Source organism: Lentibacter sp. (assembly GCF_965658795.1).
In the GTDB taxonomy this organism is placed as follows: domain Bacteria; phylum Pseudomonadota; class Alphaproteobacteria; order Rhodobacterales; family Rhodobacteraceae; genus Lentibacter.
The window spans coordinates 110,514-165,082 of record NZ_CBFHTG010000006.1 but is presented as its reverse complement, the minus strand read 5'-3'; the positions used below and the strand labels follow the sequence as shown (position 1 = coordinate 165,082).

56 protein-coding genes and 1 pseudogene (2 of these 57 cut by a window edge) are annotated in these 54,569 nt (G+C 56.9%); 28 read left to right on the top strand and 29 right to left on the bottom strand.

The features are described 5' to 3' along the window. The 7 genes from ACTG3X_RS06725 to ftsA form a co-directional block, all read left to right on the top strand. A protein-coding gene (locus ACTG3X_RS06725) for a UDP-N-acetylglucosamine--N-acetylmuramyl-(pentapeptide) pyrophosphoryl-undecaprenol N-acetylglucosamine transferase (protein ID WP_439110471.1) crosses the window boundary here: on the top strand, positions 1–45 show its final stretch. It extends 1,056 nt beyond the left edge of the window; the window shows 45 of its 1,101 coding nt (coding positions 1,057–1,101); its start codon lies off the left edge, out of view; it ends in the stop codon at positions 43–45. 1 nt (position 46) lies between these two features. Next, on the top strand, positions 47–1,456 hold the full coding sequence (murC, locus tag ACTG3X_RS06720; RefSeq protein ID WP_439110470.1) for a UDP-N-acetylmuramate--L-alanine ligase: 1,410 nt from the start codon (positions 47–49) through the stop codon (positions 1,454–1,456). Then, positions 1,453–1,704: a DUF2484 family protein gene (locus ACTG3X_RS06715; RefSeq protein ID WP_439110469.1), complete on the top strand. Its 252-nt coding sequence runs from the start codon at positions 1,453–1,455 to the stop codon at positions 1,702–1,704. Before murC ends, ACTG3X_RS06715 begins: the two co-directional genes overlap by 4 nt. Positions 1,705–1,712: 8 nt before the next feature. Further along, positions 1,713–2,627: a UDP-N-acetylmuramate dehydrogenase gene (murB, locus tag ACTG3X_RS06710; protein ID WP_439110489.1), complete on the top strand. Its 915-nt coding sequence runs from the start codon at positions 1,713–1,715 to the stop codon at positions 2,625–2,627. Positions 2,628–2,710: 83 nt separating this feature from the next. After that, positions 2,711–3,625, top strand: a complete 915-nt coding sequence (locus tag ACTG3X_RS06705) for a D-alanine--D-alanine ligase (protein WP_439110468.1) — start codon at positions 2,711–2,713, stop codon at positions 3,623–3,625. Further along, positions 3,613–4,503: a cell division protein FtsQ/DivIB gene (locus tag ACTG3X_RS06700; RefSeq protein ID WP_439110467.1), complete on the top strand. Its 891-nt coding sequence runs from the start codon at positions 3,613–3,615 to the stop codon at positions 4,501–4,503. The genes ACTG3X_RS06705 and ACTG3X_RS06700 overlap by 13 nt, the downstream gene beginning before the upstream one ends. After that, positions 4,500–5,834, top strand: a complete 1,335-nt coding sequence (gene ftsA, locus ACTG3X_RS06695) for a cell division protein FtsA (RefSeq protein ID WP_439110466.1) — start codon at positions 4,500–4,502, stop codon at positions 5,832–5,834. Before ACTG3X_RS06700 ends, ftsA begins: the two co-directional genes overlap by 4 nt. A 54-nt stretch (positions 5,835–5,888) precedes the next feature. On the opposite strand, the gene ACTG3X_RS06690 is transcribed toward ftsA, so the two are convergent. From ACTG3X_RS06690 to ACTG3X_RS06680, 3 genes are all read right to left on the bottom strand, one after another. Next, on the bottom strand, positions 5,889–6,350 hold the full coding sequence (locus tag ACTG3X_RS06690) for a DsrE family protein (RefSeq protein ID WP_439110465.1): 462 nt from the start codon (positions 6,348–6,350) through the stop codon (positions 5,889–5,891). Positions 6,351–6,459: 109 nt separating this feature from the next. Continuing rightward, entirely contained in the window at positions 6,460–7,695 is a 1,236-nt protein-coding gene (locus ACTG3X_RS06685; protein ID WP_439110464.1) for a PhnD/SsuA/transferrin family substrate-binding protein, read from the bottom strand. Positions 7,696–7,815: 120 nt separating this feature from the next. After that, on the bottom strand, positions 7,816–8,280 hold the full coding sequence (locus ACTG3X_RS06680; RefSeq protein WP_439110463.1) for a DsrE family protein: 465 nt from the start codon (positions 8,278–8,280) through the stop codon (positions 7,816–7,818). A gap of 488 nt (positions 8,281–8,768) precedes the next feature. Here ACTG3X_RS06680 and ftsZ point away from each other — a divergent pair, with 488 nt between their 5' ends. The 4 genes from ftsZ (at position 8,769) to recN (ending at position 14,215) form a co-directional block, all read left to right on the top strand. After that, positions 8,769–10,400: a cell division protein FtsZ gene (gene ftsZ / locus ACTG3X_RS06675; RefSeq protein ID WP_439110462.1), complete on the top strand. Its 1,632-nt coding sequence runs from the start codon at positions 8,769–8,771 to the stop codon at positions 10,398–10,400. Positions 10,401–10,593: 193 nt separating this feature from the next. After that, positions 10,594–11,514, top strand: coding sequence for a UDP-3-O-acyl-N-acetylglucosamine deacetylase (gene lpxC, locus ACTG3X_RS06670; protein ID WP_439110461.1), 921 nt, complete (start codon positions 10,594–10,596; stop codon positions 11,512–11,514). A 164-nt stretch (positions 11,515–11,678) separates the two neighbouring features. Next, positions 11,679–12,527, top strand: coding sequence for an outer membrane protein assembly factor BamD (locus ACTG3X_RS06665; protein WP_439110460.1), 849 nt, complete (start codon positions 11,679–11,681; stop codon positions 12,525–12,527). A gap of 41 nt (positions 12,528–12,568) precedes the next feature. Then, positions 12,569–14,215 carry a DNA repair protein RecN gene (gene recN, locus ACTG3X_RS06660; RefSeq protein ID WP_439110459.1) on the top strand — a complete coding sequence of 549 codons (1,647 nt, stop codon included), beginning with the start codon at positions 12,569–12,571 and terminating at the stop codon, positions 14,213–14,215. Here recN and ACTG3X_RS06655 read toward each other — a convergent pair. Beyond that, positions 14,199–15,593, bottom strand: coding sequence for an FAD-binding oxidoreductase (locus ACTG3X_RS06655; protein WP_439110458.1), 1,395 nt, complete (start codon positions 15,591–15,593; stop codon positions 14,199–14,201). The two genes, recN and ACTG3X_RS06655, sit on opposite strands and share 17 nt — an antisense overlap. A 112-nt stretch (positions 15,594–15,705) precedes the next feature. Between ACTG3X_RS06655 and ACTG3X_RS06650 the strand changes: the two genes are divergently transcribed. After that, a complete protein-coding gene (locus tag ACTG3X_RS06650; protein WP_439110457.1) occupies positions 15,706–17,385 on the top strand; it encodes a chloride channel protein in 1,680 nt (559 codons plus the stop codon). A 6-nt stretch (positions 17,386–17,391) separates the two neighbouring features. Here the strand turns inward: ACTG3X_RS06650 and ACTG3X_RS06645 are convergent, their stop codons facing one another. From ACTG3X_RS06645 to cobS, 4 genes are all read right to left on the bottom strand, one after another. Next, positions 17,392–17,736 (bottom strand): DUF427 domain-containing protein, encoded by a 345-nt coding sequence (locus ACTG3X_RS06645; RefSeq protein WP_439110456.1) that lies wholly within the window; start codon positions 17,734–17,736, stop codon positions 17,392–17,394. A 62-nt stretch (positions 17,737–17,798) separates the two neighbouring features. After that, complete coding sequence (locus ACTG3X_RS06640) at positions 17,799–19,601, bottom strand: aminopeptidase P family protein (protein ID WP_439110455.1); 1,803 nt, start codon at positions 19,599–19,601, stop codon at positions 17,799–17,801. Positions 19,602–19,770: 169 nt separating this feature from the next. Beyond that, complete coding sequence (gene cobT, locus ACTG3X_RS06635; protein ID WP_439110454.1) at positions 19,771–21,648, bottom strand: cobaltochelatase subunit CobT; 1,878 nt, start codon at positions 21,646–21,648, stop codon at positions 19,771–19,773. A gap of 124 nt (positions 21,649–21,772) precedes the next feature. Continuing rightward, positions 21,773–22,759 (bottom strand): cobaltochelatase subunit CobS, encoded by a 987-nt coding sequence (gene cobS / locus ACTG3X_RS06630; protein WP_439110453.1) that lies wholly within the window; start codon positions 22,757–22,759, stop codon positions 21,773–21,775. Between the two features lie 227 nt (positions 22,760–22,986). Between cobS and msrB the strand changes: the two genes are divergently transcribed. Next, entirely contained in the window at positions 22,987–23,454 is a 468-nt protein-coding gene (gene msrB / locus ACTG3X_RS06625; RefSeq protein WP_439110452.1) for a peptide-methionine (R)-S-oxide reductase MsrB, read from the top strand. 90 nt (positions 23,455–23,544) lie between these two features. Beyond that, the gene (locus ACTG3X_RS06620; RefSeq protein WP_439110451.1) at positions 23,545–23,976 is read left to right on the top strand and encodes a hypothetical protein; all 432 of its coding nucleotides are present in this window, start codon (positions 23,545–23,547) and stop codon (positions 23,974–23,976) included. Here the strand turns inward: ACTG3X_RS06620 and ACTG3X_RS06615 are convergent. Beyond that, positions 23,969–24,592 carry a DnaJ domain-containing protein gene (locus ACTG3X_RS06615; RefSeq protein ID WP_439110450.1) on the bottom strand — a complete coding sequence of 208 codons (624 nt, stop codon included), beginning with the start codon at positions 24,590–24,592 and terminating at the stop codon, positions 23,969–23,971. The two genes, ACTG3X_RS06620 and ACTG3X_RS06615, sit on opposite strands and share 8 nt — an antisense overlap. Positions 24,593–24,667: 75 nt before the next feature. On the opposite strand from ACTG3X_RS06615, the gene ACTG3X_RS06610 reads away from it, so the two are divergent. Beyond that, entirely contained in the window at positions 24,668–24,919 is a 252-nt protein-coding gene (locus tag ACTG3X_RS06610) for a BolA family protein (protein WP_439110449.1), read from the top strand. Here ACTG3X_RS06610 and ACTG3X_RS06605 read toward each other — a convergent pair. From ACTG3X_RS06605 to ACTG3X_RS06590, 4 genes are all read right to left on the bottom strand, one after another. After that, on the bottom strand, positions 24,892–25,254 hold the full coding sequence (locus ACTG3X_RS06605) for a DUF4177 domain-containing protein (protein WP_439110448.1): 363 nt from the start codon (positions 25,252–25,254) through the stop codon (positions 24,892–24,894). The genes ACTG3X_RS06610 and ACTG3X_RS06605 overlap by 28 nt on opposite strands. A 54-nt stretch (positions 25,255–25,308) precedes the next feature. After that, positions 25,309–25,785, bottom strand: coding sequence for a thioesterase family protein (locus ACTG3X_RS06600; protein WP_439110447.1), 477 nt, complete (start codon positions 25,783–25,785; stop codon positions 25,309–25,311). A 7-nt stretch (positions 25,786–25,792) separates the two neighbouring features. Continuing rightward, positions 25,793–27,307 carry an Asp-tRNA(Asn)/Glu-tRNA(Gln) amidotransferase subunit GatB gene (gene gatB / locus ACTG3X_RS06595; protein WP_439110446.1) on the bottom strand — a complete coding sequence of 505 codons (1,515 nt, stop codon included), beginning with the start codon at positions 27,305–27,307 and terminating at the stop codon, positions 25,793–25,795. A gap of 86 nt (positions 27,308–27,393) precedes the next feature. Beyond that, on the bottom strand, positions 27,394–28,674 hold the full coding sequence (locus ACTG3X_RS06590) for a hypothetical protein (protein ID WP_439110445.1): 1,281 nt from the start codon (positions 28,672–28,674) through the stop codon (positions 27,394–27,396). 195 nt (positions 28,675–28,869) lie between these two features. Here ACTG3X_RS06590 and ACTG3X_RS06585 point away from each other — a divergent pair, with 195 nt between their 5' ends. Further along, complete coding sequence (locus ACTG3X_RS06585; RefSeq protein ID WP_439110444.1) at positions 28,870–29,748, top strand: transglycosylase SLT domain-containing protein; 879 nt, start codon at positions 28,870–28,872, stop codon at positions 29,746–29,748. Between the two features lie 10 nt (positions 29,749–29,758). Here ACTG3X_RS06585 and ACTG3X_RS06580 read toward each other — a convergent pair whose 3' ends face one another. Together ACTG3X_RS06580 and pepN are read right to left on the bottom strand one after the other, a co-directional pair. After that, on the bottom strand, positions 29,759–30,121 hold the full coding sequence (locus ACTG3X_RS06580; protein WP_439110443.1) for a hypothetical protein: 363 nt from the start codon (positions 30,119–30,121) through the stop codon (positions 29,759–29,761). A gap of 130 nt (positions 30,122–30,251) precedes the next feature. Beyond that, a complete protein-coding gene (pepN, locus tag ACTG3X_RS06575; RefSeq protein ID WP_439110442.1) occupies positions 30,252–32,804 on the bottom strand; it encodes an aminopeptidase N in 2,553 nt (850 codons plus the stop codon). Positions 32,805–33,002: 198 nt separating this feature from the next. On the opposite strand from pepN, the gene ACTG3X_RS06570 reads away from it, so the two are divergent. Then, a complete protein-coding gene (locus ACTG3X_RS06570) occupies positions 33,003–35,150 on the top strand; it encodes a malate synthase G (protein WP_439110441.1) in 2,148 nt (715 codons plus the stop codon). Here ACTG3X_RS06570 and ACTG3X_RS06565 read toward each other — a convergent pair whose 3' ends face one another. The 7 genes and pseudogenes from ACTG3X_RS06565 to ACTG3X_RS06535 form a co-directional block, all read right to left on the bottom strand. Continuing rightward, positions 35,151–36,479, bottom strand: coding sequence for a lyase family protein (locus ACTG3X_RS06565; protein WP_439110440.1), 1,329 nt, complete (start codon positions 36,477–36,479; stop codon positions 35,151–35,153). Next, the gene (pcaD, locus tag ACTG3X_RS06560; RefSeq protein WP_439110439.1) at positions 36,479–37,267 is read right to left on the bottom strand and encodes a 3-oxoadipate enol-lactonase; all 789 of its coding nucleotides are present in this window, start codon (positions 37,265–37,267) and stop codon (positions 36,479–36,481) included. The genes ACTG3X_RS06565 and pcaD overlap by 1 nt, the downstream gene beginning before the upstream one ends. Continuing rightward, a pseudogene (locus ACTG3X_RS06555) lies at positions 37,264–37,638 on the bottom strand (endonuclease/exonuclease/phosphatase family protein); the annotation flags it as partial. The gene pcaD and the pseudogene ACTG3X_RS06555, both read right to left, overlap by 4 nt. Next, a complete protein-coding gene (locus ACTG3X_RS06550; protein ID WP_439110491.1) occupies positions 37,529–37,768 on the bottom strand; it encodes a hypothetical protein in 240 nt (79 codons plus the stop codon). The pseudogene ACTG3X_RS06555 and the gene ACTG3X_RS06550, both read right to left, overlap by 110 nt. Positions 37,769–37,836: 68 nt before the next feature. Next, a complete protein-coding gene (locus ACTG3X_RS06545; RefSeq protein ID WP_439110438.1) occupies positions 37,837–38,808 on the bottom strand; it encodes a threonine ammonia-lyase in 972 nt (323 codons plus the stop codon). Beyond that, positions 38,805–39,623 carry an alpha/beta fold hydrolase gene (locus tag ACTG3X_RS06540; RefSeq protein WP_439110437.1) on the bottom strand — a complete coding sequence of 273 codons (819 nt, stop codon included), beginning with the start codon at positions 39,621–39,623 and terminating at the stop codon, positions 38,805–38,807. The genes ACTG3X_RS06545 and ACTG3X_RS06540 overlap by 4 nt, the downstream gene beginning before the upstream one ends. Next, a complete protein-coding gene (locus tag ACTG3X_RS06535) occupies positions 39,616–40,314 on the bottom strand; it encodes a haloacid dehalogenase type II (RefSeq protein ID WP_439110436.1) in 699 nt (232 codons plus the stop codon). Before ACTG3X_RS06535 ends, ACTG3X_RS06540 begins: the two co-directional genes overlap by 8 nt. A gap of 184 nt (positions 40,315–40,498) precedes the next feature. Here ACTG3X_RS06535 and ACTG3X_RS06530 point away from each other — a divergent pair, with 184 nt between their 5' ends. Together ACTG3X_RS06530 and ACTG3X_RS06525 are read left to right on the top strand one after the other, a co-directional pair. Continuing rightward, entirely contained in the window at positions 40,499–40,927 is a 429-nt protein-coding gene (locus tag ACTG3X_RS06530; RefSeq protein WP_439110435.1) for an FKBP-type peptidyl-prolyl cis-trans isomerase, read from the top strand. Between the two features lie 129 nt (positions 40,928–41,056). Then, positions 41,057–41,752 (top strand): DUF1223 domain-containing protein, encoded by a 696-nt coding sequence (locus ACTG3X_RS06525; protein ID WP_439110434.1) that lies wholly within the window; start codon positions 41,057–41,059, stop codon positions 41,750–41,752. Here ACTG3X_RS06525 and ACTG3X_RS06520 read toward each other — a convergent pair whose 3' ends face one another. The 3 genes from ACTG3X_RS06520 to ACTG3X_RS06510 are packed head-to-tail and all read right to left on the bottom strand — an operon-like array spanning position 41,753 to position 43,597. Beyond that, the gene (locus ACTG3X_RS06520) at positions 41,753–42,805 is read right to left on the bottom strand and encodes a YeeE/YedE family protein (RefSeq protein WP_439110433.1); all 1,053 of its coding nucleotides are present in this window, start codon (positions 42,803–42,805) and stop codon (positions 41,753–41,755) included. Positions 42,806–42,838: 33 nt separating this feature from the next. Continuing rightward, entirely contained in the window at positions 42,839–43,177 is a 339-nt protein-coding gene (locus ACTG3X_RS06515; RefSeq protein WP_439110432.1) for an ArsR/SmtB family transcription factor, read from the bottom strand. Between the two features lie 36 nt (positions 43,178–43,213). Next, entirely contained in the window at positions 43,214–43,597 is a 384-nt protein-coding gene (locus ACTG3X_RS06510) for a hypothetical protein (RefSeq protein ID WP_439110431.1), read from the bottom strand. Between the two features lie 72 nt (positions 43,598–43,669). Between ACTG3X_RS06510 and ACTG3X_RS06505 the strand changes: the two genes are divergently transcribed. The 7 genes from ACTG3X_RS06505 to soxB all read left to right on the top strand — a co-directional run bounded on the left by ACTG3X_RS06505 (position 43,670) and on the right by soxB (position 49,161). Further along, a complete protein-coding gene (locus tag ACTG3X_RS06505) occupies positions 43,670–44,410 on the top strand; it encodes a cytochrome c biogenesis CcdA family protein (protein WP_439110430.1) in 741 nt (246 codons plus the stop codon). A 24-nt stretch (positions 44,411–44,434) separates the two neighbouring features. Beyond that, the gene (locus tag ACTG3X_RS06500; protein WP_439110429.1) at positions 44,435–44,998 is read left to right on the top strand and encodes a thioredoxin family protein; all 564 of its coding nucleotides are present in this window, start codon (positions 44,435–44,437) and stop codon (positions 44,996–44,998) included. A 158-nt stretch (positions 44,999–45,156) separates the two neighbouring features. Next, positions 45,157–45,633, top strand: a complete 477-nt coding sequence (soxX, locus tag ACTG3X_RS06495; RefSeq protein WP_439110428.1) for a sulfur oxidation c-type cytochrome SoxX — start codon at positions 45,157–45,159, stop codon at positions 45,631–45,633. A gap of 44 nt (positions 45,634–45,677) precedes the next feature. Further along, the gene (gene soxY / locus ACTG3X_RS06490; protein WP_439110427.1) at positions 45,678–46,094 is read left to right on the top strand and encodes a thiosulfate oxidation carrier protein SoxY; all 417 of its coding nucleotides are present in this window, start codon (positions 45,678–45,680) and stop codon (positions 46,092–46,094) included. An 18-nt stretch (positions 46,095–46,112) separates the two neighbouring features. Then, positions 46,113–46,442, top strand: coding sequence for a thiosulfate oxidation carrier complex protein SoxZ (gene soxZ / locus ACTG3X_RS06485; protein WP_439110426.1), 330 nt, complete (start codon positions 46,113–46,115; stop codon positions 46,440–46,442). A 61-nt stretch (positions 46,443–46,503) separates the two neighbouring features. Further along, the gene (gene soxA, locus ACTG3X_RS06480; protein ID WP_439110425.1) at positions 46,504–47,355 is read left to right on the top strand and encodes a sulfur oxidation c-type cytochrome SoxA; all 852 of its coding nucleotides are present in this window, start codon (positions 46,504–46,506) and stop codon (positions 47,353–47,355) included. A 108-nt stretch (positions 47,356–47,463) separates the two neighbouring features. Further along, the gene (gene soxB / locus ACTG3X_RS06475) at positions 47,464–49,161 is read left to right on the top strand and encodes a thiosulfohydrolase SoxB (RefSeq protein ID WP_439110424.1); all 1,698 of its coding nucleotides are present in this window, start codon (positions 47,464–47,466) and stop codon (positions 49,159–49,161) included. 118 nt (positions 49,162–49,279) lie between these two features. On the opposite strand, the gene ACTG3X_RS06470 is transcribed toward soxB, so the two are convergent. Continuing rightward, positions 49,280–50,119 carry an AAA family ATPase gene (locus tag ACTG3X_RS06470; RefSeq protein WP_439110423.1) on the bottom strand — a complete coding sequence of 280 codons (840 nt, stop codon included), beginning with the start codon at positions 50,117–50,119 and terminating at the stop codon, positions 49,280–49,282. Between the two features lie 181 nt (positions 50,120–50,300). On the opposite strand from ACTG3X_RS06470, the gene dksA reads away from it, so the two are divergent. Both dksA and ACTG3X_RS06460 read left to right on the top strand, forming a co-directional pair. Beyond that, positions 50,301–50,723, top strand: coding sequence for an RNA polymerase-binding protein DksA (gene dksA, locus ACTG3X_RS06465; RefSeq protein WP_439110488.1), 423 nt, complete (start codon positions 50,301–50,303; stop codon positions 50,721–50,723). A 72-nt stretch (positions 50,724–50,795) separates the two neighbouring features. Further along, on the top strand, positions 50,796–51,962 hold the full coding sequence (locus ACTG3X_RS06460) for an FAD-dependent monooxygenase (RefSeq protein ID WP_439110422.1): 1,167 nt from the start codon (positions 50,796–50,798) through the stop codon (positions 51,960–51,962). A 155-nt stretch (positions 51,963–52,117) separates the two neighbouring features. Here the strand turns inward: ACTG3X_RS06460 and eno are convergent, their stop codons facing one another. From eno to ACTG3X_RS06445, 3 genes are all read right to left on the bottom strand, one after another. Beyond that, positions 52,118–53,392, bottom strand: a complete 1,275-nt coding sequence (gene eno / locus ACTG3X_RS06455; RefSeq protein ID WP_439110421.1) for a phosphopyruvate hydratase — start codon at positions 53,390–53,392, stop codon at positions 52,118–52,120. Positions 53,393–53,481: 89 nt separating this feature from the next. Continuing rightward, on the bottom strand, positions 53,482–54,372 hold the full coding sequence (locus tag ACTG3X_RS06450; RefSeq protein ID WP_439110420.1) for a DMT family transporter: 891 nt from the start codon (positions 54,370–54,372) through the stop codon (positions 53,482–53,484). Positions 54,373–54,476: 104 nt separating this feature from the next. Beyond that, positions 54,477–54,569 carry the 3' portion of a Fur family transcriptional regulator gene (locus ACTG3X_RS06445; protein ID WP_439110419.1) on the bottom strand. It continues 321 nt past the right edge of the window, so only the last 93 of its 414 coding nucleotides appear in the window; its start codon lies beyond the right edge, outside the window; the stop codon is at positions 54,477–54,479.

Here is a 54,569-nt window from a genome sequence, read left to right as displayed (position 1 = left end):
GAGTTACAGAAGCTGGTCGAAGAACTGGCGCAGAAAGGTAAGTGATATGAGTGCAGCAGCCGCAACCAAGCTGCCCGGTGATGTCGGGCCGATCCATTTTGTCGGTATTGGCGGGATCGGGATGTCGGGGATTGCCGAGGTTCTGTTGAACCACGGATACACGGTGCAAGGCAGCGATTTGAAGCGCTCCAAGATCACCGACCGTCTGGCAGATATGGGCGCGTTGATCTTTGAGGGGCAGCGCGCGGAAAACCTTGCGGATGCCGAGGTTGTTGTCATTTCATCGGCGATCAAGCCGGGCAATCCGGAGCTTGATGAGGCCCGCCTGAAAGGGCTGCCTGTTGTGCGCCGTGCCGAGATGCTGGCCGAGCTGATGCGCCTGAAATCAAACATCGCGGTGGCGGGCACACATGGCAAGACAACCACCACCACGATGGTTGCGGCGCTGTTGGACCATGGCAAGTTTGACCCGACTGTTGTGAACGGTGGGATCATTCACGCCTATGGCTCCAATGCGCGTTCGGGCGATGGAGAGTGGATGGTTGTGGAGGCCGACGAGAGCGACGGCACATTCAACCGCCTGCCAGCCACAATCGCGATTGTGACCAATATCGACCCTGAACACATGGAGCACTGGGGCACAGAGGAGAACCTGCACAAAGGGTTTTACGAGTTTGTCTCCAACATTCCGTTTTACGGCCTTGCCGTGTGCTGCACCGATGACAGCGACGTGCAGGAGCTTGTCGGCAAGCTCACCGACCGCCGTGTCACGACCTATGGCTTTAACGCGCAGGCCGATGTGCGGGCGGTGAACCTGACCTATAAGGCGGGTGTGGCGTGTTTTGATATTGTTTTGCAGGCCGAGGGCACGCGGATTGATGGCTGTACCCTGCCGATGCCGGGTGATCACAATGTGTCCAACGCTTTGAGCGCTGTCGCTGTTGCGCGGCACTTGGGCATGAAACGCGATGAAATCCGCGAGGCGCTGGCCGCCTTTGGCGGGGTAAACCGCCGCTTTACGCGGGTTGGTGTGGTGAACGGTGTCACCATCATTGATGACTATGGCCACCACCCCACAGAGATTGCGGCGGTGCTCAAGGCTGCGCGTCAGGCCTGTGACGGGCGCGTGATCGCTGTGCACCAACCGCACCGCTACACGCGACTGCACCACCATTTTGCAGAATTCTGCGCCTGTTTTAACGAGGCTGACGTTGTGGGCATCGCCGATGTCTATGCCGCTGGTGAAGCGCCGATAGAGGGCGCGAGCCGTGATGATCTGATCAAGGGGCTGATTGCGCATGGTCACCGCAACGCACAAGCTGTGCCCGACGAAGCGGCGCTGGTTGCGCTTGTGCTGGCCGAGGCCAAAGAGGGCGATATGGTTGTCTGCCTTGGCGCGGGGACGATCAGCACCTGGGCCAATAGCTTGCCTGCACTTTTGGAGGCGGCCCGATGACACTCTCTTTGACACTTGCCTGCCTTTGGGCCGCTGTCGCCAACTTTGTGGCCATGTTGCCAAGCCGCGACAACTACTGGCGTGCGGCCTATGTGCTGATTGGCGTTGGTATTCCGCTTTTGGGTTATGTGACCTTTGAGAACGGGCCGTGGGTTGGCCTTTTGGTTTTGGCGGCGGCTATGAGCATGTTGCGCTGGCCGTTGGTTTATTTGATGCGCTGGATGCGTGGCGCGCGCAAGTCGGGGTGAAGAACATGATGCCAGAGGTGCGGGGCAAGTTGAGCCAAGGCAAGCTTTTGAGCGACCTCACGTGGCTGCGTGTTGGCGGGCCTGCTGACTGGCTGTTTATGCCCGCAGATGTGAATGATCTGGCGGGTTTTCTGGCCGCTCTTGATACTGACGTGGCCGTTTTTCCTATGGGTGTTGGCTCCAACCTGATTGTGCGTGACGGTGGTTTGCGGGCGGTTGTTGTGAAGATGGGCCGTGGCTTTAACCACATCGAGATCGAGGGCAACCGCGTGCGCGCAGGTGTTGCGGCGCTGGATGCACATGTGGCGCGCAAAGCCGCAGATGCAGGCATTGACCTGACGTTTTTGCGCACGATCCCCGGCGCGATTGGTGGCGCGGTCAAGATGAATGCGGGCTGCTACGGCAGCTATACCGCGGATGTTTTTGTTGAGGCAAAAGCCGTGACGCGGGCGGGTGAACTCGTCACGCTTACGGGCGACGACCTCGAATTTGCCTACCGCCAGAGCGCGCTGCCTGAGGGCTGGGTTTTGGTTGAGGCCACATTGGAAGGGCCAAGCGGTGTGCCGGAAGTGCTGCATGCGCGCATGGAAGAGCAGCTTGCCAAGCGCGACGCCACGCAGCCCACCAAAGAGCGCAGCGCGGGCAGCACCTTTCGCAACCCCGCCGGCTTTAGCTCGACAGGGCAGGCGGATGATACGCATGAACTGAAGGCGTGGAAGGTGATTGACGACGCGGGACTGCGCGGCGCGCGCGTTGGGGGCGCGCAAATGAGCGAGATGCACTCCAATTTCATGATCAATGCAGGGGGCGCTACGGCGGCTGATCTTGAGAGTTTGGGCGAAGAGGTGCGAAAAAAGGTTTACGAAAACAGTGGGATCACGCTAGAGTGGGAAATTATGAGGGTCGGTGAACCGACCCCGTGAGTCAGGCACTAAATTACGACACGAAAACAGACGAAAAATAGTAACGAGGGCCGCAAAAGGCCCCAATTTTAGGCGGATCGGGTATGTCGGGCAGGACAACCCCCAAAGTGACAGTGTTGATGGGCGGACCATCGGCGGAGCGCGAGGTGTCTCTCGTGTCGGGCCGAGAATGTGCCAAAGCATTGCGCGCAGAAGGGTATGATGTAACGGAGTTGGACGCTGGGCAGGATCTGGCCGAGCGTTTGCGCGTGCTGGCCCCTGATGTTGCTTTCAATGCGTTGCATGGCCGTTGGGGTGAAGATGGCTGCGTGCAGGGCATTCTGGAATGGATGCACATTCCGTACACGCACTCCGGTGTTCTGGCCTCTGCCCTGGCGATGGACAAAGAGCGCACCAAAGATGTCTACCGCGCCCATGGATTACCTGTTGTGCCTTCGCTTCTGGCCTCAAAGGCCGATGTATCAGCGCAGCACATGATGACGCCGCCCTATGTGGTGAAGCCTTTCAACGAGGGCTCCTCTGTGGGGGTCTATATTGTGCAGGAAGCCGCCAACGGCCCACCCCAGCTCAGTGACGATATGCCCGAGACAGTTATGGTTGAGGCTTATGCCGCCGGACGCGAGCTGACGACAACTGTGATGGGGGAGACGGCCCTGACTGTTACGGAGATCGTGACCGAGGGCTGGTATGATTATGATGCGAAATACACAGAGGGCGGCTCAAGCCACATCTGCCCTGCCGATATTCCGCAGGAAATATTCGAGCTTTGCATGGACTATGCTGTCACCGCGCACAAGGCGCTTGGCTGCAAGGGTGTGAGCCGCACAGATTACCGCTGGGATGAAGCGCGTGGCAAAGACGGGCTTGTGCTGTTGGAGACAAACACCCAGCCCGGTATGACGCCCACATCGCTGAGCCCTGAACAGGCTGTTGCAACAGGTATGAGCTTTGGTGCGCTTTGCGCATGGATGGTGGAGGATGCCTCATGCGGGAGATGAAACCATTGCGCAGCACATTGCGCTCAGACCCGGCGCCGAGCCGCTGGAACTACCGCTACAACCGATTGATGCTGACACCTTTGTTTCGTCAGGTGCTGCGGGTGGGGGTTCCCTTCGGTCTCGCGCTGATGGTGGGGCTGATTTATTTTGCCAATGATGCGCGCCGCGACAACTTCAACCTCGCCTTGGCGGATCTGCGCGCGCAGATAGAGAACCGTCCTGAATTCATGGTCAAGTTGATGGCCGTGGACGGGGCCTCTGAAGAGGTGGCAGAAGACATTCGCGAGATTGTTCCGATTGATTTTCCGCTGTCGTCGTTTGATATCGATCTTGAAACGATCCGCAGCGATGTGGCTGGTTTGCAGGCTGTGAAAGCGGCACGTGTGAAGATCAAATCAGGCGGGATTTTGCAGATTGAAGTGGAAGAGCGTCAGCCTATCGCGGTTTGGCGCAGCTACGAGGGGCTTGAGCTTATTGATGCCGAGGGCGTTGCATTTCGCGCTCTTGAGAGCCGCTCCGACCGCCCGGACCTGCCGCTTATTGCGGGCGAAGGTGTAACGCAGAACCTTGCGGAAGCGATGCAGGTGCTTGCGGCGGCTGGTCCGCTTCAAGAGCGTTTGCGTGGGCTTGCGCGGATCGGTGAGCGCCGTTGGGATGTGGTGCTCGACCGTGACCAGCGCATTATGTTGCCAGAAGATCGGCCTGTTCAGGCTTTGCAACGGGTTCTGGCATTGAACACAGCGCGTGACCTTTTGGCGCGCGACGTTGCGATTGTTGATGTGCGCTTGGCACATCGGCCAACAATAAGAATGAGTGATGAGGCGACGCGTACGCGCTGGAAAGTGCGCGCGAGCGAAGTGGGGAAAGAAGAAGAATGATCGAGATCTACGAATCCCAGCGGGCCATGCGCAATATGCGCCGCGCAGCCATGCAGCGGGGCGTGATTGCCATTCTGGATGTGGGCAGCTCCAAGATTGCCTGCCTCGTTTTGCGCTTTGACGGCAGCGACTCTTTGATGGAAAGCAGCAGCATGGGCGCGATGGCCGGGCAGGCGGGCTTCCGTGTGATTGGGGCCGCAACAACGCGGTCGCGCGGGGTGCGCTTTGGCGAAATCGACACGATGGCCGAGACCGAGCGCGCCATTCGCACCGCTGTTCAGGCGGCCCAGAAGATGGCCAATATTCGCGTTGATCATGTCATCACCTGTTTTGCGGGCGGCGATCCGCGCTCTTATGGGCTGGTTGGTGAAGTGGGGATTGAAGGCCATGTCGTGACCGAAGAAGACGTCAGCCGTGTGCTGAGCTCTTGTGATGTGCCAGACATCGGTGCGGGGCGCGAAGTGCTCCATGCGCAGCCTGTGAACTTTGCTTTGGATCATCGCTCAGGCCTGTCTGATCCGCGCGGGCAAATGGGCGCGCAGCTGGCCACCGACATGCACCTTTTGTCTGTCGATGGCACGGTTGTTCAGAATATCGTGCATTGTGTGCGCCGTTGTGACCTTGAGCTGGCGGGTATCTACTCATCGGCCTATGCCGCTGGCTATGCTGCTCTTGTGGAAGACGAGCAAGAGCTGGGCGCCGCCTGTATCGACATGGGGGGTGGGACAACCAGCGTGTCGATCTTCATGAAAAAGCACATGATTTTTGCTGATGCGGTGCGCCTGGGCGGCGACCATGTCACGGGCGATATTTCTATGGGTCTGCAAGTGCCGATGAATATGGCCGAACGTATCAAGACCTTTTACGGCGGTGTTGTCGCGACGGGTGTGGATGATCGCGAGATGATCGACATCGGCGGCGACACAGGTGATTGGGAGCATGACCGCCGCGCTGTCAGCCGCACAGAGCTGATCGGCATTATGCGTCCGCGTGTTGAAGAGATTCTGGAAGAGGTGCGCGCCAAGCTTGATGCTGCGGGCTTTGACCATTTGCCAAGCCAGCAGATTGTGCTGACGGGCGGCGCGAGCCAGATCCCCGGGCTTGATGGGCTTGCGAGCCGTATCCTTGGGCAGCAAGTGCGCCTTGGGCGACCTTTGCGTGTTCAGGGCCTGCCACAGGCGGCCACCGGTCCGGGCTTTGCCAGCGCTGTTGGGCTTTCACTTTTTGCGGCCCATCCGCAAGATGAGTGGTGGGACTTCGAATTGCCGGTCGACCGCTACCCCGCGCGCAGCCTCAAGCGGGTGATGCGCTGGTTCCGTGACAATTGGTAAGACATAAAAAAGGCCGCTCCTAAAAGAGCGGCCTTTGACTTTGAGTGGTTGCCCTTAGGGTTTGATGTAGGTGTAACCCTGCTGTTGAAGGTGTGAGAGCTCGGCCACACCGCTTGGCACGATATCTTCTTCAAAGACGTCAAAGAGATCATTTTCATACGAGATATTGCGGCCGTTCAGCGTGTTGTTGCAGACGTGGACGGCGACATTCTGGCCTTTCAGCTCGAGCACCTGACCGCGCAGGGCCTCGTTGGCTTTGGCTTGGGACAGGAGGCCGAGGCCGTTGCCGTGCAGAACGACTTTGATGTCCATATTGTCGGCGCCTACCGCGTTGATGTGGTTCTGGATGTTGCGCATGGCGCCGCGGTATTTCTTGTCATCGGCCCCACCATCGTAGTTGATGTGGTAGACAACTTTTTGTTTGGTGTAGCGTTCGGAGGCCTCTGCCACGGAGGCAAAGCTTGTGACGACAAGCGCGATTGCAAGTGTCATGGCGACGGTCATAATTTTTTTCATTGTAGTCTCCCTCTTGGTTTGGCTGTTGCGCACAGCCTGCCCCAAGTCTGGCACGAGGCGGCTTTGCGCGCAGCTGGGGGAACCACGGGTTTTGGGGCTAGGGCGATGCCTAGGTTTGGGCCATTTGCGCCGTATCGCTGGCCAAGGCGACAAGTTGGCTGGAGGAGCGGGCCTCAAACTTTTTGAGGAGGTTGGCGCGGTGGAACTCGACTGTCTTGGGGCTTATCCCAAGTTGGCGCGCGATTTCTTTTGAGGAAAATCCATCGGCAATGAGTGACAATATTTCTTGTTCGCGTTTTGTGAGGTCAGGCCGAGGTGTGGCTGTGCCGACGAGGGGCGCGGCCGTTGGTCGGCGGCGGCGCAGCAAGATTAAAAGCGCGGCAAGCGGCGCGATAACCGTGCCAAGCACGAGAGGCCAGTTGCGCAAGAGCTTTGCAAATGTACCCAGAGCCTCGGTGCGCGCGGCATAGGCGTGTGTCAGCTCTTCTACTGGCTGGTAGGGCAGGGGTGCCGACCAGAAGTAACGCATGCGGAGCTGGTTTGAGAGGGCGGTTTGTTTGGCGCTGAGCAGTGCAAGGGCAACACTGTCGCGCAGGGCGGCATCTGTCTGGGCCAGTGCGGCGAAGGGCCATTCGGGGTAGAGGCGTGTGCTGATACGATCAGGGTGATCATAGGTTGCGTGTGCGTTGAGGTAGGTGAAGTCACTGGCGCTGTAGTGGCCATCGGCGATCATCCGCTCCATGAGGCCGCTGCGCACAATGCCGATATCGGCGCGGCCACTGGCCACGTGGGCCACCACAGAGTCCATGGGAAAGCCGACAAAGACGAGTTCTTCTGTGTCGGTGAACAGATTGAGACCTGCGCTTTCAAATTCAAGCCATGCCAGCTGAAAGCCGCCAAAGGCATTTTTGCTCACGGCAGCCACCCGCTTGCCAGCGGCATCGCTGAGGGCGGTGATGTCAGCATCGGCGCGCGCAAAAATCAGGCTTCCGAAGGAATTGGAAAAGCTGCCGTCGCTTCGCTGGACATCGCGTGAGGCGATCACGCTCATCACGTGCTTTTCGCTGAGGTCAACAAAGTGGCCAGGATTGGTGAGGATGAAATCGAGCTGGCCAGATGCAATCTGGCTGGATGCGGACGCGAGCGTGACGGGCACGATCTCGACAGAATAGTCAGGCAGGGAGGCGTCAAGATAGGTCTTGAGACCGTGCCACCGCGCGAGTGTGTCTTCATAGCCCAAATAGGCCAGCACCCCGATGCGGGCGAGCTTGTCTGTGGATTGCGCGTCAATTGGGTGCGCAAAGCTCAAAGCCAAGCCAATGGCTGCTGCGATTACTTTGCGCATATCTCTCTCCCCTCACAGACTATAGGTGCGGGAGGCGGCAAGAGGCAAATACGGAATTGAGGAGGGGGATATAAAAAGCCGCCCCAAAAGGAGCGGCCCTTGTTGGTTTATGAGTGCAGATCAAGGCTTGATATAGGTGTAACCTTGCATCTGAAGGTGTGAGAGCTCGGCCACACCGCTTGGCACGATATCTTCTTCAAAGACATCAAAGAGATCATTTTCATACGAGATATTGCGGCCGTTCAGCGTGTTGTTGCAGACGTGGACGGCGACATTCTGGCCTTTCAGCTCGAGCACCTGACCGCGCAGGGCCTCGTTGGCTTTGGCTTGGGACAGAAGGCCGAGGCCGTTGCCGTGCAGAACAACTTTGATGTCCATATTGTCGGCGCCCACCGCGTTGATGTGGTTCTGAATGTTGCGCATAGCGCCGCGGTACTTTTTGTCATCGGCCCCACCATCGTAGTTGATGTGGTAGACGACTTTCTGCTTGCCGTAGCGCTCATTGGCCTGTGCGTCGGATGCTGTGATGGCAAAGCTGCCAAGCGTGACGGCCAGAGCAATGGCCCATGTCAGAAGTTTCTTCATGTGATGTTCCTCAAATTAAGTGGCCGGCACGCGCTGACCTGCTGTTGAGATAGCAAGCCAGAGCCGGCATTTGCACCCATGCAGGGGGGCACAGCCGCCGCCCAAAAGCGCAAATCAGAACGATCACATCAGAAAGCCTCGCCGCATGAGACAGTAGTGCTGGAAAGCGCGACAAACTTATGATAATCTTTTAAAAACACTCGCAAAAAAAGAAGCGGGATGGCCGAGCAGGGCCCAACAAAACTGAAATCGACGTGCATGCCTCTGGTGAGGTGTGTATTTTCGTTCGCGTAGTGTCTGTGGCGCGGACTTCCGCAAGATTTGGCGTTTTCGGCGAAATCTCGCGGATGGGAAACATATTTAAGCCATATTTTGTGGGAATTTGCCGTTTTTTACGTGACGATACGGCAAAGGCGCTGTAGAAATGGGGCGGAACAGGCAGAAATTGCACCCGCGAAAGCGGCTAAAGACATCAGGCGGACAGATATATGACACTCAACCTCACAATGCCCGGACAGGAAGACCTCAAGCCACGCATCACCGTATTCGGTGTCGGCGGCGCTGGCGGTAACGCTGTTAACAACATGATCGAAAAAGAGCTGGAAGGCGTCGATTTCGTGGTTGCCAACACCGACGCGCAGGCCTTGCAGCAGAGCAAGTCGCCAAGCAAGGTTCAGCTGGGCGTGAAGGTAACAGAGGGTCTTGGCGCGGGGGCGAAAGCCTCTATCGGCGCGGCTGCCGCTGAAGAAAGCATTGAACAGATTGTTGACCACCTCGCTGGCGCACACATGTGCTTCATCACAGCAGGCATGGGTGGTGGCACAGGCACAGGCGCGGCCCCAATCATTGCACAAGCCGCACGCGAGCTTGGTGTTTTGACTGTTGGTGTTGTGACAAAGCCGTTCCAGTTTGAAGGCGCAAAGCGTATGCGTCAGGCCGAAGATGGCGTGGAAGCGCTGCAAAAGGTTGTTGATACGCTCATCATTATTCCAAACCAGAACTTGTTCCGCCTCGCCAATGAGAAAACAACTTTCACAGATGCCTTCAGCATGGCTGATGACGTTCTGTATCAAGGTGTTAAAGGTGTCACCGATCTGATGGTACGCCCCGGCCTGATCAACCTCGACTTTGCCGATGTTCGCGCCGTAATGGACGAAATGGGCAAGGCGATGATGGGCACAGGCGAAGCGACTGGCGAAGACCGCGCAACGCAAGCCTCGGAAAAAGCCATTGCCAACCCGCTCCTTGACGAGATCAGCCTGCGCGGCGCGCGCGGTGTTCTCATCAACATCACCGGTGGCCATGATCTGACATTGTTTGAACTTGACGAAGCGGCCAACCGCATTCGTGAAGAAGTTGACCCAGAGGCCAACATCATCGTTGGTTCGACGCTAGATACATCAATGGAAGGCGCAATGCGCGTGAGCGTTGTTGCAACGGGTATTGATGCTGTTGACGTCCACAGCGAGCTTCCTGTGCCCCGCCGTTCGCTTGCCGAGCCGCTGCGCCAGAAAGTGGCTGCGGAAGAAGAGGTGCAAGCTGAAGCGCCAGCAGTGGCTTTCACCGCTGCGGCAGCCACAGTTGCTCCCGAGCCTCAAGAAGAGCCGTCTTTGTTCACAAGTGCGCAAGCGGTTGAGCAGGCGGCCGCTGAAGAGCAGGTCGAAACCTTGTTTGAGCCACAGCGTGAGACGTTCCAACCCGCCACATCTGCGGCGGACGACGAGCTTCCGCCCCCTGCCTACCAGCCACAAGCCCGCCGCGAAGCCACTATTGATGCTGCGCCAGAAGAGTTTGTTGCGCCGCGCGCCCCTGCGCCAGGCACACCTTCTCCTGAGGCCATGGCGCGTTTGCGTCAGGCGGTTCACAACAACCGCCCAGCACCTCAAGCAGAACCATCACAGGCTGAAGAAAAGCCACGCTTTGGCGGGATCAACTCTTTGATCAACCGTATGACAGGCCATGAGCAAGGCGCTCGCCCGGCAGAAGCGGCTGCGCGCCCAGCGGCCCCTGCGCCGCGCGTTCAGCCTCAGGTGGGCAGCAGTGCCCAGCCGAAGCAACAGCCAGATGCAGACCAAGAGCGCATCGAAATTCCTGCATTTTTGCGCCGCCAAGCGAACTAAGCAGGGCCAAGACTTCACTAAAAGCCGCCCCTAAGTGGGCGGCTTTTTTGTTATTTATCAGAGATTTGTCGTTTGGGTAGCGTGGTTTCGCCGATTGTAACAGATGATGTTACAGGCGGTTGCAAAGAGTGAATTGAGCCTTGGTGCGCCAAAGCTTAATTTAGGCAAACTTGAGGCAACTAGGGCGGCATCCGTGCAGCGAACTCTAAAACAGACAGTCAACTTTGAAGGCGTTGGGCTCCACTCGGGCAAACCTGCGTCTCTTACTGTGCGTCCCGCACCTGCGGGCCACGGTGTAAAGTTTCGACGGACAGACATTGCCTTGGGCGATACGACTGTGCCTGCCAGCTGGGATGCGGTCGAGCAGGGGCCTTTGTGCACCAAAGTTGTCAATTCAAGCGGCGTTTCTGTTTCGACGATCGAACATGTGATGGCGGCTCTTGCCGGGTGCGGGATATTCAACGCGCTGCTGGAGCTTGACGGGCCTGAAGTGCCTATTCTGGATGGCAGTGCGGCACCTTTTGTAAAGCGGTTCCTGGAAGTTGGCTTGCAGAGCTTGGAGCAGCCTGTCTGGGCTGTGCGGATTCTGCGCGATGTCGAGGTGAGCCGCGGCGAGGCTTGGGCGCGTTTGAGCCCGGCTGATGAGATGCAGATCGATTTCTCTATTGATTTTGAAGATGAGGCGATTGGACGCCAGCACAAAGCGTTGAACATGGCCAACGGCTCGTTTGTGCGTGAGTTGTGTGACAGCCGCACATTCTGCCGCCAGTCGGATGTTGATGCGATGCACGAGCAGGGGCTCGCGCTTGGTGGTACGCTTGAAAACGCTGTCGTCGTTGAGGGCGCAAATGTGCTCAGCCCTGGTGGATTGCGCCATGCGGATGAAGCTGTGCGCCACAAGATGCTGGATGCTCTGGGTGATCTGGCTCTGGCGGGTGCGCCTATTTTGGGTGTTTATACAGGCTCACGTGCGGGCCACGCCATGACCAACGCCTTGCTGCGTAAGCTTTTTGAGACTGAAGGCGCATTCTGTTTTGTGCGCTGCACAGCAGAACAGGCGGCGCGGCTGCCGGGCGCAGGGGTGCATTTGGGCGAAATGCCACAAGTGGCATAAGCCGCGCTTTACTTTCACGGCAGCTTTGGAAATATTTCGCGACGCAGGTCTCTGCGTTGCGAGCCAAAAGACGCATTAAGGCGTTTTGCCTCGGAATTTTCTATGTTAGGACAGAGGCGTTGGTGGCACTCTGCCCTGTATAAGACGAAGGTGGGATTACGAGCATGAAGAGCGGGCTTTCTCTGACGAGAATTTTCGGTTTCACACTGCTATGCCTTTCGATTGCAGGCTGTGGGCAGCAGGGTAAGATCGCGCGGGGCGAGGTTCCTTTGGAGACCTATACTGCGGAGCAGATCTTTGAGCGGGCAGAGTTTGAAGTGAACCGCCGCCGCTTTGAGGATGGCGCCAAGTATTTTGGCGAGGTTGAACGCCTTTACCCCTATTCCAGCTGGGCCAAACGCGCTGTGATTATGCAAGCCTATGCGTTTCACCGCGAAAAAGATTATGAAAATTCGCGTGCCTCAGCGCAGCGCTATATCGACTTCTATCCAACCGATGAAGATGCAGCCTATGCGCAGTATCTTCTGGCTTTGAGCTATTATGACCAGATTGATGATGTGGGCCGTGACCAAGGGCTGACATTTCAGGCGCTACAATCCTTGCGTGAAGTGATCGAGCGCTATCCCGATAGCGAATATGCGCGCTCGTCTGTGCTGAAATTCGATCTCGCCTTTGACCATCTGGCAGGCAAGGAAATGGAGATCGGTCGCTACTATCTGAAGCGTGACCGTTTCACCGCGGCTATCAACCGATTCCGTGTGGTTGTTGAAGATTTCCAGACGACGACACATACGCCGGAAGCGCTGCACCGTTTGGTTGAATCCTATCTCTCGCTGGGTTTGACCAAAGAGGCGCAGACGGCTGCCGCCGTTCTGGGGCACAATTTCCGTGGATCCGAATGGTACGAAGACAGCTTTGCCTTGCTCTCGGGTGCAGGGCTTGAGCCGAAGTTCTTTAAAGGCAATTGGCTGGCATCAGCCTACCGCCAGACTATCAAAGGCGATTGGTTGTGATAGGGCCTTCCTTGGGCCGTCATTGACCAGAAAGCAAACCCATGCTGCGTGCGCTAGACATTCGCGACATCCTGCTGATTGACCATCTTGAGCTCGGCTTTGAAGCGGGGCTCAACGTGCTCACAGGCGAGACCGGAGCTGGCAAGTCTATCTTGCTCGACTCACTTGGCTTTGTGCTTGGTTGGCGCGGGCGGGCAGAGCTTGTGCGCGCGGGCGCGGCACAGGGCGAAGTGACGGCTGTGTTTGATTTGCCTGCGGGCCACAAGGCGTTTGCCGTTTTGGAAGAGGCCGGTATTCCGCAGTCGAGCGAGCTGATTTTGCGCCGTATCAATACAGCTGACGGGCGCAAAACTGCGTGGGTTAATGACAGGCGCTGTTCGGGGGATGTGCTGCGCGCGCTCTCGGAACATCTGGTAGAGCTGCATGGGCAAAACGATGACAGAGGCCTGTTGGACCCAAAGGGTCACCGCATGCTTCTGGATGATTTCGCGGGGCTTGCCCCTAAGTTGGTTCGCTTGCGTGGCCTCTGGCGCGCGAAAGCGGCGGCTGCCAAGGAGCTGAAGGCAGCCAAAGCCGCGATTGCGGCTCTGCGCGAAGAAGAAGAATTCCTGCGCCATGCGGTGGCTGAGCTGGACACGCTTGCGCCTGTGGCAGGCGAAGATGAGGGTCTTGACCGTCAACGCCGCCAAATGCAGGCCGCTGAGAAAGTGCGCAGCGATATTCAGCGTGCGCTGAGTGGACTGCGCGACGACAAGGGCGCGGAGGACACTGCCGGGCAGGCGCTACGCTGGCTTGACAGTGTGGGTGGTGAGGCGGGTGATATGCTCACCGAAGCTGTCGAAGCTCTTGAGCGTGGCCTGAATGAGCTGGCGCTTGCCGCAGATGGTGTCGAAGAGACGTTGCGTGCACTTGAGTTCAGCCCGCATGAGCTTGAGGCCTGTGAAGAGCGCCTTTTTGCCATTCGTGGACTGGCCCGAAAGTATGAGGTGTTGCCAGACGAACTTGCGGCACACACGGAAGAGCTGCGCGCAAAGCTTGAGGCGGTCGACGCAAGCGATGCTGAGCTTGGAGCTCTTGAAGCGGCCAATGCCAAGGCAGATGCGGCCTATGTGGCTGCTGCCGAAGCGCTTAGCGAAGCGCGGCGCAAGGCGGCTCTGAAGCTTGATAAGGCGGTGATGGCCGAGCTTGCCCCGCTCAAAATGGAGCGGGCTGTTTTCACCACACAGGTGAGCACGGGCGAGGCTGGGCCTGAGGGGATGGACGCTGTGAGCTTTGTTGTGGCCACCAACCCTGGTGCGCCTTCGGGGCCGCTGGCCAAGATCGCCTCGGGCGGCGAACTCAGCCGCTTTTTGCTCGCATTGAAAGTTTGCCTGACGGGCGGCGCAAGTGATGTGACAATGATTTTTGACGAGATTGACCGCGGCGTTGGTGGGGCTACCGCCGATGCTGTTGGCCGCCGTTTGCGGGCATTGGGGGAGGGCGGGCAGGTTCTTGTTGTCACGCACTCACCTCAGGTGGCTGCCCTTGGACAACACCACTGGCGCGTTGAGAAAAACGTGAAAGACGGTCAGACGCTTTCAACAGTGAAGCCGCTGGGCGAGGCGGCACGTGTGGACGAAGTTGCGCGGATGATCTCGGGTGACAGCATCACCGAAGAGGCGCGTGCAGCGGCTAGAGCACTGCTGTAACGGCTTCTTTTTGCGCAATAAGTTTGCCAGGGTTCATGATGCCCTGCGGGTCAAGCGCGTGCTTTATATCCCCCATCAGGCTCCAGCCTGCGCCATGTTCGCGCTCCATATAGTGGAGCTTGCCAATCCCGATTCCATGTTCGCCTGTCGCTGTGCCACCCATATCAAGCGCGCGTGATACCATCCGTTCAGACGCGGCTTTGGCTGCTGCCAGCTCGTCAGGTTTGGCGGGATCAAACATGAGAATGGCGTGAAAATTGCCATCGCCCACATGGCCAAGGATCGGGCCAAAGAGGCCTGAGGCTGCGATATCGTCTTGGGCGGCGGAGACCGCTTCGGCAAGGCGTGATATGGGCACACAGACATCTGTGACGAGGGCGGTTGCGCCCGGGCGCGACTGAAGAATCGACCAATAGGCATGATGGCGCATGCGCCAGAGGGCGGCGCGCTCTTCGGGGCGGGAGGCCCAGTCAAATCCCATGCCGCCATGATCAGCGGCGATCTCTCCAAAGACCTGCGCCATTTCTTTGACGCTGCTTTCAGTGCCATGGAACTCAAGCAGGATATGCGGTGTCTCGGGCATGGTTGCACCTGCGACGCTGTTGAACACAGCGACTGTGGCTGTATCGACAATCTCGATCCGCGCCATGGAGAGGTCCATTTGAATGGCATCTGTGACGCAAGCCACGGCGTTGTCCACGCTGGGAAAGGCGCAAATGGCGGCAGTGATGGCTTCAGGCTGGCCTCTGAGGCGCAATGTCAGCGCGGTGATCAGGCCGAGCGTGCCTTCAGCCCCGACAAAGAGGCCTGTAAGATCGTAGCCAGCAGCGCTTTTGCGGGCTTCTGTGCCTGTCTGTACGATGCGGCCATCGGCGAGCACGACTTCAAGCCCGATGACATTGTCTCGCATGGTGCCATAGCGCACGGCTGTTGTGCCTGAGGCCCGTGTTGAGGCCATGCCGCCCAGAGAGGCATTTGCCCCCGGATCAACAGGAAAGAAGAGGCCGGTCGCGCGCAATTCTTCGTTGAGCTCCTCGCGCGTTATGCCCGCCTCAACAACTGCGACCATATCTTCCTGCGCCACGCGGCGGATGGCTTTCATTTTGGAGAAATCAACCGTGATGCCGCCCTGAACCGCTTGGGTTTGGCCTTCAAGAGAGGTGCCGGCCCCAAAACCAATGACAGGGCAGCACTCTTCGGCGCAGATTGTCACGATTTGGGAGACTTGTTCTGTTGAGGTCGGAAAGACGACAGCATCTGGTGGTGTGAGTGGAAAATATGTTTCGGAAAGGCCGTGGGCGTCAAGAACGGGCTTGGAGACCGTAATGCCTTCGCCTAGTAATGAAGTTAACCTGTGAATGGCGCGCGTAATATTCATGATGGCCCCTTGGCTGCACATATTGGGTGAGGTTAAGCCTTTGGGCAGGCTTGGGAAAGCGGAGTAGCTTAATATTTTATTAAAATGCTCTAGATAGAGGTGAAAGTGGAATATGGCCACTGAGTTTGCCAGACAAAAGCTACGTGCGGCGACGGAAGAGCTGACGCGGGCGCTGCGCGTTCTGCGGGAGCGGGGGCCGAGCCAAGTCCAGTTCTGGTTTATCGCGCTTGTGATCGGGATTGCGGCGGGGGCGGCTGCTGTTGTCTTTCGCAAAGGCATCGAAGCGCTACAGGCTTGGGCCTATGGTACGCCACATGTCGGTCATCTTTATGGGCTTACTCGTGAGATTGACTGGTTTTGGGTGCTGCTGATCCCCGTGATCGGGGGGCTGATTGTCGGACAGATACTCCATCACTACACACCAGATGGCCGTGTGCGCGCTGTCGCTGACGTGATCGAGGGTGCAGCGCTCAAGGATGGACGTGTCGAGCGCCGCGAAGGTGTCGCTTCGGCCCTCGCCTCACTGATCACCTTGGGCACAGGCGGTTCATCGGGCCGTGAGGGGCCAGTTGTGCATATGGCGGCTGTTATTTCGTCCTGGGTGTCAAACAGGCTTCACTCTGACGGGATCACAGGGCGCGATCTGCTCGGGTGTGCGGTGGCAGCGGCGGTGTCAGCCTCGTTCAACGCGCCTATTGCGGGGGCTTTGTTTGCGCTGGAGGTGGTCTTGCGGCACTTTGCTGTGCATGCCTTTGCGCCGATTGTGATTGCCTCTGTGGCTGGTACGGTGATCAACCGTCTGGCTTTTGGCGATGTGACGGAATTTACGCTGCCTGTCAGCTCCGCTCTGGCGTTTTATGTCGAGTTGCCTGCCTTTCTTATCCTCGGGCTTGTTTGTGGCCTCGTTGCTGCGCTGTTCATGCGCGCTGTTTTCATGGGCGAAGATCTGGCAAGCCATGTGCAACAAAAATACGGTATTCCGCGTTGGCTGCGCCCTGCGATTGCGGGGGCAATGCTGGGGGCTTTGGCGCTCATGTTTCCGCATATTATCGGGGTGGGGTATGAAACAACTTCAGCCGCGCTGACAGGCAAGCTGCTCATGTGGGAAGCGGTTGTCTTTGCCGTTATCAAGGTTGTTGCTGTGGTGGTCACAATGGCGGGGCGCATGGGGGGCGGTGTGTTTTCACCGTCCTTGATGATCGGGGCTTTAACAGGGCTTGCCTTTGGGACGATTGCCACGGGTATTTTCCCGGATGTGTCGGGCACGAGCGCGCTCTATGCCTTGGCCGGTATGGGAGCTGTGGCAGCAGCTGTACTGGGCGCGCCGATATCGACCACATTGATTGTGTTTGAGCTTACGGGAGACTGGCAGACAGCTATTGCCGTGATGGTGGCGGTGAGCATGTCGACTGCGCTCGGCTCGCGGCTTGTAGACCGTTCCTTCTTTCTCACGCAGCTGGAGCGGCGCAATGTGCATCTGGCAGCGGGGCCGCAGGCTTACTTGCTTGCCATGTTCCGTGTGGCCAAGTTGATGCGCGAGCGCGATGAAGACAGCTGCCCGCCTGAAGACGATCTCTGGGAGCTTGTCGAGCAAGGGGTTTACGTTGATGGCAATGCTACCCTTGAGACCGCGATGCCCCTGTTTGAACGCACAGGCGCACGCTTTTTGCCAGTGGTCAGCCTGTCAGGCGAAGATGCGCCGCCCGAGCTTTGGGGCGCGCTGATGCATGTTGATGCTTTGAAAGCCTACAACCGTGCTCTTGCGGCAACCGCGGCCGAAGAACACAGTTAGGCCAGCTCAGACGCGCTCTACAGCGACATCTTCTGACGTGTAAAACGCCAGATAACCTTTGATTTTTGCGACGGCTTCTTTGGGGGCTTCATAGCTCCAAACCGCGTTTTCTATTGTTTTTGATTTGGTCACGATCGAGTAATAGCTTGCATCGCCCTTGTGAGGGCAGTGGCTTTTGTGGGTGCTCTCGTCGAGAAAGGCTGTCGCGATATCGCCGCGTGGAAAGTAGATCACTGCGGGATACTCGCCTTCGGAAAGTTCCAGTGCGTTCTTGCTTTCGCCCAAAACGGCGCCGCCTGCGCGGACGACCCATGTGCCTGTGGCGGGTGTGATCGTAATTTTGGGGGCCATGGCCATATCCTTCAAGTGTGTCTGCGCGCCTGTGTTTGGCGGCAAACTGTTACAGCATCATGTCAGATTGCTTGGGTGGCGTCACTTAACCACATCTTCGCACTTTCCGAAAGCCTTCCAGCAACTTTTGTATAGCAGGCCTTGTGGTAGCTGTTGAGCCAGTCGCGTTCTGCGATGCTGAGCATCTCCACGCAGATCAGGCGACGGTCAATTGGCACATATGTGAGCGTTAGAAACTCAAACATCTCACGGGCATCGGCCCCCTCCAGCGCGTGCGCCTTCTGGACCACAATAAGGTTTTCCAAGCGGATGCCGAAGGCCCCTTCGCGGTAGTAGCCAGGCTCGTTTGACAGGATCATACCTGCTTTAAGGGGCACATGAGACACCCGTGACAGGCGCTGTGGCCCCTCGTGTACGCAGAGGTAGACGCCGACACCGTGCCCTGTACCATGGTTGAAGTCTTGTCCGGCAAGCCAGAGTGGATAGCGGGCTATCGCGTCAAGATCGCGTCCTGCGAGCCCTTTGGGAAAGCGCAGGCGTGAAATGCCAATCATGCCTTGCAACACGCGAGTGAAGGCTTCTTTTTCGATATGGCCCACATCTCCTATGGGCAGTGTGCGGGTGATATCGGTGGTCCCGTCAATATATTGCCCGCCCGAATCCAATACGATGAGCTGGCCATTTTGCAGAGGCGCGTTGGTCTCCTCCGTCACGCGATAGTGCATGATCGCCCCATGCGGCCCTGTGCCTGCAATAGTTTCAAAGCTGATGTCGCGCAGCTCACCCGTGGCGCGGCGCGCGTTTTCGAGCTGTGTGACAACGTCAACTTCTGTGATGCTGCCTGCTGGTTGGGCATCAAACCAGGTGAGGAATTCGATAACGGCAGCCGCGTCGCGCAAGTGGGCCTCTTGGGTGCCGGCTATCTCGGCTTGCGTCTTGCGGGCTTTTGGCAGGATGCAAGGATCATCTGCCCATGCGACAGTGGCCGTGCCTTCAGCCAGCTCTTGCGCAAGCTTTACGGGAGCGGTCTTGGCATCGATCCGCACTTCACCTTGCAAGGAATGCAACGTGGGCAAAAGGGCCGAAGGCGGGCGCAACGTGATATCGCTGCCTAAGTGGGCGCGCAGCGCGTCGCTGAGTTTCTCGGGCGCTGTAAAAAGCGTGACAGCGCCTGATGCAAAGAGAATCGCGAAGCTGTGGGGCACAGGGTTGCGCGGGATATCTGAGCCGCGAATGTTGAGAAGCCACGCGATAGAGTCCGGCAAGGTGATGACTGCGGCTGCCTGGCCTGCAGCCTGCAAGACGGCGCCAAGGCGCGCGCGTTTATCCTGATGGCTTTCGCCAGCCAGAGCCTCAGGGTAGGGCGTAATTGGGCCCAAAGGCGGCGCGGGCTGATCAGGCCAGACCTTATCAACCAGATTGGCTGTGGCGCGGAAGCTGAAGCCTTTTGACGCGAGCGCCGTCTCCAGCTCCTCAATCTCGCTTGCGGTGTGAAGCCAAGCATCATAGCCGATCACGCCACCATCTGGCAGCGCTTGTGCGAGCCACTCTTTGAGCTGTGTTTCTGGCCATGGAACTGGCGTGTAGACCGCAAGATCAACTTGCTCTTTGACTTGTGTGCGGTAGCGCCCATCAATGAAGACGCCTGCCACCTCTGCCAAAACAGCGCAGAAGCCTGCAGAGCCTGTAAAGCCTGTGAGCCAAGCCAGCCGTTCATCATTTGGGGCGCAGTATTCGCCTTGGTGGGCATCTGCGCGGGGCACCAGAAACCCTGACAAAGCTTCTTTCTGCATCAGCTCTCGCAGCGCGAGAAGACGGCCTGCACCTTGGCTTGCATCGGCACGGTTTTCAAAGCTTTGGAACATAGTTTCCCCCCTGTGTTGTTGACAGGGTAGGGCGCTTTTCTATGTGATTAAAGAGGGATCTGTTGAAGCAACAGAACTGCGCGCAACCTTCGCGGCTGAGCGGCCTCTTCCCAAGTGCAAACCACACGCGTCGTCGTCAGTTTGGCCCTCTTGGGCGCTCAAACTTCGGCTACATAGCCCGCTTCATGCCCAGAAAGCGGGCGCGTGCACGTGGATCACTGTCAAACAGCGCTGCAAGTTGCTCGGTCATAGCGCCGGCCAGTTGCTCTACATCTGTGATGGTGACAGCGCGGTTGTAATAGCGCGTTACGTCGTGGCCGATACCAATCGCCAAAAGTTCGACCTGACGCTTCTTTTCGACCATTGCGATCACATCGCGCAGGTGCTTTTCCAAGTAGTTTGCAGGGTTGACCGAGAGTGTTGAGTCATCAACTGGCGCACCATCTGAGATCACCATCAGAATTTTGCGTGCTTCAGGGCGGCGGGCCATGCGGCGGTGCGCCCATTCGAGGGCTTCACCGTCGATGTTTTCTTTCAAGAGGCCTTCTTTCATCATCAGACCCAGGTTGTCGCGTGAGCGGCGCCATGGTGTATCGGCACCTTTGTAGATGATGTGGCGCAAGTCGTTGAGGCGGCCAGGCTGCTGAGGGCGGCCATCGGCAAGCCATTTTTCGCGGGCAAGCCCACCTTTCCAAGCGCGGGTTGTGAACCCCAGAATTTCGACTTTGACCGAGCAGCGTTCTAGCGTGCGCGCGAGAACATCTGCACAGATGGCTGCAATCGAGATTGGCCTGCCGCGCATGGACCCCGAGTTGTCGATGAGAAGGGTCACGACGGTGTCGCGGAACTCTGTTTCCTGCTCGACTTTGAAGCTGAGCGGTGTCGTCGGGTTTGATACAACGCGTGCAAGGCGGCCTGCATCCAGAATACCTTCTTCCTCATCAAATGACCACGAGCGGTTCTGCTGGGCCTGAAGGCGGCGTTGCAGCTTGTTGGCAAGTCGGCTTACCGCGCCTTTGAGCGGGTCAAGCTGCTGGTCAAGATAGGCGCGCAGGCGCTCCAGCTCGGCAGGTTCGGCCAGTTCTTCGGCGAGGATTTCCTCATCGTTTTGTTCGTCATAAATCTGGTAGTTTGGATCGGCATCAGAGACAGGCTGCGGGGGCGGGGGCTCAAGCGGGGCCTCCCCATCGGGCATATCGGCCTCATCGCCCAGCTCTTCATCGGCCATGTCATCCATGGAGACCTGCGCTTCTGAGGCGTCTTGGGTCTCTTCCTGACTTTGCTCTGGGCTGGCTTCTGACTCGTCATCCTGAGAGTCATCCTGCCCTGTGCTGTCGGGCTGGTCTTCGTCTTGCTGGGCCTCTTCGTCGCTCTCGTCGCTTTCATCGTCGGGGGCGTCCGGATCTTCGCCAAGCTGGTCGCCATAGCCAAGGTCGGAAATAACGCGGCGCGCAAAGCGGGCAAAATCTTGCTGGCTGCTCAGCCGCTCTGAGACATCCTCAAGGGCTTCTCCTGCCTGCTCTTCCATAAAGCCTTGCCAAAGCTCCATCACATTGCGCGCGCCTGCAGGGAGGTCACGCCCTGTCGCCAAGTGGCGAACAAGGTAGCCGGCAGCCGTCGCCAGCGAGGCGTCGGCGCGGTCGGTGATTTCTGCATAGCCTGCGCGGCGGGAGTCTTCGGCGATTTTGGCATCAATGTTGCCTGCTGTGCCGGGCATGTCCCGCGCGCCCATGGCTTCGCAACGTGCGGTTTCCATGGCCTCATAGATGTCACGTGCCAAGTCACCTGACGGGGCATAGCGCGCGTGGGTGGCCGCGTCGTGGTACTTGTGCTTGAGAGCGAGTGCATCAGCTGTGCCGCGGGCGAGCAAAACCTCGTCGCGCGTCATGCGGCGCGACACTTGGGGCAGGCGCATGTTGTCGCCTGCCATCCCTGAGGGATCAACCGAGTAGCTGACCGTCAGATCCGAGTCGTTGGCCATGACCTTGGTGGCCTCGGCAAGCGCCTTTTTGAACGGATCGGCTGGGTTATCGCTGGGTTTGCTCATGAGGATCAGTCTTTTTTGTTGCCTGAAATATCCCGAAGGTGCGGCGAAGCCGAGGGGCCTTGCCCCTCGTGCGCACAAGTTGGCGCGCATGGATCGGACCGGCCAAGCTGATCCGACGCCAAGCTCATCCCAAGCTCACACTTGCCGCTGATTCTGGCAGCTCTTCATCAAACAGGCGCTGGTAGAACTCAGCCACGGTCTGGCGCTCGAGCTCGTCACATTTGTTCAGGAAGGTCAGGCGGAAAGCATAGCCTACATCACGGAAGATCTCGGCATTCTGCGCCCATGCGATGACCGTACGGGGCGACATAACTGTGGAAAGGTCACCGTTCATAAAGGCTGTGCGGGTGAGGTCTGCGACCTGCACCATGTGTTTCACAGTCTTGCGGCCTGCATCGGTGTTGTAGTGCGGGTTTTTGGCCAGAACGATGTTTGTCTCGGCATCAATCGACAGGTAGTTAAGAGTTGCCACAAGCGACCACCGGTCCATCTGGCCCTGGTTGATCTGTTGTGTGCCGTGGTAGAGACCCGTCGTGTCGCCAAGGCCAACGGTGTTGGCTGTTGCAAAGAGGCGGAAGTACGGGTTGGGCGTGATGACTTCGTTCTGGTCAAGAAGCGTCAGCTTGCCGTCAACTTCCAGCACACGCTGGATCACAAACATAACATCGGCGCGGCCTGCGTCATATTCGTCAAAGACAATCGCGGTTGGATTGCGCAGAGCCCAAGGCAGGATTCCTTCGTGGAACTCGGTGACTTGTTTGCCGTCTTTCAGTTTGATCGCGTCTTTGCCTATCAGGTCGATCCGGGAGATGTGGCTGTCGAGGTTGACGCGTACGCATGGCCAGTTGAGGCGGCTCGCAACCTGTTCGATGTGGGTGGATTTACCTGTTCCGTGATAACCCTGGATCATCACGCGGCGGTTATGGGCAAAGCCCGCGAGGATCGCCATCGTCGTGTCGGGGTCAAACTTGTAAGTGCTGTCATTTTCAGGAACGCGGTCACTGCGATCTGCAAAAGCGGGCACAGTCATATCTGTGTCGATGCCGAAGACGTCACGGACTGAGACTTTCTCGGTGGGTTTCGCGTTAATGTCGATCATACCGTCCGCCATAGCCGGATTCCTTCATATCTCGAAAAATGTTGTAGCTGTGGTGCCTCAAAATCTAGGTGAGGGCAAGCCTAAGCCCGAAGTTTGCGGTTCTGGAATGAGCAATTGGTGAAGTTGGCTCTATTGTTCTGCATGTCACAGCTGGATCACGCGAAATTGCGAGGGCTGACCCTGTCAGGCGCGGCCGCTTGCAGCTATACTTGCGTGAGTAACGCTTGGAGGAGAGTTTCATGAAGCGACGTGTTTTTTTAGCCGCAGCTTTGGGCGTGGGCGCAGGCCTGCCGTTTGCGCGTGGGGCTTGGGCCAAGACTTTTGAGGTCAGTCGCAGCGATGCGGAGTGGCGTGCGATGCTCACACCCCTGCAATATAAGGTGATGCGCGAAGAAGGAACCGAGCGGGCAGGGTCATCTTTGCTCGATAAGGTCTATGATCCGGGCGTGTATCACTGCCGTGGTTGCGATTTGGCGGTCTATGACGGTGAGCATAAATATGACAGCCGCACTGGTTGGCCAAGCTTTTATCAGTCGCTTGAGGGCGCGATTGGGACAAAAACAGACTTCAAGTTGATCTACCCGCGGACCGAATGTCACTGCCGCCGCTGTGGTAGCCATTTTGGCCATATCTTCAACGATGGGCCAAAGCCCACAGGCAAGCGGCATTGTCTCAACGGCGTGAGCCTTGTGTTTAAGGCGGCTTAGGCGGTCTAAATTATGCAAAAACTGCTCAAACGCCTCGCAAAAGCTGCGGGGCGTTTTGCTTTGATAGCCCAGCATCAAAGGAGAGCAGATATGACGCAAAGAACTTTAAGACAAAACACACCATGGAAGTTACGTGGCGCTGTTGCTGCGCTTGTGGCGCTTGCGGGTGGCCTGACTGCAATCGGGAGTCTGATCGCTTTTGACAGGCTGATTACGAGCCATCTTTCGCCTGAAGCTTTTGTTATGCTGGCGTGTCTTGGGGCTGCGGGTGCCGGGCTTATCTTTGGTCCGTATATCGGGCGTGCTGGCTGGCGGGGGGGCGCCCTTTCTGTGCTCGCCTTCTTCGCAGCGACAGTTCTAGGGGCTTATTTTGCGGGCGCTTTAGGGCTTAGGGCGCATCGTATGGACCTTGTTGCGACGTGGCTTGTTTTTAACTTTGCCACGCCGCTTGGTTTTATGTGGCTGGTGCTGTGGAGCTTGCTGCATTGGGGCAGCAGAGCCCTGCGCCGCCGCTTTATTTAAAGCTGCGGCTGACCTTGATCTGGTCCCAGGCCCAAACGACTTCTTGGAGCTGTTCTTCTTGTGAGCGGTCGCCACCGTTCATGTCAGGGTGCAGCACTTTGATGAGCTTTTTGTAAGCTTTGCGAATCTCGGCTTTGGTCCAGTGATCTTTGGCTTCCAAAATCTCGACCGCACGGCGCTCTGTCGGGGGGAGACGGCGCCCTCCGCCTCCGCCTTTGCCGGGGTTCTTCGTGGCATTGGCGCCCAAGACTTGGTGGGGATCTTCGATACCAAGGCGTGCCCATGCGCGAGCCTCTGGATCGCCCAACGGCTTGGTTTCGCGTTCCCAAACTTTATCTTTGGATTGTTGGGCGTTCATTTCGGCTTCGGTGGTGCCGTCAAAGAAGTTCCATTTCAGGTTATACTCGCGAATGTGCTCTTTGCAGAACCACAGATATTCATCGAGAACGTCTGGCGCGCGGGGCGCGCGGTACTTGCCTGCTTCCTCGCATCCCTCGTGTTCACATACGCGGGTTGAGGTTTCTGATGCACCCGACATGCCACGGCGGCCGCGCGGGTTCTTCTTTTTTGCGGATGACACAGACATGTCAAAACCGAAAGGATCGTGCTTGGGCATAGGAACTCTCTTTTCGTGACTGGCTGATGAGTTTACTGTGTTTGAAGACAGGGGAAAGAGGAAAGAGCGCAAAAAATGAAGATGGAAGAAAAAATCCGCGCGGCGCTTGAACAAGCGTTCACCGCAGAGAGCCTTGACGTGGTAAACGAGTCACATTTGCATGCAGGTCATTCAGGTGACGATGGGTCTGGCGAGAGCCATTTTCGTGTCCGGCTCAAAGCTGAGGGCTTTGAGAGCATGAGCCGTGTTGCCCGTCACCGCGCGGTGCATCAGGCGCTTGGCCCGCTTGCCACCGAGGTTCATGCGTTGGCGCTCGAGCTGTCCTGAGGAGTCTCATCTAAGGGGGCTTCATAGGCTGGCGCAGAAACAGCTGGTGCTGTCGGGTAATCTGGCGTTGCGGCCGCCGCGGCCACTATGGCACGGCGGAAAACCAGCACGGAACGGTAAACAACTTTGGTTGCACGAAAGCCCGAGCGCTCTTCGCTGGGCAAGGTTTCTGCGCGTGTAAATTCCCAGCCTTGGGCCGCTTCTGCGTTCAGGATCTCTTCGAGTGTGTTGGCAAAACGGTCTTCTGGCGTCTTGATGCCTTTGACTTTCTGCCCTTTGCAGGGGGCCGGGATAACTTTGTATTCGTACACGGTTTTGACCTCGTTGTTACTCATGGCTGTGCGATGTTAGCCGCCGCTTGCGTCGGGTGTTATGGTATTTGTTTACGGTCAGGCTTTTCTGCGTATCCCCATGGGGCGGCCGACAAAGTCAGGGACAGGGAGCTTGCTGTGCTCGTCGAGCATGTTCTTGAAAATCGTGAAGATATCTTCAGGCATCGGCGCCACACGCGGCCCAGACTGGTCGATGTGCAGGCACATGCCTTCGCCTTGGGCAGAGACCCACCCATCGACATGGATCAGCTCTTGGCAAAAGTGCACGCGCTTTTCATCAAGGTCCAGCACACGAAAGGTTGCGCGCAATTGGTCGCCCTCATGCACTTCGCGAACATAGTGCATATGATACTCGGCCGAATAAGTCGTATGCCCTGTGCGCGCGCGGTAGTCGGCCCCAAGGCCGAGCTTGTCCCAGAGGGCATCAACACCAAGATCCATCAAAACGTTATAGTAGGCCATGTTGAGATGGCCGTTAAAATCGATCCACTCTGGGCGTACCGCTATTGGCTCGGATATGAAAAGAGCGCTCATGATCGGGTCAGCTTCCCAGTTTGGCTTGCACCGCATCGTTTACAGCCTTGGGGTTGGCTTTCCCGCCCGTTGCTTTCATCACTTGACCAACAAACCAGCCGGCCAGCTTGGGGTTTTCCCGCGCTTTTTCCACTTGAGCGGGGTTGGCCGCGATGATCTCGTCAAGTGCTGTCTCGATGGCACCTGTGTCTGTCACCTGCTTCATACCGCGGGCTTCAACGATCTCGGCGGGGTCTCCACCTTCTGTGTAAACAATCTCAAAGAGGTCTTTGGCAATCTTGCCAGAAATCGTGTCGGCTGCGATCAAATCAATGATGCCCCCAAGCTGCGCAGGGGACACAGGGCTGTCGATGATATCTTTGTCACCGTCTTTTTTGAGGCGTCCAAAGAGCTCGTTGATGACCCAGTTGGCAGCAATTTTACCGTCACGGCCTTTGGCAACTTCTTCAAAGTATGCAGCATTCTGAACTTCTGCAGTCAAAACCGACGCGTCGTATTCTGTGAGGCCATAGTCTGACATAAAGCGCGCGCGCTTTGCATCGGGCAGCTCGGGGAGGGACGCCTTGATCTCGTCGACCCATGATTGCTCGATCTCAAGTGGCATCAGGTCAGGATCGGGGAAATAGCGATAGTCATGTGCTTCTTCTTTGGAGCGCATGGAGCGGGTTTCGCCTTTGTCCGGATCATAAAGGCGGGTCTCTTGCACAACTTCGCCACCCTCTTCGAGGATCTTGATCTGGCGGCGCGCTTCATAGTCAATGGCCTGCTGAATGAAGCGCATCGAGTTCATGTTCTTGATTTCGCAGCGCGTACCGAGGTGGCTGAAGTCTTGCGTTGCCATGTATTTTTCGTGCTGGCCTGCGCGGCAGACCGAGACGTTCACATCGGCGCGCAGGTTGCCGTTTTGCATGTTGCCATCACAGGTGCCGAGATACCGCAGGATCTGGCGCAGCTTGACGACATAGGCGGCGGCCTCTTCGGGGCCGCGGATGTCGGGGCGGCTGACAATCTCCATCAGCGCGACACCTGTGCGGTTAAGATCCACGAAGGACATATTCGGGTCCATGTCGTGGATAGATTTGCCTGCGTCTTGCTCAAGGTGAATGCGCTCGACGCGCACAAGGCGTGCAACACCGGGAGCCATATCCACCAGAATCTCACCTTCACCCACAATGGGTTCGTAAAGTTGGCTGATCTGGTAGCCTTGGGGCAAGTCAGGGTAGAAGTAGTTTTTACGGTCAAACGCGGATTTGAGGTGGATCTCGGCGTTAAGGCCAAGGCCTGTGCGAACGGCTTGCTCAACGCAGAATTCGTTGATCACAGGCAGCATGCCAGGCATTGCTGCGTCAACGAAGGCAACGTTGGAGTTGGGCTCTGCGCCAAACAGGGTCGAGGCACCAGAAAACAGCTTTGCCTTTGAGCTGACCTGCGCATGGACTTCCATGCCGATCACCAGTTCCCAATCGTGCTTCGCTCCTGCGATCACTTTGGGTTTCGGGGTTTCATAGGCCAGATCGAGCATGCCCTCATCCTTTATACATATGTGCAAGGTCGAGGTGCGTTTTAGGCCAGCCTAAGGGGCGGGGCAAGGGGGAGTTGGGCAGGGCCCTAGCCTTGTGCTGATAGGGTAAGCCCACCTTGGCTGAAGTCGAGTGTTTTGCCACTGACGATATCATTTTTGAAGTGTGTCGCGATCGCGTTGAGTGCGGTGTCGCGGCCTTTGCGCAAAAGGGCCCCTCTGGGCGGGAGGAATGTTCCCGGGTTTGGCCCAAGGTCGGCCTCGGCCCACAATAGCGGGTGAAGTTCGCGCAGGTTTTCCCGCAGAATATGGTCAAACATCGAGTGGATCGCGTGGCGCACCTCGCGCACAACATCGGGCGCTTCAACAGGTGTTCGGGCGGGAGACATCGTGATGCCTGTGTAAGCCGCGAGCAGGTTTGCGATGTGTTGATCTGGCTGAAGGTAGAGAATATCGCGCAAGCCGTCGATAAAGAAGTCTACATCAAGGGTACGGGCAGCCCCCTGATCAACACGTAAAGCATCAAGGAAAACCCAAGTATAGCCACCGTTTCCCCAGACAGGGTTCGAGCGCGCTGCAGTGCGCCGCGCTTCTAGCTCGAGCGCATCATATGTTCCAAACCAGCGTGGCAGCAAGAAATTGCCAAGGCCCCGCATTGGTGCGGTGTTCGCCGGGTTCAGATCGATAAGGCGTTCGTAGGCGTCTGCGATATGCATTGCGGGTTGCGGCTTTGCAACGACGAGGGCGCACTGCGCTGCAGCAAGCAGGGGCGAAGCAAGCGCGGTGCGCGAAAAGCTACCGAGAATGTCGGACGCGCGGTCAAAGTGGACATGAAACAGAGCCATGTTGCGATCGGAAATTTCATGAGACCAGTTCGAGCCACGCCAGGCCCATCCAATATCCATGTGAGTTTGGGCAACGATTTCAGCAATCGCGTAATCGTCAGGAAATTCTGCGAGGACATCTTCCAGCTCTTCGATGCCTTGAAGACTGGGTGTAAAGCCGTCGGCTATGGCATGTTCTGTTGCCAGAACCACATCTGTGCGCGCGCCCAAACTGAGAAGATCTGCGTGCGGCATGCCGCAATGTGTGGCGACTTTTCGGTTGTCGGCACCGCGGATCAGGCGGCTGAGCTCTTCCCAGCGTTCCTGACGTGCGAGGAACTGACCTCTGTCTTGTATCCGCACGCGTGTGCTTTCTTCAGGTGGCTCTGATGCGGTGGGAATCCGCAACTGGTCTTGCAAACGGCTTGCCAGCTGGCGTGACGCGTTGTCAGCCTCTGCGCTCGGCGCGGGCTTTGACACTGTGCGCCGTAAGAGGCTTTCACGGGCCTGTGCCGCCAAGTCGGGCAGGTTTGATAAAAGAGCCATATTTGATTCGTTCCCTATTCTGGCCTTCCGTTTTGCTTGTGCTTTCGGGCCAAAAAACGGCAATTACACGATGGATTTTGGGAAAAATGGGCCAGTTTTGGTGAACTGTCCTGGCTGCTGAAACAATCAGCTCTGAGAAGGCGAAAAGTTTGCATAAAGCCTATCAATCGGTTTATCTGCTCCGGGATGTTTATTGTGCTGCGCCATAAAGTTGTTTTTGCGTTTCTGTTGCTTGTTGCAAGTCAGGGGGCGAGCCTTGCGTCTGAAAGTGACGCGGGGCAGGATGCAGCGGCGCAGATCGCGGCTCAAACACTTCAGATAATTGAGGCGCAGCCGCTTGAGCCGCGCGAGGACGCCGCTTTCTTTAACCATGATGTCAGCGCGCCTGGCCCAGACGTGGCCGCTATTCGCCCCAAAGCCCGCAGAACCTCATATCAATCTGCCGCTGAGGCAAATTTGGCCCGCATACGGCCCAAAGGGCGGCCCTACGAGTTTGTTCTACCGCATACACGCTGGGAGCATCGTGACGGTCACAAAGAGTGGACGCGCACTGCGATGAAGGCTGTATTGTCGCATGGCAAGCCGCTGACGCGAACCGTGCCATCGGATTATCGTGATTGGTGTCCAGCCTATGCCGAAAATGACGAGTTCCGACGTGCTATGTTTTGGGTTGGGTTTATGTCGGCATTGGCCAAGCACGAAAGTACCTATCGCGCAGACGCCGTGGGCGGTGGTGGCCTATGGTATGGTTTGCTCCAAATTCTGCCATCAACAGCCAAACTCTATCAATGCCAAGCCAAGACAGGTGAGGCGCTCAAGGATGGGGGCTTGAATTTGAGCTGCGCGACGCGGATCATGAGCAAAACAGTGGCGCGAGATAATGTGATCCACGGCTTTTTCCCAGAGAAAAAACGCAAATATCAAGGGGTCACACAGGATTGGGGGCCGATGCACTCGCGGTCCAAGCGCACTGAAATGGCGGCTTGGACACGTAAGCAGGCCTATTGCATCTCACGAAAATCGCTGCGTCCCAAGATGCGCCCCGCAAGCCTGCCCGTATTTAACAATCGATAGGGCTGACCCGTTAGCCGACCAATGAGAAGTGGTGGCGTTCCGTTTTGATCCCGAGGCCACGAAGGGCCTCTTCAAGGGCTTCATGGGGCGGAGTACAGGCATGGGGCAGGCGCAATTTACGATTGTCTTTCAGAAACAATGTCACTCTTACAGATAAGTCGAGCCGGGTATCAAAGCGGGCGCGCAGAATAAGAGCAGGCGGCATGCTATCGCTGAGCCGCGCTGTAGCCCACTGCATTTGCTCGGATGTTAGCTCAAATGTGCTGATCGGATTTGACCAAGCCTCCCATAGTGCGGGCAAGGTGAACAGCGCCAGAAAGGCTGCGATGAAGAGATTGAGATCAATTGTGACAATCAGGGTGAGTAGGGTCACATAGATCACAAGCAATATGCCAACAGCTGCACGCGAGCGCCCGTACCTTATGTGTGTTAGCGGCAAGCTCACTTCACTCACAGCCCGTCAATCTGTACCAAGACAACATTGCAGACCATCGTGTCATTCATCAGCCTTCCAATATCCGGCTAACCATTTCTTCTGTGTCGCGGCTGAGGCCGTCTGTGGCCAGGATACGCGCCAGTTGGGCTTTTGCGAGGTCGCTGTGCGTAGCGCCATACCGCGCCCATGTCTGGAAGGCCGTACACATACGCGCCGCAGTTTGCGGATTGGCGGCATCAAGCTTGATCAGCCAGTCTGCCAAAAGGGTGTAGCCCTTGCCTGATATATGGTGAAACCCTGCATGATTCATGGCCAATGCCCCAAAAACTGCGCGGAAGCGGTTTGGGTTTTTCATATCAAAGAGAGGATGTGTGGTGAGGCGCTGAGCCACGTCAGCTGCGCTTTCAGGCTCGGAAAATGCCACCTGTGCCGCAAACCATTTGTCCATAACGAGGCGGTCGCCCTGCCATTGTGTGAAGAAGGCCTCTGATGCGTCTTGGCCATGACCCTGTGCCAGAAGCGCGTTGAGGGCTGCAAGCTGTTGGCTCATGTTGTCAGCGTGTTCAAACTGCTTTTGGGCCGTTTTTCCACCATCCATTCGCGTGATCATGGAGAGAACGCGCGCGTTCAGCGCACGCTTTCCTGCGCCCTCTGCATCGGGGCGGTAGGGGCTTTCAACCGTGCTGGCTGCATAGAGCCGCGTGAGGCTGTCTGACAAATATTCAGCGAGGCTTTGCGCCAGTGTTTCGCTGGCGTCGTAGATCGCGCGTGGATCAGGCGTTTGGCCGTCAGCAGTCAGGTCTTGCGCCAGATCGTCTTGGCTCATTGGCTGCAACACCAAAGCGCGGAACGCAGGATCGAGTGTGTCATCGCGTACAACTTTTGCAATGGCCTCGAGAAAAGCGCTGTCAGGGGCTGCGCCTTGTGTGATGCTCGCCATAAGGCTGGCGCGGCGCAGCGCTTGGCCGGCTTCCCATTTGTTGAACGGATCGGTGTCATGCGCCAGAAGGATGGCGCGCACGGCGTTTGTGATGTCATGCTGTAAGATGACCGGGGCAGAGAACTCCCGCAAAATTGACGGGATCGGCTTTTCTGTGAGGCCCTCAAAACTGAAGCTTTGCTGGCGTTTTGTCATTTCAAGAATGGTTGTCGGGTGGGTTTCTGTGCCGTCTGGAGCCAGAAGGCCTATCGCAATCGGAATAACCCGAGGCTTCTTCTGGGGCTGCCCCGGGGTCGGCGGCGTTTCTTGTTTAAAGGTTAGCGTATAGCGACCGTTCTTGAACTTTTCGGTGACTAGAAGGCGCGGTGTGCCTGCTGAGGTGTACCAACGCTTGAAGCGCTTCAGGTTGCGCCCAGTGACATCTTCAAACACCTGCAACCAGTCTTCAATCGTTGCGGCGTCGCCATCATGGCGCTCAAAGTACAAGGCGAGGGCTTTGTAGTAGTCAGCATCTCCCACGAGCGTTTTGAGCATTCCGATCAGTTCTGCGCCCTTTTCGTAGACGGTTGCAGTGTAGAAATTGTTGATTTCCACAAAGCTGTCAGGGCGCACAGCATGGGCCAGTGGACCGCCATCTTCGCGGAACTGGCGGCCGCGCAAGTCAATGACATCGCGGATGCGTTTCACAGGGGCTGAGCGCATATCAGAGGTAAACTGGCTGTCGCGATAGACGGTTAGACCCTCTTTGAGGCAGAGCTGGAACCAGTCGCGGCAGGTGATGCGGTTGCCTGTCCAGTTATGGAAATACTCATGCGCGATGATGGCTTCAATACGCTCGAAATTGTCGTCAGTTGAGGTTTCGGGGCTGGCCAGAACGCAGGAAGAGTTGAAGATATTCAAGCCTTTGTTTTCCATGGCCCCCATGTTGAAGTCATCAACGGCCACGATGTTGAATATATCCAGATCATACTCACGCCCGTAGACCTCTTCATCCCATGTCATTGAGGCTTTGAGGGCTTTCATGCCAAACGCACATTTGTTTTCGTCGCCCTTGCGCACCCAGATGTTTAGCTCCACATCCTTGCCTGAGCTGGTTTTGAACTGGTCAGGATGGTTGACAAGGTCACCTGCCACGAGCGCAAACAGATAGGCTGGTTTTGGCCACGGATCATGCCAATCTGCAAAGCCATCACCGCTTTCTCCCTTGTTGCCATTAGAGAGCAAAACGGGCTCGGCGCCTTCGATACGGACTGTGAATATGCTCATCACGTCAGGGCGATCAGGGTAGAAGGTGATCTTGCGAAAGCCTTCGGCTTCACATTGTGTGCAGTACATGCCGTTTGACATGTAGAGGCCTTCGAGCGCTGTATTCGTCGCTGGGCTGATCTCTACCTCTGTTTCCAATACAAAGCTGCCTGTGGGTGGTGTCAGAGTGAGGCCCTCAGGGCTTACTTCTGGCTCGCAAGGCTGCCCGTTGAGTTTGGCGCTGATGAGCTTGAGGCTTTCACCGTGAAGAAAGAAGCGGTCTTGGTGGCTTTCAGGATTTGGGGCGAAGGTTATGCGGCTGACAACGCGTGTCTCTGTCGGGTGGAGACGAAAGGTCAGGTGAACGGACTCGAGAATCCAGCCAAAGGGAGTGTAGTCTTTCAGATAGACAGTTTTCGGGTTTGCGTCAGTCATAGTGTCATCCTTCTGGCTTTGGTGGACGGTATGCGCAGGGGCTTGAGGCTTCAATAGAGGATCGCCCAGAGGCTGTTTCATTATCTTGAAAATCCTGAAGGTTTTTATCGGTGCCTTGATTGTCCGAAAGATTGCGCCGTGTTGCGTGTACGGTCTACAACAGAGACGACAGGATATTTTCAAAATTAGGGATATGGCATGACCAAGCGAGTTGAACGAGCAGGGCTTAACGTTGATGCGGAACTTGCGAGCTTTGTTGAGAGCGCAGCACTCCCAGAGACGGGCGTTTCTCCAGAGGTGTTTTGGAGCGGGTTCGCGGCTCTCTTGGCGGACCTAACCCCGAAAAACCGCGCGCTTTTGGAAAAGCGAAGCGATTTGCAAAGCCAGATTGACGCATGGCATCTCAAGCACAAAGGCGCACATGATCCGTCAGCCTATCAGGCGTTTTTGCAAGAGATCGGGTATTTGCTGCCCGAAGGCGACGACTTTGAGATCGATACGCAGAATGTTGACCCTGAGATTGCCGATGTGCCGGGGCCTCAACTTGTTGTGCCAATCACCAACGCCCGCTTTGCTCTGAATGCGGTGAATGCGCGTTGGGGGTCGCTGTATGACGCGCTGTACGGGACTGATGCGATGGGTGATCTGCCCACGGGCAAAGGGTATGATGCGGAACGCGGTGCGCGTGTTATCGACTGGGCAAAAGGATTTCTGGACAAGGCCGTGCCGTTGCAAGATGCGCGCTGGAGCGAGGTAACTGGGTTAACTTTGGCCGAGAACAAACTGGTGATTACGGCGGGTGAACGGAGTATTTCACCTTTGAAAGAATCCGCGTTTGTTGGCGCGCAATCAGACGAAAATGGCTTAAGTATTTTGTTTGAAAATAACGGCTTGAAAATAAGAGTTCACGTGACAGGTGAGGGTGAGATCGGTGGATCTGATCCCGCTGGTATTGCTGATGTGTGGTTGGAATCTGCGATGTCCACTATCATGGACTGCGAAGACTCGGTGGCTTGCGTTGATGGGTCTGACAAGGTTCAGGCCTACACAAACTGGTTGGGCCTCATGAAGGGCGATCTATCTGAGCGTTTTGAAAAGGCTGGCAAGACAGTCACGCGGACGATGAACCCCGATCAGACCTTTGTTGCGCCCGATGGTACAGCCTTTGATGTCAAGGCGCGCGCGCTTTTGTGGGTGCGCAATGTTGGCCACCTCATGACCAATCCTGCGATTTTGGATGCAGCGGGGGATGAAGTGTTCGAGGGCATGATGGACGCCGTGATGACAGTGCTCATTGCGATGCATGATTTAAAACACAAAGCTGGTAACTCGGCGCATGGCTCGGTTTATGTTGTGAAACCGAAGATGCATGGCCCAGAAGAAGTGGCGTTTGCCTGTGAGATTTTTGATCGAGTGGAAGATATGCTTGGGTTGCCGCGCAACACCGTCAAAATAGGGATTATGGACGAAGAGCGGCGCACATCAGCCAACCTCAAATCCTGTATTCGCGCCGCCAAATCACGAGTGGCCTTTATTAACACAGGCTTCCTTGACCGTACCGGAGACGAAATCCATACTTCAATGGAAGCAGGCCCGTTTCTGCCCAAAGGCGCGATCAAGTCGGAGCCTTGGATCCTGTCTTATGAAGATCGCAATGTGGATATCGGGCTGGCTTGTGGTTTGCAGGGGCGCGCGCAGATCGGCAAGGGGATGTGGGCTATTCCAGACCAGATGAAAGCAATGCTGGAGCAGAAGATCGCTCACCCTCGGGCTGGCGCGAATTGTGCCTGGGTTCCTTCACCCACAGCGGCCACTTTGCACGCGACCCACTATCACGAGGTCGATGTGAAAGCCCGTCAAGGCGCGTTAAAAGCTGGCGGCACCCGTGGAACCTTGGATGATTTGCTGACGATCCCGCTTATGGCGGGCGCACGGCCTTCCAAGGCCGAGATCATGCGGGAAGTGGAAAACAACGCGCAGGGTATTCTCGGCTATGTTGTGCGCTGGGTTGATCAGGGCGTTGGCTGTTCCAAAGTGCCTGACATCAATGATGTGGGCCTGATGGAAGACCGCGCGACCTGTCGCATTTCTGCCCAAGGGCTTGCCAATTGGCTGCACCATGGCGTGGTTGATGCACAAGAAACCATGGCCGCACTGCGCAAGATGGCTGAGGTGGTTGATGCGCAGAACGCCGGTGATCCAGCCTACACGCCGATGGCACCCGAGTTTAACGGGATCGCATTTCAGGCGGCGTGTGACCTTGTGTTTAAAGGTCGCACCCAACCCTCAGGCTATACCGAGCCTGTCTTGCATGCGCGCCGTCTTGAGTTGAAGGCCTCTCTCTGATCAGAGAGCGCCGACCGCGGCAGCAAAAGCGCGGGCCTCTTCCGGGGCCGCGCCAACTTGTGAAGATGTCTTGAAGGTATCGCCAAATGCGATGTCGGGATAAGCCTGCCGCGCCAACTCTGCGAGGGATGTGCCTGATTTTGCTGCTTCGCTACAGAGCTCCTTGGCTCTGTCTTGGGCTTCTGGGCGCGGCATCTGCTCTGCAAGCGCAAAAGACAGAGCCTCTGCAAAGATAAGGCCATAGCCGCTTTCAAGGGTGCTTTGCATCTGCTGCGCGTCAACTTTCAGATTGGCACTGAGCTTTGCGGCGTGAACAAGAGCTGCGCCTGTCCCAAGCACCAGCTGGGGGAGGGTGAGCCACTCTGAAATCCATGCGGCTCCATCGCGCTGGTTTTTGTGAGATGCTGCGCTTTGCAATACGCTATTTAGCGCTGTGACATGAGTTGCGAGGGCCAATATGGTTCCTGCGCCAACCGGATTTTGTTTTTGTGGCATGGTTGAGGAGCCACCAGCTCCGCCAAGCCTGATCTCGGCGATTTCTGTCATGCTCAGGTCCGCCAGATCTGCCGCCATCTTTGACAGCGCATTGGCAAGCCGTGTGGCCCAGGAGGCGAGCCAGGTTATCGGTGTTCTGTCGCTATGCCAGCTGTGCTCAGGGTCATGCAGTGCGAGGGCTTTGGCGAGAGCTGCGCGGGTTTCGCCTGCTTTCGGGCCAAGGGCCGCGCCCGTACCTGCGGCACCTGAGAGAGAGACCCAAAAGGCTGTACCCTTGCGGGCTTCGAATTCGTTGTAGAGCGAAAGCAAAGGCTGCCCCCAAGCGGCCACCGCTGCGCCAAAGCTCGTGGGCGTGGCGTGCTGGCCCCATGTGCGGGCGACCATCGGGGTTTCGGCATGAAGCTTTGAGAGCTCTGCGAGTGTGGTCAGATGCTCTTTGAGCGTGGTTTGTAGGTGGCCAAAAGCGCGCTTGAGCCGCAGCATGAGGGCTGTGTCCAGAATGTCTTGGGAGGTCGCCCCCCAATGCAGATATTGCGCATGCTCCGGTGCTTCCAGCGTTTTGCGTAGAGCGGCGACAAAAGCGGGTATGCTTACGCCATTCTTGCCTGTGGCGTCGGCAAGCCCCGAGGGATCAATCTGCACTTCCATAGAGGCGCGGTGAAGGAACATCCCGCTGACTTCAGGGATCACGCCAAGCTCGCCTTGGACCTTGGCCAAAGCGCCTTCAACCAGAAGAAGGGCACGCATCTCGGCGCTGTCTGTGAAGAGCGGGGCTAGATCGCCTGTATGGAAGAGTTTGTTCAGGTGCTGGCTGTCAAAGACGGAAGCGGCCATCAGATATGTCCTATCTCAGAAAGAAATGTTGTCAAAATTTGCGCATAGGTCTCGGGCTGCTCCACACAGGGCAAGTGGCCCGCACGGCGGATGATTTCAAACTGCGACCCGGGAATGAGATCGGCTGTTTCGCGCACTAGATCAGGGGGTGTTGAGCCATCCTCTGAGCCAGCAATTGCCAATGTGGGCAGGCGCAAGCCTGATGTGGGTGTTATGAAGTCAGTGCCAGCAATGGCTGCACTGCAGCCGATGTAGCCAGCTTGTGGCTGACGCAGGAGCATGTTGCGCCAAGCAGAAAACGCGTCTGATTTGTGAAAGTCAGGCCCGAACCAACGCTCAAGGATACTGTCTGCAAGGGCTTCAATACCACCTGAGCCAATGGCTGCGATCCGGTCTTGCCACATCTGGCGGGTGCCGATCTTGGCGGCGGTGTTTGAAAGTACGAGCCCGCGCACCAGATCTAACCGCTTCACAGCCAGCCCCTGTGCGATCATACCGCCGATGGAGAGGCCAACGAAAACACAGTCCTTCACGCCAAGGTGGTCAAGCAGGCCTTCTGCATCCCGTACCAATGCGCCCATCGTGTAAGGGGCTTCCGGACAATCAGAGAGTCCGTGTCCACGTTTGTCATAGCGGATAAGCCGCAGCCCCGAGGGCAGGTGCGGCAGCATATCATCCCAGAGCCTCAGGTCTGTTCCCAGCGAGTTGGCAAATACAACGGCGGGCCCGTCTTTTGGGCCTTCGTCTTTGTAATGCAGGCGAATGTCGCCAAGGTCTGCGATGTTCATGAGCTGTCGTTCCCGTCATTCAGTGCCATATGGGCAATAATCTGGCCGTGGTCGGATGCAAGCTTATTATAGGGGGCTTCGGCATGTGAGCCGTCTGTGATGTGGTCGTTGAAAACAGAGTAATACTCCATTTTCCCAATCTGTGCTGGGCTTGCGTCGATAAAGTGGTGCGACATAAAAATCTGGTCGATGGATTCGTACACGCCGCCAAAGGCCGAGGTGTAGGCCATGTCACGCAGGCTTTGACGGGTGAAGAGTTTCTCAGCTGAATGCAGGCGCATCTGTTCGATCTGGCTGGTGATCCGCGTGTGCTCCTCGGCTGAGTAGCGGTCGCCTTTGCCAGTGGCATCGTGGCGCAGCATCCATTGAAAGAAGCTGGTCTGCGAGCCAGTCTTCTTTCCATGCGTATTCCTCAGGCGTGTAGCTTTGGAACTGGTAGTACTCCTTGTCAGGGCCGATGAGGTTTTTGACGTTGAAGGACGCAATTGTGAAACGGGTCATGACATACCTTTTTTACGCGGGTGCCTCCCCATCGTTGGGCAGGGTGGCCAAGGTGTCAAGCAATGGCCCTACGTGAGCGTTTGTAGGGCTTGCGCGAAGATATCAGCGTCAACATTGCCGCCCGTTGTCACGGCAATCAGCGCAGGCGCGTCTGTCTTGTCTGCGTGAAACAGCGCAGCGGCCAAGCCAACTGCGCCGCCCGGCTCAACGACAATTTTCAAGCGTTGAAAGGCGAGCGCCATGGCTTTGAGAGCCTCTTCTTCACTCACAGCGATACCCGCACCGCAGAGCTGGGACATGATCGGAAAGGTCAGATCACCAGGCTGGGCCGTGATGATGGCATCACACAATGAGCCTGAAAGCGCCGCGTTGCGCTGTATGCTTCCTGTTTCGAGCGAGCGCTTCACATCATCAAAGCCTTCAGGCTCACAAGGTCTGACAGTGAAATTTGGTGCATCTGCAGCCAGTGCGAGTGCGATCCCAGAGGTGAGGCCGCCGCCGCCGCAGCAGACCAGAACGTCGGCTTCTGAAACACCTGCATCAAGGGCTTGTGAGGCAATCTCAAGGCCGGTTGTGCCTTGCCCTGCAATCACCTCGGGTTCGTCATAGGGTTTGATAAGCGTCAGGCTGCGTTCTTGTGCCAATTGCGCGCCGATGGCATCACGGTCTTCATTGGTACGGTCATAAAGGACGACTTCCGCGCCAAGTGCGCGCGTATTGGCGATTTTGAGGCGAGGAGCGTCGGCTGGCATAATGATCACCGCGAGGACGCCATGCAGGGCCGCTGCATAGGCTACGCCTTGGGCGTGGTTGCCTGATGAAAATGCAATAACGCCTTTTTTGCGCAGGGGCTCGGGAAGGGCAGAGAGTGCTGCCCAGCCCCCTCGAAACTTGAACGAGCCTGTGTGTTGCAAGCATTCTGCTTTCACAAACACAGGCTTTCCAGCGATTTCATCAAGGAAGGGAGACGACAGAAGCGGCGTGCGCCTTGCGTGGCCTTCAAGGCGCTGCGCGGCTGCGCGGATCATGTCTATGTTCATAGTTTCTCAATCCATTTCAAAAGGGCGGTTAAGGCCTCTGGTTCGTCCAAATATGGGACATGGCCTCGGTCTGCGACTTCTGCTGTGATCATCTCAGGGTGCATGGACTTCATCTTGGCGAAGCTGCTCTCTGTGAGCAAGGTGGAGTTTTGGCCACGCAGCGCACAGAGCGGGATCCCCCCAAGCGCTTCAAAAAAGGGCCAAAGATCAGGCATCTCGGCCTCTAGTGCTTCCATGACGCCGGTTCTGAGGGCAGGGTCATAGGTGAGCTCAAGAGTTTTGTCGCCTTGCGTATAAAGTCTCGTGATCTCTTCGCGAAACCTGCTCATGGGCACATTGTTAAAGCCGTAGGCAAGATCTGGCCAGACTTCCAGAAGGGCATCATAGCTCTTAAAGGCAGGTTTCTTGCCGATATAGGTGGCTATCTTTTCTAACCCTCTGCGGTTTAGCTCGGGGCCGACATCGTTCAGCGCAACGCCTAACAATCTGTCTTTTGCCATGGCAGCCAACGTCATGGCGATCAAGCCACCACGCGAGGTGCCCAATATAGCGGTTTTGGGGAGCGCGAGGTGATCCAGGAGCTCCAAAACATCACGGGCTTCCACAAGTGGCGTGTAGCTGTCTTGCGGCCCCCAGTCAGATTTCCCTCGCCCTCGGTAATCAAGCCGGATGAGGCGTAACTCTGGTAGGTGTGGTGCAATAAAATCAAAGTCGCGCCCGTCACGCGTGAGCCCGGCAAGGCAAAGAAGCGGCGTTCCCTTTCCTTCATCACTGTAGTGTAGGGACAGGCCGTCGGATGTTTGAAACCTAGGCATGATTTTGTTGAGCCAAAAGAGCGGGAAGACCGCTGAGGTTTTTCATTGTGTGCTGTGGTGTTGCTGCAAGCCTGTCGACAGGCGCGCCGAGGCGGTTCACCCAAAGGGTTTCAAAGCCAAACGCAGAGGCGCAGCCAGCATCCCATCCGTTGGAGGAGACAAACAAAACTTCGTTACGCGCTATCCCGAAAGTCTGCTCAACCATCGCATAGACTTGCGGGGCTGGCTTGAAGATCCCAACGTCTTGCACCGAAAGAACCGCATCAAACTGCCCAGACAACCCTGCAGAGCTGACTGCGCCATTTAGCATGTCGGGTGAGCCGTTGGAGAGAATGGCTGTCTTGAGCCCTTCGGCGCGGAGTGTTGCCAACATGGCAGGGACTTCCGGGTAAGCTGAGAGGTTGAAATAGAGCTGTAGCAAACGCTCGCGCAGAGCGGCGTTCTTATCGAGTCCTGAAGCTTCCAGAGCATAGTCGAGGCCATCTTGCGTGACTTGCCAGAAATCAATGTGGTCGCCTGTGACGGCCCGCAGCCAGGTGTATTGCAGCTGTTTGTCGCGCCATATGGCTGCAAGGCTTTGCCATGTTTCGGCGAGCTCGGGGAAGGATGCCTCCCGAGAGGCCTCGCGGGCAGCTGCCGAGACGTCAAACAACGTCCCGTATGCGTCAAACACGCAGGCTTTCAATGTCATTTTATCCCCCAAAGATAATTCAAATCAACATTGGGGGAGGGGGCCAAAAAGGTCAATGCAAAGCTCTTGGGTACGGTCTGTTTGCATTCGTCGGTTCGGGCGTTTAGGCTGCGCGCGAGCCTGAGAACCTGTGCAAGCTGCGCGGCCTCTTAATTCACATTCCCCCAAAAGAACTGGACAAGCGATGAGCGAAGTAAAGAGCGGTGATACCGTAAGCATTCATTATACAGGAACACTGAGCGATGGCTCTGTGTTTGATTCAAGCCAAGGCCGTGAGCCGCTGGAATTTGTGGTTGGTTCAGGCCAGATTATCCCGGGCCTTGATACGGCTTTGCCCGGTATGAAAGTGGGCGACGAAAAGCGCGTTGAGATCGCTTCAGACGATGCCTACGGCCCACATCACGCGGAAGCGCGCCAAGCGGTACCACGCGCGGAGATCCCTGCGGATATTCCTTTGGAGATTGGCGTGCAGTTGCAGGCCAAAAACGAGCGTGGCGAAATCATGCCGCTGACCGTTGTTGAGGTCAGTGAAGAGACAGTTGTTCTGGACGCCAACCACCCGCTGGCAGGCAAGGATCTCACATTCGAAATCGAACTGGTCGCCGTAAGCTAAGCGCACGTTTCACAAAGAACTGCTCGGGCGGGTTGAAACAAAACCTGCCCGAGACTCGCGAAACCTTGATTGGCGGGTGAGAGCGGCAATAGGCTATGCCTTCTGAGGACAGATCGAAGGAGGCGACCCATGTGGCGCAGCATAGCACTGGCACTTTTGATGCTCACCGGTTTTGGGGCAGCAGCAGAAGCACAAAGCAACAAGCTTGTGGTCGTTGAGTTGTTTACCTCTCAAGGTTGTTCAAGTTGCCCTCCTGCGGATGCGTTTTTACATGAGCTTGCCGCGCGCAAGGATGTCCTCGCCCTTGGCCTGCATGTAGACTATTGGGACTACATCGGTTGGAAAGATACCTTCGGCCACACCGCCTTTTCTGAGCGTCAGCGCGCCTATGCCAAAGTTGGGTCGCGCCGCTCTGTTTACACCCCGCAGATGATTGTGAACGGTCAGCAGCACGTTGTTGGGAACCACCCCAAAGAAGTGAATGCGTTGGTGAAGACACATCAAGCTGCCCCTGCGCTTGTGATGGTTGATGTGGCGCGCAAGGGGGCAAAGCTCAGCATAAATGCCCGCGCGGAAGGTGGGGGAGAGGCAGCAGTGCTTTTGGTGCGCTACATGCCTAAAGGGGTTGCCCAGATACGTCGGGGCGAAAACGCGGGCAAAGACATCACGTATGCCAATATCGTGACGGAGATTACGATTCTTCAAATCTGGGACATGGCAAAGCCGCTGTCAGCGTCGGCGCGCGTGAGCGGAGAGGACAGCGCCGCGATCCTTGTGCAGCGCCGTGGTCACGGGCCTATTCTGGCGGCAGCGCGCGCAGACTGACTATTCCGCGGGTTGAAAGCCTTCGATCAGCTGCTTCAGCCCAAAAGCGGCTCCAGCAAAGATCGAAAGAAATGTCACAGGGGCTGAAAAACTAAGTGTGGAGAAGGCTGACAAGCCTTGGCCCACTGTGCAGCCCATGGCCAGCACCGCGCCAGTGCCCATAAAGACAGCACCTACTATCTGGCGGCGCAGCTCACGGGGGTCTTCACAGGCTTCCCAGCGGAAGTGCCCCTTGATGAGCGAGCCGATGAACGCGCCCACCAAAACGCCCCCCACAGAGCCCACCGCAAAAGAGGGTAGGCCTGCAGAGGCAGTCATAGCGTAAAGCAGTGCTTCACCAACGGGGGCACTGAAGCTGTGAGATACGACCGGGAAAGCGCCAAATCCATATGAGGCGATATAGCCCGAAGCAGCCCAACCGCTGACAATCGCTGCGGCGACCACAAGCGCCCAAAAGACCGAGGCTGGCTGTTTGAGGAAATCACGGTTGGCCAGAGAGCCAATTGCGAGGATGAGACCAAGACTGATGCCAAGTGTTGTCACGCTGAGGCCTGACATGGACGCAAGGGTATGAGCAATACCGGGCGGAGTAAGGGCGTCAGATTGGGGGAACGCCCAGATGCGAATGTAGGCCAAGGGCCCTGAAAGAACAGCATAGGCCGAAACGCCCATAACCAACACAACAACAAAGGCGCGCATGTCGCCGCCCCCAAGCCGCGCGAGGGCTCCGTAGCCACAGCTCCCTGTGAGGGCCATGCCATACCCAAACATGAGACCACCCAGAATAGAGGCTAAGGGCATCCATGTGATCGAGAGGTAAAAGCTTTGCTCTATCGGGGCCATGCCAGCGCTTGCCAGCGCGAAAGTGCCGACGATGGCTGCGCCAATGGCCAGCCCCCACATCCGCAAGCGCAGCGTGTCCTCGCCATAGAGCGTGTCCTCAATCGCGCCGAGCGTACAAAAACGCCCCAGCCGGGCGGCCAGCCCGAGCAAGACCCCGCCAAAGACACCAGCCAGTGTCACAAATGTACTTTCTGACATTACGTCCAGCATCGTTAGCCCTCCCCAGCGTCGATGCAAACTTGCCTAACTATCGTCGTCGCAAAACAATTCGTAGACAAGCTCCAAGATGCGTTTTGGCCGATTGTCAGCAAGGCGGTAGTAGATCGCCTTACCTTCGCGCCGTGGTACAACCAGCCCCTCCATGCGCAAGCGAGACAGTTGCTGGCTCACCGCAGCCTGGCGTGCCGAGAGCAGACTCTCAAGCTCGGTCACCGATTTTTCGCCTGTTACCAGATGGCAAAGGATCATGAGGCGGCCCTCGTGGCTTACGGTTTTGAGAAAATTGGACGCCTTGGTGGCGTTGTCCATAAACTTATCAAGCTCGGCATCACTCAGATCATCACTGAATTGCGGAAGTCCCATCAGATGTCCTCGTTGCGGGGCTTGGTGCCCCTTGTTCTAGTTGCTGGCAGCGTCGCCGGCAGGTTTTTCAAAATCTGTTTTGGCCTTTAGCATCATTTCAAGCAAACCCCAGAAAAAATCTTCCCCGGGGTAGCCCTCGATGCGGCCGATCTCGACCTTGTCTTCGATGAGCACAAACGTGGGTGTAAAGACAGCAGGGCGCACAAAGCTTACGCCTTCGGTCGCACCCTCCCGAATATCAACTGTGCGCAAGGGTGCAAAGCGGCCCTCGTCTGTCTTGTCGTAGATCGGGCCAATCTCGTCGTGCCACTTTTCGCAGTAATGGCAGCCTTTTTGCTCAACCATAACAAGCTCAAGCGCGAAGGCATGACCCGCGAGGAAAAAAGCGCAAACCAGCGCGGAAAAAAAACGGGTCAGCATGGCATCATCATTGACTGTTTGAATTACACTCAACATAATCTGAATGTGTTAATTTGACAAGGATCGCGGGCCATGCTCGGAGATATCTCTTATTGGGGCGCGACTTTGGCGGGGTTTATCGCCTTTTTCACGCCGTGCATCCTGCCAATGGTACCGTTTTACCTGAGTTATATGGCTGGCATCTCGATGACCGAGTTGCGTGGAGATGGCAAAATCGCTCCCGGGGCGCAGAAGCGTCTGGTGCTCTCGGCTGTGATGTTTGCGCTTGGCGTGACAACGATCTTTATGTTGCTCGGCCTTGGTGCCACGGCGCTGGGGCAGGCCTTTGCGCAATGGAAGCAAACTCTGTCTTATGTCGCGGCGGCGGTCATCTTTGTGTTCGGGCTGCACTTTTTGGGCGTGATCCGCATCGGGTTTCTGTACCGTGAAGCGCGGATGGAGAGTAAGGCCGACCCGTCTACAGTCCTGGGTGCATATCTGATGGGGCTTGCCTTCGGCTTTGGCTGGACAGCCTGCGTTGGCCCTGTTTTGGCCTCGATCCTCTTCATTGCCAGCGGTATGGGCGAGCTGTGGCGGGGCGGCCTTTTGTTGGCGTGTTTCGGGCTTGGCATGACAGCTCCGTTTGTCGTGGCGGCTTTGTTTGCAAAGCCTTTTCTGGCTTTCATGGGGCGCTTCCGCGCTTACCAAGGTATGGTTGAAAAAGTCATGGGCGCCATGCTGATTATCTTTGCTATTCTGATCGCAACCAACACAGTGAATGTGATTGCGAATTGGATGATCGAGCTGTTTCCCAGCTTTCAGACGCTGGGGTAACGCTGCATTTTAGGGAGAGTTACGATGACAAAGTTCTTTGCATTTCTGACGGCGCTGTGTCTGGCGTTGCCTGCTGCGGCCACAGAGATCGGTGATGATGGCTTGCACAAAGCGCCGTGGATGCGCGACACTTTTAAAGACCTGCGCGAAGACCTTGCTGAGGCAAATGCAGAAGGCAAGCGCCTTGCGATCATCATCGAACAGCGCGGCTGTATCTACTGCAAAAAGATGCATGAAGAGGTGTTTATCGACCCTGCGATTGATGCCTACATCAAGGACAATTACTTTTTTGTGCAGATCAATATGTTTGGCGATGTCGAGGTGACAGACTTTGACGGTGAGGCCTTGCCCGAAAAGGAAATTGTGCAGAAATGGGGCGCGTTGTTCACGCCACTGATGATGTATTTTCCCGAGGAGGTTCCCGAGGGCGTCAGCGCGCCGCGGGCGGCTGTGGCGCAGGTGCCGGGCGCATTTGGCAAGTGGACGACACTCAACATGCTCACTTGGGTGAGAGAGAAAGGCTACGCTGGGGAGGAGCCTTTCCAAAAGTATCATGCGAGAATGCTTGAGACGCAACTTTCGGAATGATTTTCTGGTTCTGACGGCCCTGTGAAACGTTTGACATCTGAAAGCGCATAAAGAGGTAAATTCATTTTCGTGAATTTGTTGTTGCGAGTCTGAGAGCTGTCCACTACGGTATGCAGAGCTAACCTAGCTTGAGAACACGGGTAGCCAAGGGAGGAAATATGAGGTTCACAACACTTGCATTGGCAGCAATGCTGACAGCTGGATCGGCCTATGCCGATATGGTTGCGCCTGCTGATGTCGTCTTCAACGAGGACGGCGAAGTCGTAACATCGCTCACCGGTACACCCGGCGACGCGGCAGCGGGTATGGATGTTTATGCCAACCGCAGCAAAGGCAATTGCGTGGCGTGCCACGTTGTAAGCTCTTTGCCTGATGTGGCGTTTCCTGGTAACGTTGGCCCGGCACTCGATGGTGCGGCTGATCGTTGGACAGAGGGCCAGTTGCGCAGCATTTTGGTCAATTCCAAAGAGACGTTTGATGGCACAATCATGCCAGCTTACTACCGCGTCGACGGCTACACACGCCCGGGCAACGCCTACACTGGCAAGGCCCCAGAGGGAGCCTTGGACCCACTGTTGAGTGCGCAGCAAATCGAAGATGTTGTTGCGTTCCTTATGACACTTAAAGAAGAGTAAGCCAGTTCGCTGGACTGCTTTATGAGAGACCGAAGGAGATAGATATGGAATTCTCAAGACGTGATACACTCGCCCTCGGGGCAGGTGCTGTTGCCCTGACAATCCTGCCGTTCCAAGCCGTTGCGGCTGCGGACGATATGATTGCAGCGTTTACAGGTGGCGCAGATGTGGCTGAAGGCGGCGTAACGCTGACAGCTCCAGAAATCGCTGAAAACGGCAACACTGTTCCCGTAAGCGTGTCTTCCGAAGGCGCTGAGGCAATCTTGCTTCTCGCAGCAGGAAACCCGACACCAGACGTGGCGACATTCAAGTTCGGCGAGCTTGCTGGTAGCCAGAGTGCTTCCACACGTATCCGCCTTGCTGGCACTCAGGATGTTGTTGCGATTGCCAAGATGGCAGACGGTACATTCGCACGTGCGAGCCAAACAGTTAAAGTGACAATTGGCGGCTGCGGCGGCTAATCAGAGGAGACTAAGAATATGGCAGATGGTGTAAAACCCCGCGTCAAAGCGCCTAAGTCGGCAGCGGCTGGCGAAGTGGTGACGATCAAAACTCTGATCAGCCACAAAATGGAATCAGGCCAGCGCAAAGACAGCGATGGCAACCAGATCCCCCGTTCGATCATCAACCGTTTCACGGCTGAGTATAACGGCGCTCTGGTGATTGATGTTGATCTCGCGCCAGCGATCTCGACAAACCCTTACTTCGAATTCGAAGCAACTGTTCCTGAAGCCGGTGATTTCAAATTCACTTGGTATGACGATGACGGTTCGGTCTACGAAGACAGCAAATCAGTCGCAATCGGCTGATCAATACGCATAAGTGCCTTGCCCCGCAGAAGGGCAAGGCATTTTCCAAGGGAGGAAATGCATGAACTTCAAGACACTGTCACTGATCAGCGCAGTCGCGTTGGCTCTGCCTACACTCGGTATGGCGGACCCCGACAACGACACGCTTGTGATCAACGAAGACATTCAAATTACAACAAAAACAGAGCCTGCAGCGCATCTTGATGGTGCGCTCAGCGAAGTTATGTCTGGGTGGCACTTCCGCTCGGATGAAACGCAAGCGATGCAAGCGGATGATTTTGACAACCCCGGCATGATTTTCGTCGAGCAGGGGATCGAAATCTGGAACACTGTTGAGGGCAGCGAAGGCAAATCATGCGCAAGCTGCCACGGGTCACCCGAAGATATGGCCGGCGTTCGCCCGGTCTATCCGAAGTGGAACGAAGAGGCTGGCGAAGTTCGCACAATGCAAATGCAAGTGAACGACTGCCGCGAAAACCGCATGGGCGCCGAGCCTTGGAAAACAGACAAGGGTGGCTCTATTCCGATGGAAGCGATGCTGGCGTCTGTCTCACGCGGGATGCCTGTAAACGTGGCCATTGACGGCCCTGCACAAGCGACTTGGGAAAAAGGTAAAGAGATTTACTACACCCGCTTTGGTCAGCTTGAGCTGTCGTGCGCAAACTGCCACGAAGACAACTACGGCAACATGATCCGTGCGGACCACTTGAGCCAAGGCCAAATCAACGGTTTCCCAACATACCGCTTGAAAAACGCCCGTCTCAACGGCTCACACAGCCGCTTCAAAGGGTGCATTCGTGACACCCGCGCCGAGACGTTTAACCCAGGTAGCCCCGAGTTTGTGGCGCTTGAGCTTTACGTTGCAAGCCGCGGCAATGGTCTGTCGGTCGAAGGTCCGTCTGTCCGTAACTAAAACAGTCGAAGCCCGCATCCCTTTGAGGAGTGCGGGCTTCTTTTTATGAAAACGCATTAGATTTTGTGCATATGTTGCCGCTAATGCCAAAAGAAGGTTTCTCAAACCATGATCTCCCGTCGTGATTTTCTGCAAGTTTCAATGGCCGCCTCGGCGCTTTATGGCACGAGTGGTTTTGGCAACTGGGCCCGCGTTGCGGCGCAGCAGGCCCTGACGCAAGACCAGCTTCTTGAGTTTGAAACCTTCGGCAACGTTAGCCTCATCCACGTGACAGACATTCACGCGCAGATGAAGCCGATCTATTTCCGTGAGCCTGAAGTGAACATTGGCGTGGGTGTGAACAACGGCCATGTGCCCCACATCACAGGTGCGGATTTCCGCAAACTTTACGGCATCGCCGATGGCAGCCCGTCGGCTTATGCTTTGACATATAACGACTTTACATCACTCGCGCAGCAATATGGCCGCGTTGGCGGGCTTGACCGCGTCGCCACAGTGATCAACTCCATCCGTTCGGACCGCCCTGATGCGCTGCTGCTGGATGGCGGGGATACATGGCACGGCTCCTACACCTGCTACCAGACCGAAGGGCAGGACATGGTCAACGTGATGAACGCGCTGAAGCCAGATGCGATGACCTTCCACTGGGAGTTTACGCTGGGCTCTGAGCGGGTCAACGAGCTGGTGCAAAGCCTGCCGTTTACCTCGCTTGGCCAGAACATCTTTGATGCAGAATGGGACGAGCCGGCAGAGCTCTTCAAGCCGTACAAATTCTTCGAACGCGGTGGCGTGAAAATCGCCGTGATCGGGCAGGCCTTCCCTTATATGCCGATCGCGAACCCGCGTTGGATGTTCCCTGAGTATTCCTTCGGTATCCGCGAAGACAATATGGCAGCCATGGTGCAGGAAGTGCGCGACCAAGGCGCAGAGCTTGTTGTGGTCTTGAGCCATAACGGCTTTGACGTGGATAAGAAGATGGCCGGAAATGTTGAGGGAATCGACGTGATCCTGTCGGGCCACACCCATGATGCGCTGCCAGAGCCTGTGCTTATTGGCAAAACACACATCATCGCGTCAGGCTCGAACGGCAAGTTTGTCAGCCGTATCGACCTTGATGTGCGTGATGGCGAAATGAAGGGTATCCGCCACAAGCTGATCCCGATTTTCTCCGACGTGATCACGCCTGACGCCGAAGTTGCAAGCCTGATTGATGCGCAGCGCGCGCCTTATGAAGACAAGCTCAAAGAGGTGATCGGCACCACCGATACGCTGCTCTACCGTCGTGGCAACTTCAACGGCTCGTGGGACGACCTGATTTGTAACGCACTCATGTCAGAGCGCGAAGCGGACATTGCGATGAGCCCCGGTGTGCGTTGGGGGCCAAGCATTTTGCCGGGTCAGGAGATCACCCGCGAAGACATTTGGAACGTAACTTCAATGAGTTACGGTGAAGCTTACCGCAGCGAGATGACCGGTGAGTTTATCAAGGTCATTCTGGAAGACGTGGGGGACAACCTCTTTAACCCTGATCCCTATTACCAACAGGGCGGGGACATGGTTCGCATTGGCGGCATGGGCTACAAGATCGACGTGAGCAAGCCACAAGGCGAGCGGATCAGCGATATGACCCTGCTGAAAACAGGCGAGAAGATCGACCCTGCCAAGAACTACGTTGTTGCGGGCTGGGCCAGCGTCAACGAAGGCACAGAAGGGCCGCAGATTTGGGATGTGGTTGAAAACCACATTCGCAAGGAGGGGACGATCAAGCTTGAAGAGAATACCTCGGTTCAAGTTAAGGGCGTCTAAACCACGCGCACCAAGTTTATTTTGCGACTCTGAAAATAAAAACGCCCGCGAGGTTTTCGCGGGCGTTTTTGTATTTGCCTGACAGCGGTTTCAGCTCGCGCCAACCTGCAGGGCGCCTTTACCGCTTTTGACGGGCCATGAAGGCGAGGCGCTCAAAGAGATGCACGTCTTGCTCGTTTTTCAAAAGCGCCCCGTGCAGCTTTGGCAAGGCATTGCCGGCATCGCGCTTGAGGTCTTCTGGCGTGAGGTCTTCGGCCAGGAGCAGCTTGAGCCAGTCGAGCACCTCGGAAGTTGAGGGCTTTTTCTTGAGGCCGGCCTGATCGCGGATCTCGTAAAACTGGGTGAGCGCCGTGGTGAGCAGCTGCTCCTTGATGCCTGCGTGATGCACTTCAACGATCTGGCGCATGGTGTCCATGTCGGGGAAGCGGATGTAGTGAAAGAAACAGCGGCGCAGGAAGGCGTCGGGAAGTTCTTTTTCATTGTTGGACGTGATGATGATGACAGGGCGGTTTTGGGCGCGGATGGTCTGGCCTGTTTCATAGACATGAAATTCCATGCGATCGAGCTCTTGCAAGAGGTCGTTGGGGAACTCGATGTCGGCTTTGTCGACCTCGTCAATCAACAGCACCACGCGCTCCTCTGAGGTGAACGCCTCCCAGAGCTTGCCCTTTTTGATGTAGTTGCCCACGTCATGGACGCGGGCGTCGCCAAGCTGGCTGTCGCGCAGGCGGCTGACGGCATCGTATTCGTACAGCCCTTGCTGGGCCTTGGTGGTGGATTTGATGTTCCATTCGATCATCCGCATCCCCAATGCGGAGGCGACTTGGCGGGCAAGCTCGGTTTTGCCTGTGCCCGGCTCGCCCTTGACCAGCAAGGGGCGCTCTAGCGTTACGGCGGCGTTGACCGCTGTTTTGAGGTCATCTGTGGCGATATATGCGTCTGTTCCGTCAAATCTCATCTCAAAGGGGCCCTGTTGCTCATTGATTTCATTGCAAACTACCTGAGACGCAATTTCAGAGCAATGTGATGTTATCGGGTAGTGACAATCTGGTTCCTTAGGAGTATGTGCTGCGCAGAAGAAGCGCGCTATGAAGGAGATTGCCGTGTCGTTGACGCGCTCAAAAGCAGAGGAAAAGGAAATGAAAGCTGAGCTTTTTCTGCCTGAAGATTACCGTCCAGCAGAGGACGAGCCTTTTATGAATGACCTTCAGCTTGAATACTTCCGCCGTAAACTGACCACATGGCGCGAAGAGCTTTTGGAAGGCAGCCGCGATACGATCGAGGGGCTGCAAGAGAGCACGAGAAACATCCCGGATTCTGCGGACCGTGCCTCGGAAGAGACAGACCGCGCTTTGGAGTTGCGCACGCGCGACCGCCAGCGCAAGCTTGTGTCCAAGATTGATGCGGCCCTGCGCCGGATTGATGAGGGCGAGTTTGGCTACTGCGAAGTGACGGGCGACCAGATTTCGCTCAAGCGGCTTGATGCCCGTCCGATTGCGACGATGAGCCTTGAAGCGCAGGAGCGCCACGAGCGCCGCGAAAAAGTCCACCGCGACGATTGAGCCGCGCTTGGGTGTGATGAAATTCGAGGCGTCGGAGCGTGAGTTCCGGCGCCTTTTCATTGGGAGAGACCTATGATTCAAGACCTGAAAGTTCTGATCATTGGCGCAGGTATTGGCGGGCTGGCTCTGGCGCGCGTGCTGGCGCTGCGGGGCGCCGATGTGACGGTGCTTGAGCAGGCGGGCGAGATCAAGGAAGTGGGGGCGGGCATTCAGGTGTCGCCCAATGGCTTGGCGGTGATCCGTGCGCTTGGGCTGGAAGCCCGGCTTGAGGCCAGTGGAGCGGTGCTGGCAGACACTGTGCAGCTCTGTGACTATCGTGGCAAAAGCGTTCTCAAGCTTGATCTGACCCAGCTGTCGCCGCAGAAATATTACTTTGTGCACCGTGCCGATTTGATCGGGATTTTGGCCGATGGCGCGCGCGAGGCGGGCGTGAAAATCCAGCTTTTGCAAAAGGTTGCACGGGTTGAGGACGGGCCGCGCGCCTGTGTGACCTTGGCCAGCGGAGCGCAGCGCGAGGCTGATCTGGTCGTGGGCTGTGACGGGGTGCATTCTGTTGTGCGCGGGGCGCTGAATGGCGCGGCGGAACCTTTTTTCACGGGCAATGTGGCGTGGCGCGCGACGGTGCCCAACCAGTGGGCGCGCCGCTCGGATGTGCGGGTGCATATGGGGCCGCGCCGCCACCTTGTGAGCTACCCTCTCAAAGGCGGTGAGCTGGTCAATCTGGTGGCTGTCGAAGAGCAGCGCAGCTGGATGGCCGAGAGCTGGACGCTGGAGGATGACCCCGCCAATATGCGCGCCGCATTCGAGGGCTTTGGCGCTGAGGCGCAGGCCATGCTGGACGCGGTTGAGGCTGTCAAATGCTGGGGGCTGTTCCGCCACCCCGTGGCGGCCGCGTGGCACGGGCAGAGCCTTGCTGTGTTGGGAGATGCGGCGCATCCGACCCTGCCGTTTCTGGCGCAGGGGGCTGTTATGGCGCTGGAGGATGCATGGGCGATGGGCGTGGCTTTGGAGCGAGCCGAGAGCTTGCAAGCGGGGCTTGCGGCCTATCAAAACCTGCGCCATGCGCGGGCTGAAAAAGTGGTGGCCACGGCCACGGGAAATGCGTGGAAATATCACCTGAGCTTTGGGCCGCTCCGCTTTGCGGCGCATAGTGTTTTGCGCCTTGGCGGGGCGGTTGCGCCGCGGGCGATGTTGCGGCAGTTTGACTGGCTCTATGACTACGATGTCACCGCGATTTGAGCGCCGTTAACACTTGAGATTCCGCTGATTCCGGGGGGGTGAAAAGCGTGCACCCCCCGTGCACCATGCGTGCACCGGCTGGTGCTGTTTTGACTGCGCACAAAAAAGCCGCCGTTCGTAACGTCAGCGAACGGCGGCTTAATTGTGTTGCAAGCTTATTTCAGGATCGAGCGGCCCGCGTATTGGGCGGTTTCGCCGAGCGTTTCCTCGATGCGGATAAGCTGGTTGTATTTGGCGAGCCGGTCCGAGCGCGCCAGAGAGCCTGTTTTGATCTGGCCGCAGTTGGTGGCGACAGCAAGGTCGGCAATCGTGGCATCTTCGGTTTCGCCCGAGCGGTGGCTCATCACGTTGGTCATGCGTGCGCGGTGGGCCATATCAACGGCCTTGAGCGTCTCTGACAGCGTGCCGATCTGGTTTACTTTTACGAGCATGGAGTTGGCGCAGCCACGCTCGATGCCCATGGCAAGTCGCTCCGGGTTGGTGACGAAGAGGTCATCGCCCACAAGCTGCACGGTGTCGCCCAGTTTGTCGGTGAGCGCCTTCCAGCCTTCCCAGTCATCTTCGGAGCAGCCATCTTCGATCGAGATGATCGGGTAATCGGCGCAGAGGGCTGCGAGGTAGTCGACATTTTCTTGTGGCGTGAGCGATTTGCCTTCGCCTGCCAGCTCGTATTTGCCGCCTTTGAAGTATTCTGTCGCCGCACAGTCGAGGGCGAGGTAGATGTCTTCGCCCGCTTTGTAGCCTGCTTTTTCAATCGACTTCAGGATGAAGTCGAGCGCTTCGCGGGTGCTGGCGATATTGGGGGCAAAGCCGCCTTCATCGCCCACACCTGTGGCAAGGCCTGCGGCGTGGAGTTCTTTTTTCAGGGTGTGGAAGACTTCGGCGCCCATGCGGATCGCGTCGCGGATGTTGTCCGCGCTCACGGGCATGATCATGAATTCCTGAATGTCGATCGGGTTGTCGGCGTGCTCGCCACCGTTGATGATGTTCATCATGGGCACGGGCAGGGTGCGCGCGGATGTGCCGCCGACATAGCGGAAGAGGGGCTGTGAGCAGAAATCAGCCGCAGCTTTGGCGGCGGCCAGCGAAACGCCGAGGATCGCATTGGCACCAAGGCGTGATTTGTTCGGCGTGCCGTCAAGCTCGATCATGGCCGCATCGAGCAGCTCCTGTTCGGTGGCGTCCATGCCGATAAGCTCTTCGGCGATTTCGCCGTTGACGCTGGCACAGGCCTCAAGCACGCCTTTGCCCATGTAGCGGCTCTGGTCGCCATCGCGTTTCTCTGAAGCTTCGTAAGCGCCCGTGGAGGCCCCTGAGGGCACAGCAGCGCGGCCCATCGTGCCGTCTTCCAGGATCACATCAACCTCAACTGTCGGATTGCCACGGCTGTCGAGGATCTCGCGGGCGTGAATGTCGATAATGGTGCTCATGTGGCGCTCTTTCGTCTTGGGGCTTCTGTTGAGTGGCGTTGTAGGCCGCTCAGCCCCAAGTGCAAGAGAGGTAGCGCCAACATGGGCGATTATAGCGCGGCTTTGGCCTCTGAAGCCAGTTCGCGGGCCAGTTTGCGCTCGCGCAGGAATGTATAGAGGCCCGAGGCGATGATGAGGGCTGAGCCGAGGTAGGTGAGCGCATCGGGAGATTCGCCAAAAATCCACGCGCCCAGAATGAGCGAGAACAGGAGCCGTGTGTAGCGAAACGGCATGATGGCAGAGGCTTCGCCCATGCGCATGGCTGTGACGATCAGGTAATAGCCGATGACACCAAAGGCGACCGCTGCGCCAAGTGAGAGCATATCTTTGCCTGCGACCGCTTGGGGCCAGCCTGTGAAGGCCATGAGCAGCGGGCTTGCAAAGACGAGGGCAAAGAAGCCGTAAAAGGACACGACTGTTGAGGATGTTTCTGTGGGAACGAGCCGCGTGAGCAGGTCACGTGCGGCAATGGTGAAGACTGTGATGACCACAAAGAGCGAGGCGGGGTCAAAGCCAGCCATGCCGGGGCGGATGATGATCAACACGCCGAGAAAGCCGACCATAATCGCGCTCCAGCGCCGCCAGCCAACCTGCTCGCCCAGAAAAAGCGCAGCGCCAAGCGTAATGGCGAGGGGGGTGGCCTGAAAGACGGCGGCGACCGTTGTGATGGGCACGAGCGACAGCGAGGTGATGAAGAACAGCGCAGCCACAGACTCGCAGGCCGTGCGCCACAGGAGCGGCCATGAAAAGTGGCGGCTTGAAAAGACATTTGTGCGTTGGCGCAAAGCCACGAGGAAAAACACCAGCGCGCCACCGAAGCCGAGGATCATCATGATCTGTCCTTTGGGAACAGAGCCTGAGAGATGCTTGATGAAGCTGTCTTCGATTGAGAAGGCTGCCATAGCTGCAGTGATGAAGAGAATGCCGCGCAGATTGTTCATGGGGGTCTTTCGAAACGTTATGCGGCACCTTTCGGGGAAACGGGGGCGGCGTGCAAGGCCTTTCGCTTGTTAACGAAAGCTGGGGGCTGGCTTGGCTGTGCGCCTCAGCCTTTTTTGATCGGGACGCCGTAAAGCTCAAGGCGGTGGCCTTTGAGCTTGTAGCCGAGTTTTTCGGCGATGCGCTCTTGTAGCGCCTC

Excerpts from the sequence above, each read along its gene's own strand:
- ACTG3X_RS06620 (WP_439110451.1), top strand. The coding sequence starts at position 23,545 with ATGACGCAAAGAACTTTAAGACAAAACACACCATGGAAGTTACGTGGC.
- ACTG3X_RS06605 (WP_439110448.1), bottom strand. The coding sequence starts at position 25,254 with ATGAGTAACAACGAGGTCAAAACCGTGTACGAATACAAAGTTATCCCG.
- ACTG3X_RS06665 (WP_439110460.1), top strand. The coding sequence starts at position 11,679 with ATGAAGAGCGGGCTTTCTCTGACGAGAATTTTCGGTTTCACACTGCTA.
- ACTG3X_RS06515 (WP_439110432.1), bottom strand. The coding sequence starts at position 43,177 with ATGGGACTTCCGCAATTCAGTGATGATCTGAGTGATGCCGAGCTTGAT.
- soxB (WP_439110424.1), top strand. The coding sequence starts at position 47,464 with ATGATCTCCCGTCGTGATTTTCTGCAAGTTTCAATGGCCGCCTCGGCG.
- soxY (WP_439110427.1), top strand. The coding sequence starts at position 45,678 with ATGGAATTCTCAAGACGTGATACACTCGCCCTCGGGGCAGGTGCTGTT.
- ftsA (WP_439110466.1), top strand. The coding sequence starts at position 4,500 with ATGATCGAGATCTACGAATCCCAGCGGGCCATGCGCAATATGCGCCGC.
- gatB (WP_439110446.1), bottom strand. The coding sequence starts at position 27,307 with ATGCTCGATCTGGCCTATGAAACCCCGAAACCCAAAGTGATCGCAGGA.
- ACTG3X_RS06545 (WP_439110438.1), bottom strand. The coding sequence starts at position 38,808 with ATGAACATAGACATGATCCGCGCAGCCGCGCAGCGCCTTGAAGGCCAC.
- cobT (WP_439110454.1), bottom strand. The coding sequence starts at position 21,648 with ATGAGCAAACCCAGCGATAACCCAGCCGATCCGTTCAAAAAGGCGCTT.
- ACTG3X_RS06610 (WP_439110449.1), top strand. The coding sequence starts at position 24,668 with ATGAAGATGGAAGAAAAAATCCGCGCGGCGCTTGAACAAGCGTTCACC.
- ACTG3X_RS06705 (WP_439110468.1), top strand. The coding sequence starts at position 2,711 with ATGTCGGGCAGGACAACCCCCAAAGTGACAGTGTTGATGGGCGGACCA.
- pepN (WP_439110442.1), bottom strand. The coding sequence starts at position 32,804 with ATGACTGACGCAAACCCGAAAACTGTCTATCTGAAAGACTACACTCCC.
- ACTG3X_RS06715 (WP_439110469.1), top strand. The coding sequence starts at position 1,453 with ATGACACTCTCTTTGACACTTGCCTGCCTTTGGGCCGCTGTCGCCAAC.
- recN (WP_439110459.1), top strand. The coding sequence starts at position 12,569 with ATGCTGCGTGCGCTAGACATTCGCGACATCCTGCTGATTGACCATCTT.
- ACTG3X_RS06505 (WP_439110430.1), top strand. The coding sequence starts at position 43,670 with ATGCTCGGAGATATCTCTTATTGGGGCGCGACTTTGGCGGGGTTTATC.
- ACTG3X_RS06540 (WP_439110437.1), bottom strand. The coding sequence starts at position 39,623 with ATGCCTAGGTTTCAAACATCCGACGGCCTGTCCCTACACTACAGTGAT.
- ACTG3X_RS06565 (WP_439110440.1), bottom strand. The coding sequence starts at position 36,479 with ATGGCCGCTTCCGTCTTTGACAGCCAGCACCTGAACAAACTCTTCCAT.
- ACTG3X_RS06500 (WP_439110429.1), top strand. The coding sequence starts at position 44,435 with ATGACAAAGTTCTTTGCATTTCTGACGGCGCTGTGTCTGGCGTTGCCT.
- dksA (WP_439110488.1), top strand. The coding sequence starts at position 50,301 with ATGAAAGCTGAGCTTTTTCTGCCTGAAGATTACCGTCCAGCAGAGGAC.
- cobS (WP_439110453.1), bottom strand. The coding sequence starts at position 22,759 with ATGGCGGACGGTATGATCGACATTAACGCGAAACCCACCGAGAAAGTC.
- ACTG3X_RS06590 (WP_439110445.1), bottom strand. The coding sequence starts at position 28,674 with ATGGCTCTTTTATCAAACCTGCCCGACTTGGCGGCACAGGCCCGTGAA.
- ACTG3X_RS06615 (WP_439110450.1), bottom strand. The coding sequence starts at position 24,592 with ATGCCCAAGCACGATCCTTTCGGTTTTGACATGTCTGTGTCATCCGCA.
- ACTG3X_RS06520 (WP_439110433.1), bottom strand. The coding sequence starts at position 42,805 with ATGCTGGACGTAATGTCAGAAAGTACATTTGTGACACTGGCTGGTGTC.
- ACTG3X_RS06570 (WP_439110441.1), top strand. The coding sequence starts at position 33,003 with ATGACCAAGCGAGTTGAACGAGCAGGGCTTAACGTTGATGCGGAACTT.
- ACTG3X_RS06510 (WP_439110431.1), bottom strand. The coding sequence starts at position 43,597 with ATGCTGACCCGTTTTTTTTCCGCGCTGGTTTGCGCTTTTTTCCTCGCG.
- ACTG3X_RS06640 (WP_439110455.1), bottom strand. The coding sequence starts at position 19,601 with ATGTTCCAAAGCTTTGAAAACCGTGCCGATGCAAGCCAAGGTGCAGGC.
- ACTG3X_RS06450 (WP_439110420.1), bottom strand. The coding sequence starts at position 54,372 with ATGAACAATCTGCGCGGCATTCTCTTCATCACTGCAGCTATGGCAGCC.
- murC (WP_439110470.1), top strand. The coding sequence starts at position 47 with ATGAGTGCAGCAGCCGCAACCAAGCTGCCCGGTGATGTCGGGCCGATC.
- soxA (WP_439110425.1), top strand. The coding sequence starts at position 46,504 with ATGAACTTCAAGACACTGTCACTGATCAGCGCAGTCGCGTTGGCTCTG.
- ACTG3X_RS06655 (WP_439110458.1), bottom strand. The coding sequence starts at position 15,593 with ATGAATATTACGCGCGCCATTCACAGGTTAACTTCATTACTAGGCGAA.
- murB (WP_439110489.1), top strand. The coding sequence starts at position 1,713 with ATGCCAGAGGTGCGGGGCAAGTTGAGCCAAGGCAAGCTTTTGAGCGAC.
- ftsZ (WP_439110462.1), top strand. The coding sequence starts at position 8,769 with ATGACACTCAACCTCACAATGCCCGGACAGGAAGACCTCAAGCCACGC.
- ACTG3X_RS06680 (WP_439110463.1), bottom strand. The coding sequence starts at position 8,280 with ATGAAGAAACTTCTGACATGGGCCATTGCTCTGGCCGTCACGCTTGGC.
- pcaD (WP_439110439.1), bottom strand. The coding sequence starts at position 37,267 with ATGAACATCGCAGACCTTGGCGACATTCGCCTGCATTACAAAGACGAA.
- ACTG3X_RS06685 (WP_439110464.1), bottom strand. The coding sequence starts at position 7,695 with ATGCGCAAAGTAATCGCAGCAGCCATTGGCTTGGCTTTGAGCTTTGCG.
- soxZ (WP_439110426.1), top strand. The coding sequence starts at position 46,113 with ATGGCAGATGGTGTAAAACCCCGCGTCAAAGCGCCTAAGTCGGCAGCG.
- ACTG3X_RS06645 (WP_439110456.1), bottom strand. The coding sequence starts at position 17,736 with ATGGCCCCCAAAATTACGATCACACCCGCCACAGGCACATGGGTCGTC.
- soxX (WP_439110428.1), top strand. The coding sequence starts at position 45,157 with ATGAGGTTCACAACACTTGCATTGGCAGCAATGCTGACAGCTGGATCG.
- ACTG3X_RS06460 (WP_439110422.1), top strand. The coding sequence starts at position 50,796 with ATGATTCAAGACCTGAAAGTTCTGATCATTGGCGCAGGTATTGGCGGG.
- ACTG3X_RS06470 (WP_439110423.1), bottom strand. The coding sequence starts at position 50,119 with ATGAGATTTGACGGAACAGACGCATATATCGCCACAGATGACCTCAAA.
- ACTG3X_RS06525 (WP_439110434.1), top strand. The coding sequence starts at position 41,057 with ATGTGGCGCAGCATAGCACTGGCACTTTTGATGCTCACCGGTTTTGGG.
- ACTG3X_RS06690 (WP_439110465.1), bottom strand. The coding sequence starts at position 6,350 with ATGAAAAAAATTATGACCGTCGCCATGACACTTGCAATCGCGCTTGTC.
- eno (WP_439110421.1), bottom strand. The coding sequence starts at position 53,392 with ATGAGCACCATTATCGACATTCACGCCCGCGAGATCCTCGACAGCCGT.
- ACTG3X_RS06650 (WP_439110457.1), top strand. The coding sequence starts at position 15,706 with ATGGCCACTGAGTTTGCCAGACAAAAGCTACGTGCGGCGACGGAAGAG.
- msrB (WP_439110452.1), top strand. The coding sequence starts at position 22,987 with ATGAAGCGACGTGTTTTTTTAGCCGCAGCTTTGGGCGTGGGCGCAGGC.
- ACTG3X_RS06535 (WP_439110436.1), bottom strand. The coding sequence starts at position 40,314 with ATGACATTGAAAGCCTGCGTGTTTGACGCATACGGGACGTTGTTTGAC.
- ACTG3X_RS06550 (WP_439110491.1), bottom strand. The coding sequence starts at position 37,768 with ATGACCCGTTTCACAATTGCGTCCTTCAACGTCAAAAACCTCATCGGC.
- ACTG3X_RS06600 (WP_439110447.1), bottom strand. The coding sequence starts at position 25,785 with ATGAGCGCTCTTTTCATATCCGAGCCAATAGCGGTACGCCCAGAGTGG.
- ACTG3X_RS06530 (WP_439110435.1), top strand. The coding sequence starts at position 40,499 with ATGAGCGAAGTAAAGAGCGGTGATACCGTAAGCATTCATTATACAGGA.
- ACTG3X_RS06700 (WP_439110467.1), top strand. The coding sequence starts at position 3,613 with ATGCGGGAGATGAAACCATTGCGCAGCACATTGCGCTCAGACCCGGCG.